Here is a 57671-nt window from a genome sequence, read left to right as displayed (position 1 = left end):
CCTGTTGGGCCGATTCTTTAAAGAGAACCCCGGCAGCAGGGAGCGTGTCCAACTGGCCACCAAGTTTGGTAATCGCCGCAACGACAAGGGTGATTTTTTAGGCGTATGCGGTACACCGGAATATGTAAAGTCTGCCTGCGATGCCAGCCTTCAGCGTCTGGGTGTGGAATGCATCGACCTCTACTACCAGCACCGGGTTGATCCACAGGTGCCGATCGAAGAGACCGTCGGCGCGATGGCGGAACTGGTAACCGCAGGAAAAGTCCGTTACCTCGGATTGTCCGAGGCAAGCGCACGCACTCTGCGACGGGCTCACGCCGTCCATCCCATCAGCGCGTTACAGAGCGAATATTCCCTGTGGTCCCGCGAAGTGGAAGCCGAAGTGCTGCCCACCTGTTGGGAACTGGGCATCGGCTTTGTGGCATACAGTCCACTGGGGCGAGGCTTTTTAACCGGTGCCATTCGCCAACGCAGCGATCTCGACCAGAGCGACTGGCGTCTCGCCAACCCGCGTTTTTCTGAAGAAAACTTCCATCACAACCTCAAACTGGTTGAGACCGTTCAAGCCATGGCAAATGAGCTTGGTTGCAGCAGTGCCCAGTTGGCTCTGGCCTGGATGCTGGCACAAAGCCCTCATATTGTGCCGATTCCGGGCACGCGGAATCTGGATCGCCTGGGGGAGAATGCCGCCGCTGCCGAGATTGAACTTGGGAGCGAACTGCTGGCAAAACTGGACGAGGTGATTGCTTCAGCGTCGATTTATGGAGAACGTTATCCTGAGGGAGGCATGGCTTTGCTGATGGGGGACACGCCGGAAAGGGTAAGTAACGGTTGATGATGCTAACAGAGGGTCTGCTGGCTTTAGTGCAGCGCTTTCCACGCAGTATACTCAGACGGCCTCAGGCCATAACGTGCCAGTACACCCTCATGCAGGCGTCGAAGCTCCTCCACAATCAGAGCTTGGACATTATCCTGAAGTTGCGCTGGAACCTGCCGTTTAACCGCTTGCTCTATATAAGTAATCGGATCTACCTCGGGGTGAAGAATGACGCCCTGGATCGTGTCCTTAATTAATTGGCGCCAAGCCAATCGAAGTGGATCTGGTTCTGCCAGATCCCGTTTGATGGCAAGGTATTCCCGGGTTGAACGTTCATAAGCCCAAACATAAAGATCCCGCAATAACTCCACTCGGCCCATCTCATACACGCCCAGCATCGCGCAACTGTAGGCGGTTTCCGGCACATCAAGAAAGGTCATCGGACACAAGTTGGCGCGGATCAACGGTATGTTGGCCGCCAACCGCGATGTTCGCTTGTTGACGTCGGCAAAGGGTTGCAGATAGGGCAGGTGTACCATGATAAAAAAGGATTGCTCGAAGGGATCTTTGATTCGACTGACCTTATCCAACACTGCATCCATGGCTTCATCAATCTGTTGTGGAGTAGACAGGGGGCGATAAACACTTTGCCCAATGTCGACCGCGTGCTGGCGTATGCGGCCTTCATCTGCCGGATTGGGCAGCAGGTTTTCTGCCAGAGTGCTGTGCAGATTCATAAGGGTGAAGCGGTCGAAACCAATTTGCTCAATGTTCTCCACCAGCAGCTCAATGGCCGCCTTGTGGTTCAGGATCATCTGGGTTTCCAGGCTCGCCTTGCCCGTGGCCACTGTACCGTGCTCGATCAGTTCGCGGGTATCGAGTCGAGAGTAGGTGTTCCCTTCCAAATGGCTTGAGGCCCAGGAGAGATCAATCAAAAGTCGGTTCAGTATGGCGCGGCTGTAGGTGCCGGCAGGAGCGTTCAATTCGGTTGTATTGCCCATTTTATGCAGATTACGACGCAACGAATCGGACAGGTACCAGGATTGGTTCGGTTGGTAGGCATCCAGGAAATCCAATTGATACCCCACGGGCTGGCGTGCTGCAATGGGTTTTTCCACGTAGCTGAGGATGTCGCGGCTGTCGGCTGAGAGTGGGATGAAACTGGGGAAACGATGGGAATCCGGCTCCTTGGCAATGAAATAACGGCGCGCCCGACCTTCACCTTGGGCTAGGATCTGGTTGTTTTCCAGCAGTTGGGCAATATGGCGCTGGGCCGTACGCCGGGGGATATCCGGATGTTTCTTCAATAACTCAGAAAGTGACAAGCCCTGGGCTGAGGATTCAATGCTGTGTAGCAATTTGCTGGTAGATGACATGGTTATATGGCGCAGTTTCATCAGTCTTTGGCGCCATTATGGCGCGGTTTTGCTAACTGCGCCACTTTTATGTGGATACGGTGGCGCGATTCGTGACCCGGCGCGGCGCTGAGGTGCTCTGGGAGGCATGGGATCAGGCGGCAGCGAAGGCGGGTAAGATGAATTCGGAAGGGCGGTATTGGGTGTTGTTTCCGGTGGGGGGAGTGGATGACGGGGAGATACTGAGATCATCACTCGTTAAAGCCCGCGTTTTGCGGGCTCTACTTCCTGAGCTTTATTCGGAGTCTGAGTCGTAATAGGACAGAGTTTTTATCAAAACTTCGGCATGCTGGTATATGTCGTCCACAGCATCTATTGGAATCCTTGTCTCCTTCTTGGCTTCGTCAAAAACCCCCAAATACTTTTGCTTTGCATTGAAGTGCAATCTGCAAAGGGGTTTGCGATTGTTGTCATCCAATAGAATCCCGAAATAGCTCTGGGTGTCTCGATTTACGATGCGTTTCACTGGTACGTTTTTTCTCAGGATAGCCCGGACTATATTGAAACCTTCAATTTCTTCCTCGGTAGTAACCACTTTATTGTCTGAGTCTTCAAGCTGAGCGCTTTCCATTTCAGGTACATTTTCTACTGTTTGGTTAGCGTTGGAGCCCCCGTCTGAACCAATAGCAGATTTAAGCCTGTCATTAATGCTGTCATTTAGAAATTGCTTGAGAGCCTTGCCAGTTATCTCTAAAAACTGGGCTTTAACCTTTGGTGTCAGCACACCGTTGTAAACCCTAGATGCGAAGAATTTAATAAACTCTTCTTCTGGCTCGCGAAATTGTTGGCCTATCAGTTTCTTTATCTGATTTAAATATTTAAGTTCTCCTGCAGCATCTACAATTGATTCGACATCGAATGAAGACTTGGTGAGTTTCTTTATTTCTGGGACTACGTGTTCGTCTAATTCTTCAAGATCTACCGTAAGCGCTCAACCACCAACCCACTATTCGTAGCCAGCGAAGTTATGTAGGTTCATTGCTCCAGAAAATGAAGGAGCAATTGTTATGCCTGACCCAAAACCCCTGACTGCCAAACAGCAATATTGGATGAGCCACCTCGAGGCTGCAGATGCCAGCCAAATGAGTTTAACAGAGTACGCCAAAGCCAATGAACTAAAAGCCAGAGATTTGTACAACGCACGCTGGAAATTCAAGCGATCAGCTCAACTTCCAGAACGCGCTGATTCACCCTCTTTTGTTCGTGTTCAGAACGCACCCACTCATTCACATCAGGCTGTGCATTTGGTCATAAGGTTTGAAAATGGTATTCAATGTCATCTATCAGCCAGTGCCGATGCAATGTCGCGAGTGCTGAGTCAGTTAAAAACGCTATGATGAGGCCCACACAAGAGGTGACTGTCTATCTGCACCGACAGCCCGTTGATTTTCGCAAAGCCATTAATGGCCTGTCATTGATCGTGCAGGAAAACATGAAATTAAACCTCTATTCCGAAGCGCTGTTTGTCTTCATCAATAAAAACCGCACCAAGCTTAAATTTCTCTATTGGGAGCGCAACGGCTTCTGTTTATGGCAAAAGCGGCTTGAGAAAAATAAATTTGCCTGGCCGCGACACCTGGAAGACGATACTGTGCAGCTAAGGACACAAGAGCTTAATTGGTTGCTCGATGGCTTTGATATTTGGCGGATGCCACCACACCAAACTTTATTTTACGATTGTGTGGGATAACGTATAATCACGGCCATGGAAGACATGTCTGACGATCAATACCCCGATGATGTGGTATCGCTAAAAGCGTTGTTGAAGAAAGCGAATCAGAAAATTGCTTTCCAACAACAATTGATTGATGCCTTTGAAGAACAAAGGCGACTAGCGCTCGCTCGCCAATTTGCACCGAGCAGTGAAAAAGAAGCGCTTCAGTATCGAATGTTTGATGAGGCTGAATCCGAAGCTGAAGCGTCGCCTGATGTAGAATCCGACAGCACCGAAGTAAAAGCACATCAACGACGGGGTGGTAGACGAAGCTTGCCTTCCCACTTACCCCGTATTGAAATACGACATGATCTGCCCGATGCCGAAAAACAGTGCTCCTGTGGTTGCCAGAAAGAACGTATAGGCGAAGAAGTCAGTGAGCAGATCGATATCATTCCGGCTAAAGTACAGGTGCTCAAACACATACGGTTTAAATACGCCTGCAAACAGTGTGATGGTGCACCAGAAACCGCTCCGATGCCACCGCAGCCTATCCCCAAAAGCCAGGCCAGCCCAGGATTTTTAGCCTACATCGTTACCAGCAAATACGCTGATGCATTACCACTGTATCGCCAATGTCATATTCTAAAACGCAGTGGAATCGATTATGCCCGCAACACCCTGTGTCATCAGGTGGTTAAAGCCGGTGAACTATTACAACCGGTCATTAATTTAATGCACGAACAGCTACTGGAATATCCGGTACTGCAAATGGATGAAACCACGGTACAAGTGCTCAAAGAACCGGGCCGTACAGCGCAAAATAAAAGTTATATGTGGGTTATGCGCGGTGGCCCACCGGATCAACGATCCATACTGTTCAATTATGACCCTGGCCGAGGGCAACAGGTCGCTACGCGCTTGCTCGCGGATTACCGAGGCTATCTGCAAACCGATGCGTGGCATGCTTATGATGCTGTACACAGCGATACGGTGGCAGCTGTAGGCTGCTGGGCACACGCTCGTCGTAAATTCAAAGATGCTGAAAGAGCTCTGGGTAAAGGTAAAGCCAGCCCTAAGCTGACGCAAGCCATCGCCTTCATCCAAAAGCTCTATGCTGTGGAAAAACCGATTAAAAACGCAGATACTGAAACGCGACTAAAAGCCCGACAAGAAAACAGCCTGCCGATACTTACTAAATTCAAAGCTTGGCTGGACAAGCAAAATGTTAATCCCAGCAGCAAGCTCGGTGAAGCAATTCACTACACGTTAAAAATCTGGTCTAGGCTAACGGTGTACTGTAGCGATGGCCGATTGGAAATCGACAATAACGAAGTCGAAAACAAAATACGCCCATTTGCGGTTGGCCGCAAAAACTGGCTCTTCTCAACCAGCCAGTCCGGGGCAAAATCGAGTGCAAACCTGTATAGCATCATCGAAACAGCCAAGGCCAATGGGTTGAATGAATATCAGTATTTACGCTGGTTGTTTACCAAATTGCCCTCAGCAAACTCGGTAGAAGACTTCGAGTCTCTGCTACCTTGGAATATTGACCGAGATAAACTGGTCAACTGGGTCTATGCTTGAGCGCTTACAGTCTTTCGATAAAATCCATTCGGAAACCTCTTTTCTAATGTTGTTATCTAATGGTTATTTGTGCAGAAATCTATGTGTCTAAGCTAAGATTTCAGCTTATTCAAACGATGTCTCAAAATGAAACGTAGAAGACAAATACCTTGCCTCTCCCTTTTTTTGCGTGATTCTATCATGGGAAGTTAGAGCGTGGCTTACCGAGTTGCTCGCGCTTCTTCCACTGCCTAAATAGCACCTTGAATCGTGACTTCGCACTCAATCCATAGGCATAATGAGCAGTATCTTATAGAAAAAAGCTGGAAGCCAATGCGAATATTTTTCTTTTGCTACTCTTAAAAAATCCCTCCGGACGCCCATGTATATGCATCTCCTTATCTTCACGCCGTCACCGCTCCCCAAAACTAGCCATATAACTCTTAGCCTGAAGGTCCACATGGCGATTCACAGCACCTTCCAGCTGAAACAAACGCGCACTTTTCCTAAAATCATAAACCCGATACAGACAATATTGAGCCTCTTTTTCTTGTGAATAAGCAAGCTCGTTATCCGAAATATAGAATGGATGATATTTCCCACCGCTGGTGGTCTTCACTTCGATATACAGTTCTTCTTCTCGTTCCACATTGAAGGATTGTATATCAAAGCCTGCACCATCACCCTCGTCTTTGCTCACCCAGCGTATCTCCTTTGCCAGATCCGGGCGCCCCGCCTGTTGCAGGCGGAAGTGCTCAAAATCCAGAACAAAGCGTTCACCTTGTTCCCCCAATGAGCGGTTGTTTCGCTCCCGTTCTGCGTAGTTGGGTTGGCGGGCAAGGTATTCTCTGGGCGCTTCTTTGATGCGAGGGATACGTTCCGGTAACTCCCGATCCAGTACGTTATTCCAATCCACTGAATGGTGCCTGTACTCAACGGCTATGGAGGCAGCATCGGCAAAGGCATCCAATGTGTTCAAGTCTGCCGCAATATGAGCCAGCACAACATCTTTCAGCATGTGCTGATAGTTTAAGGCCGGTTTATAGCCTGAAATATAGGGTTGCCCCAATTCAATGAGAATCGCGCTAATATTCTGGTGCTTAAATTCAATGGAGCCTTCTGAGCGGTTGCGCAGTTTTGTTTGTAAAGCGCGACGGTGTGCGGCTTTGTAGTAGTGGTTGCCAATTAGCTCTTGCTCCAGCATGGCGAAGTAATCCTGCACAATGGCTTCGCATTCCAGCCAATCCCAAGCATCCTTTCCTACCTGCAACAGTTCTCGCCGTGCTTCTGGTGCAAGATTCTGCATCAGCGCTGATTTCAAATACTCTCGGGTTATTTGATGGCTAATATACTCAAACAACGCATCATCCAGGTATGCATAGGCAATATGCTGTTCGATAACACCGGGGCCGGATGCCGTGCTCAGTTGGTCAAAGGCATTCTGTTTGCCCGGCTTTAATTTAAAGTGCCAAAAGCCGCTGCTGCGTAAATGAAAAAAGGGAAGGTGTGGATTGTTACGATCTTTGGGGTTAGCCAATTGTTCAAAATGTTTGGTGAATGTGTCTTTGAGTATTTGATCAAAGTAGATTTGGTTGTGGGGGATGTGTTTTTGCTCCACCAAGTCCATCACCGCCAATAGCAGTGCCACTTTATGTGGGCTTTTTTCGGTGCCATCGCCACCCCGTGTGTTCATACGCAGGCGTGAGAGCTTCAGCTCATATTCCTGCAAACTCACTTGCACCCGCTCCAGTAATCGGCCTTTTCCGGCACAATCCAGCGTACGCCCCCTCTGGGGTCTACCCCGGCTTCGTTAAACCTTGGAATCAGATGGATATGCACATGGGGAATGGTCTGCCCCGCAGCGGGGCCATCGTTGATACCGATATTGTAGGCGGCGGGCCCGTACTCCCGGTCCAGATCAGCCTTGGCGGCATCCAGCAGATCCAGCAGGTCGTTGCGTTCTGCCTTCGTTAGCTCGAAAAACGAAAGAACATGCCGCCTGGGGATGATGAGTGAATGGCCCTCAGTCACCGGGAACCCGTCACGGATCACAAAGCCATGATCGTTATTTTGTAGAACACGATGGTGATTGTTGATGGCAGCAATCTGACAGAATGGACAATTTTCTTGTTCATAAGTCATCTAATGTACTCATGAATGGATAGATGTAGTTGGTTCAGTATAAAAGTTGGCTAATGTTGCTTCAAGATCGAGCATTCTGAGTAGCAACGAGCCACAGAGGCGACTGAAATTGCGGCAGGAAGCCGTCATTGATCAACAGGGAATCAAATTCTTCACCGGGAAACCCCAATTGATCACCGGGAGATCAGATCCAAGCACCGGGGAGGCCTGATTGATCACCGGGAAGCCAAATTCCACGCCGGGAAGCCCCAATTGATCACTGGGGCACCTAGTTCCCTCACCGGGAAGCCGCTTCCACCCATCCCTCACTCTTACTCCACAGCTCCTCCGCCAACCCCTCATCCAGCGCCAGCGCCGAAGGCTCCGCCACCTTACACTCGCCGTAATACAATCCGCTCTGCCCAGCCGCCGCATTCGACATGGCGCAATACAGTGAGGTTTTGGCACCTTCTGCGGTGCTCAGCATAAACGGCTTGATCAACTTATCCAGGGGCCAGGGCAGCGCGCGCCACACGTCCGATGCCACCACGCCGGGGTGCAGTGCATACACGTTCACGCCGGTGCCTTCCAGCCGTTTGGCCAGGGCCTTCACAAACAGCACATTGGCCAGCTTGGCCTGGCCGTATTCGGGCACGCCGTTCCAGCTTTTGGTGGGGGATTTCACGGCATCAAAGTTAAAGCGCTTGGGGCCTTTGTGCATCTTGCTGGACACCACCACAATGCGCGCCGGTGCGGACTGCTTCAGAGTATCCAGCAGCAGGTTGGTCAGCAGAAAATGCCCCATATGGCACACGCCAAAGGTCATTTCAAAGCCGGAGTCGGTAAGGCCCTTGTTGCCCGCCAGGCCTGCGTTGTTCACCAGCACATGCAGGGGCAGGCCTTTCTGCAGGAACAGCTCAGCACACCGGCGCACGGAATCGAACGAGCCCAGGTCCAGCGGCAGGAACTCAGCTTTGCCCTGATCCTGATCGTGAATCTGGCGGTTGATTTCATCCACCACCGGCTGGGTTTTGGCTTGTGATCGGCAGGCCAAAAACACCTGCGTCCCCTGGCGCGCCAGTTCCAGTGCGGTCTCCCGGCCGATACCGGTATTGGCCCCGGTGACGATGGCCACTTTGCCTTGCATTGAACCCATGTTGATGTCCCCTGTTCAGTGAAAGCCCGTTATGACACAAATAGTGTGTTGATGTATAGGCCACGATATTATCATTTCCCTTTGTTATCCTCCTGAACCACTTATCACCGTACATGAAACAGGCAGTGTCACATGGCTCGAAATCCCGTTTTCCAGTTTCCTGATCGGGCGCAGATCAGCCCGGGCTTCACTGGCCCCAGAGTGGCGGCCATCCACGGTTTCATGGGGCGGGTGCTCATGCAAAGGCATTTGCTTCGCTGGTTGCGGGAGTCCGGCCACCGGGATACCACAATGTATGGCTACTTTCACGCCCACACCGCCATAGCGGATGATTTGTGTGAGGCGGCGGCCAACGGCCGCAAGGTGGTGATTGTGGGTTACAGTCAGGGCGGATTCCAGGCGATGAAGGTGGCCCGCGAACTCCGGCGGCGCAACACCCAGGTGGCGTTGCTCGTTACCATTGCCGCGGGCGGCCTGGGCCGTGCCTTTCCCGGGCGCTGGGGCTTTGACCTGCGGCGGGTGCCGGGCAACGTTGATCGTTGCCTCAACTTTTTCTCGGAGGGTGATCTGCTGGGGGAGGATAAGATCCGTCAGTGGAATCTCGCCCGGCCCGTGCAAGCCGGTCAACAGATCGAGAATCATTGTTTCCCAAAGAGTGAGCAACTATCCCACGTGCGCCTGGTGACCTGCTATCCGGAATCAAGGGTTCATCCCTCGGTGAGAGGGGTATTGCTGGACCGGTTGCGGGCGGAGTTGGAACCAATGTATACCCCCTGAATTTATAACTTGATATAGTGTGCAAACTTCGTACGATTTTGCAGAGGGATAACAATAATGGCAACACTGGAAACTGAAGACCAAACCAGCTTTATAGACGATCTGAAAGACACGTTACGCCGCTCCAAAACCATCGACGGCTACGATTACAACGCGAAAAAGCGCTATTACGAGCCGGCCCCGGAACAAAACCATGGTGAGGCGTTTTCCCAGGTGGTGGAAAGCCGGCGCTCGGTGCGCAAATTCACGGATAAGCCGATTCCCAAAGCAGTGTTGGATGCTTGCATCGATCTGGCGTTGATTGCCCCCAGTTCCTGCAACCTGCAGCCATGGGAATTCCATGTGGTGCAATCGCCGGATAAGAAAGCCAAGCTGGTGGAAGCCTGCATGAGTCAGAATGCCGCCACCACGGCGCAGGAACTGATTGTGGTGGTGGCCCGCACCAACAACTGGAAGAAGATCGCCAAGCTCAATATCGAGCAGTGGCCGCAGCCGAAGATCCCCCGCCACTGGAAAGAGTTCTACAGCAAGGGTGTGGCATTTACCTATTGGCAGGGGCCGTTTTATGCGGTGGGCCACGTGAAGAAAGCCTTCACCAATCTGGCGGGGCTGTTCCGCCCCATGCCCCGTGGGCCCTTCACTAAGTCCGATATGCGGGTGTGGGCCATCAAAAGCACCGCCTTGGCGGCAGAGAACCTGATGCTGGCGTTTCGCGCCTATGGGTTCGATTCCTGCCCCATGGAAGGCATGGATGAGCAACGGGTGAAAAAGCTGTTGCGGCTGCCCGGGGATGCCGAAGTGGTGATGGTCGTGGGTGCCGGTGAGCGCGACACAGACGGCGTGTACTTTCCGCGGGTGAAGTTCGAGCGGGAGAATTTTGTTAAATACGTTTGATGAGGCAGTGGAACCAATTACCAAAACACCCAGGCATACAACGTAATCACTCCAATGCAGGTCAGGTTGATCCACAGGCCTGCTTTCATCATGTCGCTTTGCAGGATGTGCCCGGAGCCAAACACGATGGCGTTGGGGGGCGTGGCCACCGGCAGCATAAAGGCGCAGGAGGCGGCAATGGCAATGATGGCGGCGAGCATCACCGGGGGCACGCCCAGGCTGTCGGCGATGGCGGCAAATACCGGAATCAGCAGGGCGGCGCTGGCGGTGTTGCTGGCAAATTCGGTGAGGATCACCACAAACGTCACGATGCTGAGCAAGGCCAGCAGAATGCCGGCCTGGTCCAGAAACCCGCCGATGCTGTGGGCCAGAAACACGCTGGTGCCGGTGGCTTTCAAGACGGCGCTCAGGCACAGGCCGCCACCAAACAGCAGCAGCACGCCCCAATCCGCGGTGCGTTCGATGTCGCGCCATTTCACCACGCCGAACAGGGCCAGCAGAATGATGGCGTTGAGGGCGATGATGCTGTCCAGTTTGGCGATGCCGCCCAACAGTTTGTTCAAGGGGCCGCTGAAGATCCAGCACAGGGCGGTAAACAGGAAAATACCCAGGGTGGCGATGCGGGGCCAGGTCCATTGCAGGGGGTGGGGCTTGGCGGTAAAGCGGTGCTTCAGATCCGGTTTCACCACTGTATACAGTACCAGCATGGCCAAGGGCAGAAGCAGTAATGCAATGGGCATGGCCAGTTGCATCCAGCCAATAAAATTCAGTTTCACCTGGGCCGCAGCGATGGCGTTGGGCGGGCTGCCCACCAAGGTACCGATACCACCGATGCTGGCACAGTAAGCCACCCCCAGCAGTACGAACACATAAGTGCGGCGATGCTGTGCTTCGTCCAACTGGCTCAGCATGCCCAGCACCAGGGGCAGCATCATGGCGGTGGTGGCGGTGTTGCTGATCCACATGGACAGTCCGGCAGACACCGCAAACATCATCATGGCCGCCAGCGCAAGCCGGCCCCGGGCCAGCACCAGCACCTTGTTGGCAATGGCCACGTCCAAGCCTTGTACGTGCAGGGCCGCCGCCAGGGCAAAGCCGCCCAGGAATAAAAAGATAATGGGGTTGGAAAAATGGCTGAGGGCGGTGGTGGTGTCGAACACACCCAGGATCACCGCCAGAATCGGCACCAGCAGCGCGGTGACGCTCACATGGATGGCTTCAGTGAGCCACAGCAGGCCGATGCACACCAGCATGCTGAAACCGGTCACCACCTGCGGTTCCATGGGCAGGGTGTGCTGCAGAATAAAGAACAGGAGGATGTCGGCGCCGATGACGAGGTGTTTCCAGTTCAGGCTGTCAGGCATGGGGCTCCCTGAAAGGTTGGGGGGTCCGGTCGTATCGATACAACCATACCGGATTCCTGCGCCAAGACACAGGGTGCGCCGCCAGATTTTCAGGCTTTTGGATTGCCCTCCAGAAACACCAGCTCAAAGCGGCCCACCAGCAGGCGGTCGCCGTCTTCCACCACGGCGGTTTCCACCGGTTCACCATTCACGATACAGCCTTCGCAATCGGGATTGGTGCTGATCATCCAGACGTCGTCCAGCCGTTCCACGCTCAAATGCCGGTCCAGCAGGCTGGGGTCGCGGATGTAGAAGTCCACACCGCTGGAGGAGCCCAGGGTCCAGTTGCGTTGATCCCGGTGGGGTTTCAGTACCATTTCCAGGCCGCGCAGAGGCGGGGAGAGAATGATAAAACGGGCGAAATCGCAGGGGCCGGTGGCTTCCCGCTGAAAATGCCGCGCCAGGGGGAAGGCGGTAACGGTGTTGAGCAAGCGGTTGTGAGCGGCTGTTCCCATTGCCAAAAACCTCAGCGGGTGATGAATCCTGACTGCTGGGTGTATGATGGGTTCTATAAAACTATAAAAACAGGGCAAAAGATCACACTATCGCTGGCAATAGTGGTGGGATGACGGTGCTCTGGTTATGATCTGCACTGATTACCTAGAGGGAATACTGACTTCATGGGCATGTTATCCAACCCGGTTAAGGACGTTAAACGTCTCAACGAGATTGTTTCCATTCTGATCAAATACGGCTTCGGCGATATGATGCGGCGCATGGGCCTGTCCAACACGGTGGAGCAGGCCAGTCGCCTGATACGCTCACCCATCTCCAATGAAATGCTGAACATGAAGCCCCCGGCGCGTTTTCGTTGTGCCATTGAGGAGATGGGCCCAACCTTCATCAAGCTGGGCCAGATTCTGGCCACGCGGGTGGATCTGTTCAGCCCTATGATGATTCACGAGCTGGAAAAACTGCAGGACGATGCCCCGGTGATGCCCTACGAGGAAGTGGAGCCGCTGATCGCCCAGGCGTTGGGGGCACCTCCGGCCAAGGTGTTCCGTTATGTGAATGAAACCCCGCTGGCCAGTGCCTCCATTGCCCAGGTGCACGAGGCCATGACCAAGAAAGGCGAGCGGGTGGTGCTGAAGGTACGTAAGCCCGGGGTCAGGCGTACCATCGAGGCGGATCTGCGCTTGATGCACAGCCTGGCGCGTCTGATTAATATTCAATCGGTAGAGCTGCGCCGTTATCACCCGGAAGAGATGGTGCGGGAGTTTGAACGCTCCCTGCGTCGCGAACTGGATTTCACCATCGAGGCCAAGAATTCCGAACGCATTGCCCGCAATCTGCGCAAGTTCAAATGGCTGAAGATCCCCAAGGTGTATTGGCAGTGGACCAGTGAATCCCTCAATGTGCAGGAATATCTGCAGGGGATATCGGCCAAGGATCCGGAGGCCCTGGACCGGGCGGGATTGGATCGCGAGCTGCTGGCCCAACGCGGTTCCCAGGTGGCCTGGAAGTGCATGTTGGAGGATGGCCTGTTTCACGCCGATCCTCACCCCGGTAATTTTTATGCTCTGCCGGGCAACGGCATTGCCATGCTGGACTTCGGCATGGTGGGCAAACTCAGCCGGCAACGGCGTGAACAGCTGATTCGTCTGGTGCGTGCCATCATCTTTCAGGAAACCGATACCGCCGCCTCGGTGCTGGTGGAATGGAGCAACAGTAATCAGGTGGATGTGGAGGCCCTGGCCCGTGATTGTGGTGATCTGATCGAGCAGTATTACGGCCTGCCGCTGAATGAAATCGACATTCCGCAGATCCTGTTGGATTGCATGGCGCTGATGCGCAATTACGATCTGATGTTGCCTTCGGACATTACTTTGGCGGCCAAGGCCTTTATTACACTGGAAGGTTTTGGCAGGCTCATCAAGCCGGATTTCAATCTGATGGAAACCGCCGAGCCGCTGATCCGTGATCTGTTAAAAAAACGCTATCATCCGGTGCGGCTGGTGCGTTCCATGGGCAGTCGCGCCATCAAACTGGTGGACAAGATGTACGAGCCGCCCTCGGCGTTACCGCAACTGCACAACAGCGGCGGCAATTCCAAGTTGGATGCCTACCTCATTGATCGCTTGTCCTATCGCCTGGAGGATGCCAGTTACCGTCAGACGCAGGCCATTTATGATGTGGGCTTTCTGTTGGTGTATACGTTGTTGTTGATCACACCCCACGGGCCGCGCATCTATGACATCAGCGTGTTGAATGTGATCGGCTTGCTGGGGATGCTGGCGGTGATGACCAATGTGTTTCGGGTGCAGGTGTTGACCTGGTGGCAGCGCAAAAAACGGGATATCAGTTAAACAAGCGGAGTAGCAGCATGAAACGAATGGGATTGGTTGATAGGGCCTGTTGGTGGCTGGTTATGGTTACGGCTCTGTATTCTTTCGTGCAGGTTGCAGCCGCGGATAACCACACCAACCATAACGCCCGGAACGTGCCGCTGCATCACATTGTGCTGGTGCGCTTTACCGAATCCAGCACGAAGGCGCAACGGCAGCGCATCATTGAGGATTCACTGAATCTGTTGCGAACCATTCCCGGTGTGATCGCGGTGGCGGCCGGTGCCAAGGCCCGTGCTGACCGGGCGGTGCATTTATCACAGTATGATGTGGGCATTTATGTGCAACTGCGAAATGTGCAGGCGTTGGATGCCTACAGCGCCCATCCACAACATCAACAGCTACTGAAAAATAATCAAGAAGCCATTGCCGCCATCAACGTGATCGATTTCAGTGGGCGTTTTGAAACGGCTGCCGCCGCGCAGGAACACCCATAACAGCGTGATGGAGTTCTGATCAAAAAGAGATCTGCGTCACAAAACTGATCAGGCGTTGATCGCCCCCCAGCTTCAGCGCCATTGCTGTAAATCAATTAACCGCTTGCTGCCCGATAATCATTTGTTATGACATCGCTGCAAAGTACCGGCTTATGAATATAAAAATGCAAAGTCTAAATTTGTACGCTGCAGGTTAAGTCTCTGTAAACATTTGGGGTTGCAATCAACACCTTCGCCAACGATTACTTTTTTGCCTCAGCAATCGGCACCCAATCCTCCCGGGAATGTATTTTCAACAAATGTTTTTAGCTGGAAAGTGGCCGCGTTGTCATCTTAACTGATTCCATATTCAGCCAACTCTGGGGCGTGATCACGCAGCTTAGTGACACGTCGTAGTAGTATCTTCGGGAAGCGTTTGAATAGATATGGACAGCAATCGAACAATTTCTTTGTATGGATTTCGGGACACCGACCAAACCGTTTTTTGTAGCCTGCTTTCATTGCTTTCGTTCAAAACCAATGCGGTATGGGAAGTGGTGGAAGACGAAAGCTGTGATGTCACCGTGGTGGATGTGGATTCCAACCAAGGCCTGGATCTGGCGGCAACCATGGAGAGCAACGGCCGCAAAGTGATTCGCTTCGGTCAGTATTCTTCCATGAGTACCCATCAGCCCTGCCTGCACAAACCCCTGCGCGCGGCGGACATTCTGAAATGCCTGAACAGCTTACATGCCGACGACAGCGCGCAATCCCCGGCGCCAACTGCATCCGCTGCAGCCGGTGACGCGCCACCGCAGGAAACCGTAACCGGTTACCGGCTGCGGCGCTGGCCCTGTGCCAACATCCTGAATAGGTATCCCGGTTCAAGCCGCTTGTGTGCCCTGTTGCTGAAAGAGCCTCTCACCGTTGACCAGGCGGCAGAGCGTTCCGGCGTTGCTCCCGATCTGGTATGGGATTTTGTGTCGGCCTGTCAGCAACAGAATTTTATTGTCCAGCAGGCGGTAACCCGGGCACCTGAGCCGGTTGCGGAAGCCAAGCCTGCCAACGCCGGCCTGTTTGCCATGCTGCGTTCCAAGTTCGGGAGTCATTAATCGTGTCAGAACTGAAGTTTGTAATTACCGGTACCGCCGGTGTAGGCAAAACCACCGCGATCTGTGCCCTGAGCGACGTGCCGCCGGTGGGGACGGATGCCGATACCACCGATGAACTTTCCATAATCAAAAGCACCACCACGGTGGCATTTGATTTTGGCGAAGTGGTGTTGGAAGACGGGGCACGGGTGCGCATCTATGGCACGCCGGGGCAGGAGCGGTTTCGTCACATGTGGGAAATCATCGCGGAAGGCGCCCTGGGCTTGATAATTCTGGTGGACAACAGTCGCCCTGATCCGCTGGACGATCTGATGATCTACATGGACAACTTTAAACAATTGATTGAAGACACCGGTGTGGTGATTGGCGTCACCCGTTGCAACGGGTCTGACCGGGTGAGCATTGATGATTATTACTCGTTTCTGGAGCGGCGGGATATGTTTTGCCCCGTGCTCGAGACAGATCCCCGCAGCCGTGAAGATATGGTGGTGTTAATGGATTCATTGATGGCTATGTTGGAGTACGCGTAAATGTTGGCAGAAAAGGAAGAAAACTCCATTAAACGCAGTGTGGTGGATCGCAACCTGAAACAACTGATTGCAAACAATGAATCCATCTATGCGGTGGTGTTGTCCAGCATTGATGGCCATGCCATTGCCAATCAGGCGCAGGATCATTTTGAGGATTCCAAACTGGCGGCCATGACCAGTTCCTGTCTGGCATTGGGCGAAAAGATTGCATTGGAAGCCAACCAGAAAGGATGTGATTTTGTCATCATTCAGAACCAGGATGGATTCCTGGCGTTGAAACGAGTGGGGCGCAAGCTGGTGCTGACCACTCTGGCGGACAAGTCCATCAATATGGGTATGTTGTTGTCGGCAACCCGCACGGCGGCTGATGCACTGTATAAAGAGATTACTTGAGTAACACAAAACCTGTAGTACCAAAGAACTGTAGTACCAAAGAACTGTCTTGCTGTTTATGAGGAGAAAGAAATGGCAGATTTAAATAGCCTGTGTCAAAACTTGGTCAGTGATGTAAGCGACGCATTGGGGGCGGCCGTGGTGGACTTGTCTTCCGGTTTGCTGTTGGCGGCGCATCATAATGTTCCCTATTTCACTCAGAGTTATCTGGATGCGGTGGCCGCCGCCGCAGTGGATATGTTCCGGGGTAAAACCATCACCACGGTGGAAAAGATGTTGTCCAGCCAGCGTGGTGCGGAAGTGACCCACTCCATCAAGGAAGTACAGATGAGTACAGAGCGCACCTATCATTTTATGTCGGTGGTGCCGGGTAAGGAGGATTGCCTGATGGTGTTGATCACCGGCCGGAAAGCCAATCTGGGTATGGGTTGGTCCGCCATGCGCGGCGTGCTGCCGGACATTGCCCCTCTCTGTCCCTGATCGGGTGCGGTTGATCCATGGTACACATCATAGGGGCCATCAACCAACAGGCTCCGCAGTTTGATGAACAGACAATTCTGGCGACATTGGATCAACCGCAAGCGCTGCAACATCTAGCCACCTTCACCGGCCGCCCGGCCACCCAGCTTTTTGTTGCAGAGCAGGCGGTCATCAAACTGCGCACCGACTTTGTGTTTCAGCCCAAGGATGTGGAGCGCCGTGCGCTGGCGGCGTTGCAGGAAGAACGGCGCCTGCAGGTGCATCATCCCGCCAAGACCTGGTTCTATTGCGATTGGGATGGGCAGCTGATCATCGGCAACATTGCCCCCCGCCTGTTGCCCCTGCACCGGGAATTACCGCTGTATCTGCAACAGGACCCGGCGCGGGCGCTGGCGGTGTTGGGTGATCTGATTCAGCTCTACACGGATACCGCGTTGCGTCATGACCGGCGCCTGGATGAAGGGCTCTCCAATTTCGGACTGGATGCCGAGGGGCAACTGTATTATCTCGACGATGATTTTTATGCCTGGGATGATTTCACCAGTCTGGCGTTGGTGTTGGGTGTCTGGATTCGCCAGTTGGAGGCATTGGATGTGCAACGCTGCCGTCAACTGGGGGTGGTCATTGCCGACATCCTGTGGCAGTTGTCCGGCAACGTGCATTCACTGCATATTCTGCACGGCCAACTGCGTAACAATCTGGCCGTGGCAGAACGTGAGCGGGATGGTATTGCCGAGATTCTGGCGGTGCTGTCGGAATATTCACGCCGTGGTTACAAGCAACGCAAACAGCAGGCGCAGCACGATACTGAGGGTGGGCAGCAGTCCACGCTGGATGCGTGCAGCAGCGCAAGGGCGCAGGCCCGGGCGCGTGAACCATTAACCAGTATCAGTGATCAACGCTTTGCCGTGATCGCGGATGTGCACGCCAATATTGCCGCCCTGGAGGCGGTTGTGGCGGACATTGCGGATCATGGGGTACAGCAGATTCTGGTGCTGGGGGATGTGGTGGGATACGGCCCGCACCCCGAGGCCTGTATCGATTTGCTCAGGCAGCAGGATTGCCTGGTGATTCAGGGTAACCATGATTATGCGGCGGCGTGTGGCGACACCAGTCGCGGCTTTTCCAAGCTTGCCACCTGGAGCATCGAATGGACCCGCAATCAGATTGCAGCGCCCTATATGGATTGGTTGGGGGCGCTGTCACCGGTGCATCGTCAGGATAACTGGATCGCGGTGCATGGTGCGCCTGTGGATAAGCGATACTTTTTTGCCTACGTTTATCACATGACCTACCAACACAACCTGGATTGGCTTGAGGCGGAGCAACTGGCCATAGGCTTTCATGGCCACAGCCATTTGCAAATGTGTTATCAGCGCCGCCACAACAACGATGACAAAAACCTGCAGCCACAGCAAAATATGGCAAAGAATCGCTGTACGCTGGTGTGCCCGGGATCGGTAGGGCAACCACGGGGCGGTGAAAGCCGGGCGGAATATGCGCTGTTTAACAGCGCCGAGCAGGTACTGGAACTGAAGCGCGTGGAATACGACATTGGTGCCACGGTGCGAGCCATGCAACACTTGCAGTTCCCCTCACAACTGTACGAGCGATTGACTCAGGGTGCATAAAGCAAAAGGTGCCCGGAAGTACATTGAGGCAACGCCGCTGATCTACTTCCGGGTATTGGTTTACCAGGCTTTGTAAGGTAGGAATTTACCGTTCATGGTAATCACCACCCGATCGCCTTTCGGGTTTTCCTCTTTGTCCACTTCCATGGAAAAATCGATGGCGCTCATGATGCCGTCACCGAATTTTTCCTGAATGACTTCCTTCAAGGTTTCGCCATAGACGCCGACAATTTCGTACAGCCGATAGATCAACGGGTCGGTGGGTACAGCCTGATCCCAGATCTTGGTGGGATACTTCTGCAACTCGGTACTGATTTCAGGCCCCAACCCCAACACCTCACACAGCGCGTCGGCGCTTTCCTTGGGCATGCTGTTCATGCCCATGCAGGCGGATGTGGTCCAGACCGGCGACATGCCAACGGCCTTGCCGATTTCTTCCCAGGTCATCCCTTTACTTTCTTTGGCAGCGATAATGGTTTTTGCCACTTCACTCATGACGGTTCTCCTGATATTACTTATTGATTGACTGCATATGGGTGAGCGTTGCGATCGTTGTCGGTTGTGGTAGCCGGTGCCGACGACGAGGTAATGGCGGATAGAGGATTGACCTCTTTCGGCTTGCCGGATGAGTTATCCGGTTTTTCGGCCGATCGGTTCACCAGAAAATCCACCAGGTAATTGCGCAGCTGGTAGTAGCCGGGCTGTTGAAAAATGGTGTTACGTTGCCGTGGCCGTGGAATATCCACCTTAACCGATTCGGCGATGGCGGCGTTGGGGCCGTTGGACATAACGAAAATACGATCAGACAGCAGTATGGCCTCATCCACATCGTGGGTGATCATAAACACGGTCTGCTGGGTTTCACTCCAGATCTTCACCAGTTCCTCCTGGATCACACCACGGGTCAGCGCGTCCAGCGCGCCGAAGGGTTCATCCAACAGCAGCAGTTCCGGCTGGGTGGCAAAGGCCCGGGCAATACTGACCCGTTGGCGCATACCGCCGGATAGTTCGGACGGTTTGCGCTGCAGCGCATGTTCCAACCCCACCATGCTGAGAAAGCGGGTGCTGTGCTCGCGCACCTTGTTTTTGCTCCAGTCCGGCCAACGGGCTTTCACCCCAAACTCAACATTGCTGAGGCTGGACAGCCAGGGCAGCAGGCTGTAGTTCTGAAACACCACGCCACGTTCCAGGCTGGGCCCTTTGACTTCCTTGCCATTCATCACCACGGCACCGGCAGTGGGATCATCCAGCCCCGCCAGGGTGTTTAAGATAGTGGATTTGCCGCAGCCGGAGTGGCCGATGATGCAAACAAATTCACCTTTGTTGAGGTTGAAATTAACGTTGTCATAAACGGTAAAGTCGTTACCCTCTTTGGTTGGATACACTTTGGCTAAGCCGCTGACTTCCAGAAATGCATTCGACATATGGCTCCCCTTATTCGTTGTATTCAACCAGCTTCTGCGCACTGGACAGTGCCAGATCCAGCAACATGCCCACGCAGCCGATCATCAGAATGGAAAAGATCACGCTGTTCAGATCCAGGTTGTTCCATTCGTTCCAGACGTAGTAGCCGATGCCGGTACCGCCCACCAGCATTTCAGCGGCCACGATCACCAGCCAGGCGATGCCGATGGAGATTCTCATGCCGGTGAGAATGGTGGGCGCCGCCGCCGGCAGTATCACCAGGAAGGCAGTACGCAGGGATGACAGTTCGTGCGTGCGGGCCACGTTGATCCAGTCTTCCCGCACATTGGCCACGCCAAACGCGGTGTTGATCAGCATGGGCCAGATCGAACAGATGAAAATCACAAAGATGGCGGACGTTTCGGAATCCTGAATGATGAACAGGGCCAACGGCATCCAGGCCAGCGGAGAAATGGGCCGCAGGATCTGGATAAACGGATTCAGCGCGTTGTACATCAATGGCGACATGCCCACCACAAAACCCACCGGAATGGCAATCAGGGCTGCCAGCACATAGCCGGTCAGCACCCGATACAATGAATAGGCCAGTTGAATGCCGATCCCCTTGTCGTTGGGGCCTTTGTCATAAAAAGGATCACTGAGTTCATTCCAGGCATGCACCAGCACGTCCGAGGGTGGAGGCACGCGGGCCTCCTGGTCGGCACCGCCCATCAGCATTTCGTACTCCGTCATCTCCGTGGATTTCTCCGGCACGTCACTGGAGGCTTCCCAAATACCGAACAACAGTACCGCGATGACGATCGACAACAGAGCCGCACGAAATGGCATGGACTGAATCATCAGGCTCTCCCTATGGCAAAACTCTTCACGTACTCATCGGGTTTGGTGTAATCAAACTCCTTACCCATGATGGTGTAGTTGGCGTAGGTTTTGTCCGGCGCGGAATAACCCAGATCTTTCATGATCTTTTCGCAGTCGGAGGCCAGATACACCTGCTCGGCCACGGTCTTGTAATCCACATCGCCCTCTATGTAGCCCCAGCGTTTCATCTGCGTCAGAATCCACACCGCCATGGAGTGCCAGGGGAACGGGTCGAAGTCGATTCGATCCGGTACATCCTGTATGGAACCCAGGCCATCGGCGTAGCGGCCGGTGAGTACCTGTTGAATCACCGGTACCGGTTGGTTGAGGTAATTCTTCGGTGCAATGGCCTCTGAAATTTCCTTGCGGTTGTCCGGGTTCGACGAGTATTGGGTGGCGTCCACAATGGCTTTCAGCAATGCGCCGTAGGTGTTGGGGTTGGTTTCGGCAAACGCCTTGCTGCAGGCAAATGCGCAGCAGGGGTGGCCTTCCCAGATATCTTTGGTGAGGGTGTGAATAAAGCCGACTTTCTCCCACACCGCGCGCTGGTTAAACGGATCCGGAGAGAGGTAACCATCCAGATTGCCGGCGCGCAGATTGGCCACCATTTCCGGTGGTGGTACCACGCGAATCTGAATGTCCTTGTCCGGGTCCAGGCCGTGTTCTGCCACATAATAACGCAGCAGGAAGTTATGCATGGAATAGTCAAAGGGCACACCAAACTTGAAACCTTTCCATTGCTTGGGATCCCGTTTGTCCTTGTGATCCACATGCAGCACGATGGCCTGGCCGTTGATGTTTTCAACGGCGGGCATGATGTAGGGCTCAGCGGTAGAGCCGGCGCCCAGGGTCATGGCCAGCGGCATGGGGGTCAGCATGTGGGAGGCATCGTATTCGTTGGCCAGTGATTTGTCCCGCGCCACGGCCCAGCCTGCGGTTTTGATCACATCCACATCCAGGCCGTATTTGGAATAGAACCCCAGCGGGTGGGCCATGATGATGGGGGTGGCGCAGGTGATGGGCACAAAGCCCACATTGAGTTTGGTTTTCTCCAGTTTGCCCATGGATTCCTTGAGGGCGGCCTTGGCTTCATTGAGGGGAAAAAACGTCGACAGCATGGCCGCGGCGGTACCGCCGCCCAGCAGCCCCATAAATTGACGCCGGCTGACATCGCTTTGATTAAACACCGCCCGGACCACGGCATTCTCGATGGCCCGATCCATCATGTCTTCTGAGGTGGTGGGCAAATTGTTGTCTGGCTCGGTGATGGCGTTGCTGCATTTCTGGCAGCTGCACCCTGCTTCATGGGTCAGGCTGGTTTTTGGATCGTATGGATTTCCAAGACTTTTCACGGTCATCGCTGACTCTCCCCCGGAGTAGTTGTTGTAGCGGTGCAGGGTTGCGTTGGTCTGCACCACGGCGGAACAGAAAATGGATCGCTCGCAGACCCTGTTGGTGTCGGGCCTCAAGTTAGCAGTGATAAGGCATGGTCTGTGCCAACCTGTTTCAGCTGTAGCCAACTGCAGATAAATCAGAGGGTTAGGTTATTGCTCGGGTGTCCTGAATCGGTTACGCAAATGCGTAATTTATGCTTATGCGTAATTTATTTTTACGAAACTTCGTAAATGGCACGGGGCTTGATTGCGCTGTTTGCTATCAGCAAATTGCAACGGTAAGGGGTATGAACGCACAAGCAGAGTTATTGTTTCGGGGCCTGGATGCCAGCGATATGGCGGTGATGTGCATTGATCCCGTGGCCGATCAGGTGCTGGAATGCAATGCCACCTTGTCGGATCTGTGTGGTTTCACCCAGGATCAGATTCTGTCGCTGCCGGTGTCCATTTTGTTCGCCAATCAGTTTCCCAGCCTGGTGGCGTTCAGTCAGGCCTGCATAGAAAAAAAGAACAGCTACACCAACGAGCTGAGCCTGATCTGTGCCGACGACACTACCCGGTCGGTGGAGGTGTATGGCTCTGTGTTTGAAGATCAGGGCCGGGTGCTGTTGCTGTTTACGCTGTTCGATACCCATTACTGCCACAAGCTGCGGCTTGATGCGGATGCCACCCGTTACCACCGTGGTGGTTTGATGGAATGGAAGCGCATTGAGGAAGTGTTTTCCGAGTTCGAACGGGAGAACCAACTGATCCTGAATGCCGCGGGGGAGGGCATCTATGGTGTAAATACCGAAGGCGTTACCACCTTTGTGAATCCCGCCGGGGAAAAAATGCTGGGATACGCGGCAGCCGAACTGGTGGGGCGTAATGCCCATGAATGCATTCACCACAGTCATGAGGATGGTTCCTGCTATCAGATGCAGGGTTGCCCGATTTACGCTGCGTTTCACGATGGCATCGTGCATCAGGTGGGGGATGAAGTCTTTTGGCGCAAGGATGGTTCATCGTTTCCCGTGGAGTACACCAGTACGCCCATCGAAGACCAGGGCCGGGTGGTGGGCGCCGTGGTGATTTTCCGTGATGTCAGTGAGCGGCGGGAGGCGGATCGGCGCTTGCGGGCCGCCCTGTCGGAAGTGGAAAGCCTGAAGCGGCGTCTGGAGCTGGAAAACGCCTACCTGCAGGAGGAGATCCGATCGGAACATAATTACCGGGAAATAGTTGGCCGCAGCGATGCCATCCGCAACACCATTGCCCAGATTGAACTGGTGGCACCCACCGACGCCAATGTGCTGATTACCGGTGAATCCGGTACCGGCAAGGAGCTGTTGGCCCGTGCCATTCATGAAGCCAGTGATCGCCGCAACCGGCCCTTGATTCGGGTCAATTGCGCGGCCATTCCCCGGGATTTGTTTGAGAGTGAATTCTTTGGTCATGTGAAAGGGGCCTTTACCGGGGCCACCAGTGACCGCATCGGCCGTTTCGAGCTGGCCGATGGCGGCACCCTGTTTCTGGATGAGGTGGGCGAGATTCCGCTGGAGTTACAGGGCAAGCTGCTGCGGGTGTTGCAGGAAAAACAATTCGAGCGCGTGGGTGATACCCAGACCCGGGGTGTGGATGTGCGGGTGATCGCCGCCACCAACCGGGATCTGAAGGCCGATGTCAGCGCGCACCAGTTTCGTGAGGATCTGTATTTCCGCCTGAATGTGTTCCCCATTGAGTCCGCGCCCCTGCGCCAGCGCAGTGAGGATATTCCGCTGTTGGCGACCCATTTCATCGAGAAGGTCTGTCGCAAGTTCAATAAACCCGTGCTGCCCATGTCGTTGGCGGACGTGCGCAAATTACAGACCTATAATTGGCCCGGCAATATTCGTGAACTGGAAAACATGATCGAGCGGGCGGTGATTGTATCCGGTACCGGCAAGCTGCGAATCGATATTCCTGAATTGAATCAATCGTTACTGCAGTCCGATGAGCAGGCGCAGGATCATCGGGCGGAGTCTGCTTTTTTGGTGCAGACAGAGGATGAGCGGCGCGCCAACGAGCGTGCCAACCTGATCAGTGCGCTCAAACAATGTGGGGGCAAGGTAGCCGGCAGGGATGGCGCGGCCCGTTTACTGGGGGTAAAGCCCACCACGTTGTATTCCCGTATCCAGCGTTGGCGCATCGACACTCACGCCTACAAACCTCAGCGTGCAACACTGTCACGCTAAAGGTGGGGGCCTTCCGCCAGCTCTTGCGCGGTGGCGTCACGCACGTTGCGTATCTCCGCGCTGAACAGCAATGTCTGTCCGGCATAGGCATGATTGCCATCCACTGTGATGGTGGTGTCATCCAGGGCCACGATGCGTACCGGCACCGGGCCGTCTTCGGTTTCTGCTGTGATCTGCATGCCCGGCGCCAGATCCTGATCCGCATCCAGCAGTTGGCGTGGCAGGGTTTGCAGCAGCGTTTCGTCCCGTACACCGTAACCAAATTGCGGCTCTATCCGTGCCTGCACTTGATCGCCAACCTTCTTGCCCGCCAGCGCCTGCTCAAAGCCCGCCGGTATCTGTTGCCGGCCATGAATATACAGCATGGGAAGAACCCCTGCCGTGGTTTCCAGAATCTCGCCATCCAGGTTGCGGATGGTAATGTGCAGAGAGACCAGCTTGTCGTTTGCAATGGTTTCGATTGTCATACAGGGTGCGTGGGCATGGATGGTCTTATGGAGGTTAAACCGTAACACAAAAGCGGCTGATAAATGCAGAACTAAAAATCCAATAAACCTAAAAAAAAGGAGCGATTGCTCGCCCCTTGGATGCACCGCATTTATTTAGCACTGCATTTGGCTTGTATCTGTTTCCATCTGTGTTCCGTGCGGCTTTCTACGCCGCTGGAATTCAGTATGTCAGGCTGGAGAAATGGTCCGCCATATGGAAGGCGTTGGCCAGCTCCCACTCCGCATAAGTCAGATTGCCGTAGGCAAAATGAGGGAAAGTTTCACCGGTGAAGTTCTGGAAATCAGAAATGGCGTTACGAATCCGGGTAAAGGCTTCCGGCAGCGGGCCGTCGTCAGCAATCTCCGGGCCGGGCACCGGTGCAGTAAGATCATGGCTCATGTACCCTTGCGCCTTAAAGGCCTGGAAGCCGATGTATTGCACAGCCTGTACGGCGGGTGGATCGGTTTCCGGGAAACCGAACATGGCGCCTTCACAGGTTTTTGCCAGGTGATTGAGCACTTTGTACAGTGTCCACTCCTGTTGCATTTCCAACGTGTCCAGATTGTTTTCGATCAGGGCCAGCTCGATCAGGGCGTCGTTCAGGCTGTCGAAGCGCAGGGCGCGGCCATTATTGCTGCAACCGGTCAGTGAACCCAGGCCCGCGGCGGCGGCCACCCCAACGGAAAGGCGCAAAAAACTTTTCCGGCTCATTTTGGTAGGCGCGTGCTGATCTCCTAACTCATTGTTTTTATTGTTCATATCTCACTCTCTACATGCGTGGTCAAATTGGGTAAGAACAGTTGTGACAGCTCTAACGATGGATTATAAAGGTGACACAGAACAAAAATCGCCCGTCCATAGGGATGGGACGGATTAATAGATCTAAAAGGCGTAACCAATGATTCGGACTCAATACCTGAAAGGTGACCAACTGCAAACCGGCGGCAAGGAGCAGATCGAGATATGGCGGCAGCAAGGGGGGGCCATCTGGGTTGATATTGAGGGCGAGGAAGAACTGGCGGAGCAGGCCTTGCTGGACCAGTTGGAGTGCCATCCCCTGGCGGTACAGGATGCCCAGCGCCATCGCCATCCACCCAAGTTTGAGGATTTTGGTAATAACACCTTTGTTATCTATCGTGGTTTTGAGCGTTTCGACGAAGACATCAGTATTGCCCATGTGCAGGTCAGTTTTTTCATCAGCAGCAACGCACTGATCACCCGTCGCAACGGCACGTCCTACGGCGTGGAAAAACTGTGGGGTTCGGCGACGGATCTGCAGCGTTACCTGCCGACTCCGGCGATCCTGTTCACCCGTATCGTGAACCAGTCGTTGAGTGAATACATCAAACGCATGCTGGAACTTGAAGATGCCATCAGCCAAATGGAAGATGAAATGCTGGAAGCACCCACCGACCAGTTGATGCAGCGCTTTGTGTTGTACCGTTCCCGGTTGCGTAAACTGAATCGTGTATTCCGCTACCATGAAAAGGTGTTTGCAGAAATCATGCGGGAATCCACCGCCGTGCTGGATATGAATGAATCCTCAATTTATCACTCCATGCAGGATGTCTATGACAAATGTGAGCGTTTGGATAGTCTGGGAACGTTATTTTACGAGCAATGTGGGGATCTTATTGAAGGCTATATTTCTTTGACCTCTCATCAGTTGAATAAAACCATGCAGGCATTGACGGTGATCACCGCGATCTTTGTGCCGCTGGGCTTATTGTCGGGTATCTACGGTATGAATTTTGAGAATATGCCGGAGCTGCATTCCCAGAATGGCTATTTTGTTCTGTTGAGTGTGATGGCGACGGTGGCGATCTCTCTGCTGATTTTTTTCCGGCGCAAACGCTGGCTTTGATGGGCGTGCGGTTAGGTGGTTGTGCCGGCCTCATCGGACCGGCCCTTACCGGCGTAGCGCAGCAGTTCTTCGGCCACCCGTTCCCGTATGGCGTTCTGATCACTGGCATTAAGGCCGTATTTTTGTGCCAGAATTTCAAAATCTTCACTCTTCAGGGATACGGTGAGGCGGGGCCTGACCGGCTTTTTGTTGTAGGGTAAGCCCAGTATCTTGCGAATTTGATCCGGTGGATTCAGATTGTTGTCCAACGCGGCCTGTTTGATAACGCGCTGAGCTTCGGCCGACACATCAAAGGCCACCTGCACGGCTTTAATAGCTTGTTTTTCTTTCTGCCAACGTTCATTCATTTTTTCCACCTATGCACAAAACGCGATACCGAACCCAATCGGTATCGCGTTGTTTGTGCCTGCCATGTCATCACTGTTTGCTGGCTTTGATCCGCGCCAGAATATCCGTGGCAGTGGCCGTTTCGCCCTTGATTCCGGCCTCTTCCAGTTTGCTGTCCAGGTCGCCTCCGGATAATTCCTTATCCAGAAGCTCACCGGCTTGCAACTGATCCTGCCGCATTTCCTGATGGGCCTTGATGCGTTCCAGGGATTGGCGTGCCGTATTCAGCGTGGAGTTGTTTGCCGCCACGTTTTCCACCACTTGCTCCGTGGCTTTCTGTACGCTCTCGGTGGTGCGCACAATGGACAGTTCCCGCTCATGATCGGCAATGAGTTTCTCTGCCTTACGAATATGGGCCTTCAATTGTTCCACCTGGCCGGTCAGGCGCCGAACGATCGCATCCTGCTCGCCTTTTTCCGCTTCCATGGTGGCAATCTTGCCGGCCACTTCCAACGCCAGGGCTTCGTCATTATTGTCCAATGCTTTGCCGGCATAACCTTCGTGGTTGCGGATCTCTTCCACCAGTTTGCTTACCTTGCGCTCGGCTTGCATCTTGCGCGCCATGACTTCGGTCAGATTGGTTTTCGCCTGTTGAATGCTGTCTTTGGCATCAATGATTTCCTGTTCAAAAATGCGAATGCCGTTGGAATCGACGATGGCATCACCCATCTCCCGTACGCCGCCGCGCAGGGCTGTCCAGATTTTATTTAATACGCCGCTCATGGTTGTTCTCCGCTGTCAGTTCGTTAAACCAGGTATTCTTCAATGGCTTCCAGTGCGTCGTAAGCGTTGGAGGCCAGGGTAATCAGTTCTTTGCAGACATCGTCAAAGCTGCTGCTGGTGGCCATGGCGCCGAACACCACATAATAGTCTTCCACAATAGCAAAAGAGCTCAACGGCATGGCCACGTTCAGTTCCAGCATGTTTTTGTTCAGTTCGGCAGTGCGGTCCGGCTGCACTTCTGCCTGTTTACACAAATAGGTGATGCACAGGATCTGAGTATCGGTAATGGTGACGAAAATAGGCATGGCATCCAGTTCCGATACGATTACCTGCAGCACCTCCTGCTGGCCGAGAATGGGCAAACAATTAAAGGTGTGCCCTTCATAATTCACCTGCCCCAGTTGAATAGTGAGTTCCTGGATTTGGGTCATCGCTCGCTGTCTCCTTTTTGACATATTATGTCGATAGGGTTAAGGTTAGACCTGGCTGACATAACATGTCAAGCAAATCTGTCTAACCGGATAAATCCTTGCTATCTTTGCGTCTCTTTAGGGCAGGATTATAACAATACGCATCTTGACATAATATGTCGTTGAGTCTAATTTGACATATTATGTCTGCTGTTGGGGAGTTTCATGGAAGCCTTTTTTGCTAATATATTTAGCTATCCCACTGTTTTCTTTACCGTTATCTTGCTGGTTTTAGCGGTTTACTGGCTGTTTGCCATTTTGGGAATGGTGGATATCGACGTGCTGGATCTGGACATGGATGTGGACGCTGATGTGGACGTGGATCTGGAAGGCATGACAGGGCTGGCCGGGCTGTTGGTGACGCTGGGCCTGACCGGCGTACCCGTAACCGTGGTGATGACCCTGTTGGCATTACTGGCCTGGTTGCTCAGCTACTTTGCTGTGCATCTGCTGTTTTTCTGGGAGCACGGCTCGCTGATGAGTTACCTGGTGGGCAGTGCCCTGATCCCGGCGGCGATTGCGGTGGCTATTCCCGTTACCGCGCAACTGATCAAACCCCTGAAGCCCCTGTTCCGGAAAGTCTACACACCACCACCGGATAAGGTACTGCTGGGACGTAGCTGCAAGGTGCGTTCTACGCGGGTGGATGAGCGTTTCGGTGAAGCCATTGCCGACCTTGATGGCGCCAGTCTGATACTGCGCATTCGAGGCGAGGCGGAAAAAAACCTGCAGCGCGGTGACCCAGTGGTGCTGATTGAATACCGCCCCGATGACAACAGTTACTGGGTGGTACCGGAAGCTGAATTCAATAACAACGATTAGTCAGACAAAACCCGATTTATATTTCAATTTAATTAGAGGTACGGACGCTATGGACTTTTCAATCATCATGCCTGTCCTGACGGTGGTGGGCTTCATTCTGCTTTTGCTGGTGGGCATCCTGTCCCTGTTTAAGGCTTTCTACATCAAGGTGGATCAGGGCAAGGCGCTGATTGTGAACGACATGTCCGCCACCCCCAAGGTTTATTTTACCGGTGCCATGGTGCTGCCGGTGATCCACAAAAAAGAGATCATGAAAATCTCGGTCATCACCCTGGAGATTGATCGGCGCGGCAAGGATGGTTTGATTTGTCGCGATAATCTGCGGGCGGACATCAACGTTGCATTCTATCTGCGGGTAAATGAAACCGCGCAGGATGTTTTGAAAGTGGCCAAAGCGGTGGGTGTGGAACGGGCTTCCAACAAGGAAGCGGTTAATGAATTGTTTAACGCCAAGTTCTCGGAAGCACTGAAAACCGTGGGCAAGAAAATGGATTTTCTGGAGCTGTTTGAGAACCGTATTCAGTTCCGTGATCGCATCATCGAAGTCATTGGCGAAGACCTGAACGGCTACGTGCTGGAAGACGTGGCCATCGACTACCTGGAGCAAACCCCCAAGTCGGCACTGGACCCATACAATATTCTGGATGCGGAAGGTATCCGCCGCATTACGGAAGTGACCGCCACCCAGAATGTGGAAACCAACCGCCTGGAGCGGGATGAAGAGCTGGAGATCAAACGCAAGAACGTGACGACCAGGGAAGCCATGTTGGAGCTTGAGCGTCAGCAATCCGATGCCGAAGCCAAGCAAAAGCGGGAAGTGGAAAGCATTCGGGCGCGGGAAGAGGCCGAAACCCAGAAGGTGCGGGAAGAGGAACGTCAGAAATCAGAATCAGCCCGTATTACCGCCGAAGAATCCATTGCCATAGCCGAGGAGAACAAGCAGCGGCAAGTGGAGATTGCCGGTAAGAACCGCGAACGTGCGGTGGCAATTGAGCATGAGAAGGTTGAAAAAGCCCGGCAGCTGGAAATAGTGAATCGTGAGCGCGAGGTGGAACTGCAAACCATCGAAAAAGAAAAAGCGCTGGAAGAAGAACGTAAGATCATCGCCAACACCATCAGCGAGCGCATTGCCGTTGAGAAGAAAGTGGCAGAGGAAGAAGAACGCATCAAGGATGTTCGTACAATCTCTGAAGCCGAGCGTCTGAAGCAGGTGAAGGTACTGGATGCGGAAGCCAACGCCCAGGAAGACCTGGTTACCCATGTGAAGAAAGCCGAAGCCGAAGAGCTGATGGCCAACCACCGCGCCAAAGAGATCAATGTGATTGCGCAGGCAGAACTGGAGGCCGCCGCCAAACAGGCAGAAGCGCAGATCAAACGCGCCGAAGGCACGCAGGCGGAAGAAGCGGCCATGGGGCTGGCACAGGCTCGGGTTCAGGAAGCCAAAGCCGCAGCGCTGGAAAAAGAAGGTGTGGCCAAAGCCAACGCCGACCAGGCTCAGGGTATTGCACGGGCACGGATTATTGAGGAACAGGCTGCCGCCAATGAGAAACAGGGTCTGGCGGACGCTCATGTGCTGGAAGAAAAACTGGCGGCCAAAGCCCGCGGTGAGAAAGCACTGGGTATGACCGAAGTGGAAGTGTTGGAAGGCAAGCTCACGGCCCAGGCAGCCGGTGAAGAGGCCATCGGTAAAGCAGCTGCCGCCGCCGACAGAGAGAAGGGGCTGGCAGCAGCAGAGGTGATCCGTCAGAAAGCCAATGCCGAAGCTGAAGGCCTGACCGACAAGTTTAACGCCATGAATGATATGAGTCCGGAAGCCCGCGAGTTTGAAGAGTTGCGCATGCGTCTGGACCTGGCCTTCCAGGAAGTTATGGCCACCATTGAAGCCAACAAGGATATCGCCAAAGAACAGGCTGAGGTGCTGTCGGCGGCCTTGCAGAAAGCCAAGATCGAGATTGTGGGCGGCGAAGGTGACTACTTCAACAGCTTTGCCAAGGCCCTGTCAGTGGGCAACGCCATCAATGCGGTGTCCGGCAAAAGCCCGATGATCCAGCAGGCGTTGAATAAACTGATGAACCTGGGTGCGGATGAAAAGCCGGTGGAGGCCGAGCCTTCCAAAGAAGCGTAATCAACCGGGTTTTTCAAGAGGAACGTTAAGTGACAGACGTAAGCCAGACATCAGCTGTGGAGCAAGCTTCACAAGGACAGGTAGAGTCAGCGGTTGCCCAGGGCACCGCTTACGAAGTCATCCGAAAACGCTTGGCGGATCAGGGTAATCAACTTGAGGCGCTGTCCAACCAGCTCAATCAACAGCGCCTGGAAGAGTTTGGTTCTACGGAATTGAACATTATCGGCCGTACCCGGGTGCGTACCGACAATAACTGCATTGCGCGGGATATTGTGCGGGTAGGCGATCATCTGCTGTTTGGCTACAACGTGTTTATCGGCTTGAAGCAAACTACCTCGGTGGCGGATGTGTTCTCCCTGTATCGTCTGGTGCAGGGGGATGAAGCGCTGGATATGGAACCGGTGCCCGCGCACGACACCTTCCTGGGTGACGCGCGCTTTGTCTCTGACTTTAACGAGCTGTACACCTATTACAAGAACACGTTTCTAACCCAGTTGCGGGTCAAGGAAGGCCGTTTGCTTGCCGCCTTTCAAATCGGCGAGCGGCTAACCGATATTCGGGTGTTCCGCTGGTCCGTGTCTGCCGATGGCAAACAGATTGAGTACCTGGATAATCGCGGTGAGCGCGAGATCGAACTGCCACCGGCGTGGGATTTTGAATGGCGTGAAGTGCAGCGTGAAGCCATCGTGGATGGCCGCCATCCCCACGTGAATATTCTCGATACCATTTTCGTGGACACCATCAAGGGTGATCTCACCATCAAGGTGGAAAACAACACCCGCAGCGGCAAGGGTATTTATACCGAGCCAGTGGAGGATCCCAACCAATCGCTGGATGATGCGGATTTTTATTTTGCTGAAATCGGCCAGCTGATCCTGTTGCGTATCAAGCCCTATCAGGAAGAGCTGTGGCGGCATCTGGTGTTTAACCGCCTCAATGAATCTGTGGTGCGTATCGATGCCATTGGGGATAGCTGCCAGCAGCTGCCGGAAGATCACGGTATTGTGTTCCCCGGTGGTTACTATTTGCAAACCGGTGACTACAAAACCTTTGCGGAAACACATACGGGTTTGCGGTTTCGCCGCACCATTCGCTCACCCAATGGTGAGGATGTGCTGTATGTGCATTATCAGCCGGAGCAGGGGGTGGTGGCGCTGTACCCCTACAACATGATTGAAAAGGCCTTGCGCAATCCGGTGTATGGGCACGGTTACGGATTGTTCGAAGATGGACGCATGGTGGTGTTCTCGGCCGATGAAGAGCCCACTCGCGTGCATCCCATGCAGATCTGGCAATCGCCTTTCTTCAGTGATGTGCACGCCAGCCAGGCACAGCAATCCCAGAGTTTTTTCGGTCGCGTGGGTAATGCAGATCTGGTGCGCGGCATTTCGGATCTGTTCAGTGTGGTGCAGTTGATCCGCAGCCCCGATGCGGCGTCTACCCATTACCATGAGTTGTGTAAATTCAGTACCCGCTTGTTTGATCAGTATTACTGGTTGTCAGACGCCAGCCTGAGCGAAGTACACGATGTACTGAAGGCCATCATCGAGTCCAGTGAACTGGTGCTGGATGAATACGAGAAAGTTCAGAGTATTCGCAAAAGCTCCCAGCAGGCATTGCAACAGGCAGAAGATTCGGTGGCTGCCCTGATCAAGCGATTGCAGCCCGATGGCTGGACCGTGCCCCAGCCGTATATGACCGCCATGCTGGATATCCGCAAGCTGCGGGGCCATTTGCTGACCATTCAGGATTATCGTTACATCAATCAGCCGCGCATTGCTGAGCTGGATTCGCAACTGGAGCAAAAGCAGGCGTATATCGCTGACTGCACCATCGGGTTCCTGGCCGATGAAGAATCCCTGCAACCGTTCTACGATGACCTGGCCCGTCTGGAGAAACAGATTCAGGAAACTGACATCAAATCTGAATTGAGCCCCCTGCTGGAGAAGCTGGAAACCCTCGGCCAGGGTTTGGATGCCCTGACCGAAACAGTCAGCGCGATTACCGGTGCCGAAGCCACCACCCGTACGGCCATCATTGAGCGTATTTCCAATCTGTTTGCCCATCTGAACCAGGGCCGGGCTCGGGCCCGCAACAAAATGAAAAGCCTGGGTTATAACGAAGCATTGGCCCAGTTCTCGGCCCAGTTCAAATTGCTGTCGCAGAGCATGACCAGCGGCCTCAGCATGGCCACATCGCCGGATCGTTGTGATGAACAGCTGGCGAAACTGATGAATCAATTGCAGGAGCTGGAAAGCCAGTTCGGCGAGTACGATGCCTTTCTGGCAGACATACTGGAGAAGCGCGAAGAGATTTTTGAATCCTTTGAAGCGCACAAGCAAAGTTTGCTGGATGAACGCCAGCGTAAGGCCCAAACCCTGTTTGATGCCGCGCAACGCATCATCGACGGTGTGCGCAAACGCAGTCAGAAATTCAAGGCCGAAGACGAGCTCAATACCTTCTTCAGTTCAGATCCCCTGTTGAACAAGTTGAAACAACTATCACAGCAGTTACGGGATTTGGATGATGCGGTGAAGGCCGATGATGTGGATGCCCAGCTGAAAGGGGTAAAAGATCAGGCGGTGCGATCCCTGCGGGATAAATCCGATATTTATGAAGACGATGGTAAGGTCATCAAGTTGGGGCCGCGACACCGCTTCAGCGTCAATACCCAGGAGCTGGACCTGACGCTGTTGCCCCGGGGTGATGAACTGCATTTTCATTTGTCGGGTACCGATTTTTATGAGCCCTGCCACAACGCAGAGTTGCTGAACACGCGGTCTTATTGGTCCATGGCCATGGCCTCGGAATCGGATCAGGTCAGCCGCGCGGAGTATCTGGCTTACAGTGTGCTGATCGCTGCCGAACGTCATCAGGAGGGGTTGGAGATAGCAACCCTGATGCAGGCGCGCAATGATCGTCAGCAGCTGCTGGAGTTACTGCGTCAGTATGCCGAGCCGCGTTATAAAGAAGGCTATGAACGGGGTATTCACGATCACGATGCCGGCCTGATTCTGGAATGGGTACTGCCCCAGTATGAGCTGGCGGACCTGCTGCGATTCGATCCCCTGGCTCGGGCCTGGGCGGCGTTGTTCTGGGCAACAACGCAAGAGCAGGATATTCAGAGCCATTGGCCGCTGCGGGCTCAGTCCGCTCTGCATATGTCGGGCCTGTTCGGCAGCGACAGCGCCCTGGCAGAGCTGCTGCAGGATGTGAAAGCGCAGCTGCACCTGTTTCTACAACAGCAGGCGGTAGCGGATAGTGATCAGTTGCTGGAACGCAGTGCCCGTTATCTGATCCTGGAGCTGGCGCGGCCGGTACGGGAGTTTTCCGTAACCCGTGCCAGTCAGAATTTACTGGAAAACCTGCAGCGGGCGCTGGCTAATGCCGGCGCGCAATCCGTATTTGAAGAGAACCTGAATGCATTGCAAGCAGAACCCGGTAAAGCCTGGCGTTACGTGGAAGGCTGGCTCGATGCCTGGTTGGCAAAGCAGGAAGATCAGAGCCTGCGGCCCTATGTGCCCGAAGCGGTGGCGCGTATTCTGATTGGCACGGGGTTGTCGTGGAAGCCGCGGGAATTGGATCTGTCATTGAAAGTGACCGGTTTGCTGTCTTCGCACTATCGTATTCACAACGGTGAGCTCTGGTTACGGCTGGATGAGTTTCTCTTGCGGCTGGAGCACCATCGCAGTGTGGTGGTGCCGGCGTATAACCGGTATCTGGCATTGCGTCACCAGGTGGTGGAGGCGCAGAAGCAGGGTCTGCGGCTGGATCAGTTCAAGCCCCGGCCGCTGTCGTCTTTTGTTCGTAATAAACTGATCAATCAAAGTTATCTGCCGATCATTGGCGACAACCTTGCCAAGCAAATGGGTACGGTGGGGGATAAGAAACGCTCTGACCTGATGGGGCTGTTGATGATGATCTCGCCGCCGGGTTACGGGAAAACCACCCTGATGGAGTACGTTGCCAATCGCCTGGGGTTGATTTTTATGAAGATCAACTGTCCGTCCCTGGGGCACGAGGTGGATTCCCTTGATCCGCAACAGGCACCCAATGCCACCGCGCGGCAGGAGCTGGAAAAACTCAATCTGGGGTTGGAAATGGGAAACAACGTGATGTTGTATCTGGATGATATCCAGCATACGCATCCGGAGTTTCTGCAGAAATTTATTTCGTTGTGTGATGGTACCCGGCGCATTGAAGGGGTCTGGAACGGTCAAACCAAAACTTATGACATGCGGGGCAAAAAGTTCTGCGTGGTGATGGCGGGCAACCCGTACACGGAAAGCGGTGAAGTTTTTAAAATTCCCGACATGCTGGCCAACCGGGCGGATATCTATAACCTGGGCGATGTGTTGAGCGGTACCGAAGAGGTGTTTGCGCTCAGTTACATAGAAAACAGCATGACGTCCAATCCGGTACTGGCGCCTCTGGCCACCCGTGACCTGGCGGACTTTTACCTGTTTGTGGATATGGCCCGTGGCCGTGCCGTCAATGAATCGCAATTCAGGCATCCCTACTCGGCGGCGGAAAGCCGCGAAATTGTCGAGACCCTTAAAAAGCTGTTCCGGGTGCAGGAGGTGGTGCTGAAAGTCAATCAGCAGTATATCGAGTCGGCTGCCCAGGATGAGCGTTTCCGCACCGAGCCTGCGTTTAAGTTGCAGGGCAGTTATCGCAATATGAACAAGTTGGCGGAAAAGGTCACGCCGGTGATGACGGCACAAGAGCTGGAGGCATTGCTGGATGATCATTACCTGGGCGAGTCGCAACTGTTGACCTCCGGAACCGAAGCCAACCTGCTGAAACTGAAATCCCTGCGCGGTGTCCTGAGCGCAGAGGAAGCGCAGCGGTGGGAGGACATCAAGGGGGAGTTCTGCCGCCTCAAGCAGATTGGCGGTGATGAAGCCGACGTGGGTGTGCGGGTGGTGTCGCAACTGAACGCCATGGCGCAGGGGATTGATAAGGCGGTTACTGCGCTGGCACAGAAGGGTTCCGCGCCGGCCGCCGAAGGCGCGCTGCAGCAATCCCTGCAGGCCATTGCGGATGCCATGCATAACATGACAACCCACGTGGAAGTGGTGAACCAGCCGGTTCCCGGTATCGATCTGTTATTACAGGGGCTGACCGCGACGGTGGAAGGCAGCATTTTCCCTCTGGTGCAGGCGATGGACGGCAAAATTGATCTGGATCTGAAAACCCACAACAAGATGGCCGCTATCTCGGAGCAGTTGCGCATGCTGGAAGCCAGCCTGCTGCGCTTGAAACACACTACCCGCGCAGGCACTGGCACCACTTCTGGACAGTCTGGTGAATAGTCTGGTTAAGCCCCAGGCTTTCCAGTAGAGTGGTCCATTCACGCTTGATGTAGCCATTGGAAGAAGAGAGTCATTCTGTGGAAACCAGCCTGGTAATGAGTTTTGCCCTGATCGGTGTTTTGGGGCTGGCCTGTCAATGGATTGCATGGCGACTGCGGTTACCGGCCATATTGTTTCTGCTGATTACCGGCATCATTGCCGGCCCCGGTGTGCATTGGCTTGATCCGGATGCGCTGTTTGGCGACATGTTGTTTCCGTTGGTCTCCATGGCGGTTGCCGTGATTCTGTTTGAGGGCAGCCTCACCCTGAAATTCACGGAAATCCAGGGTATGGAGAATGTGGTGTGGCGTATTCTCACCGTGGGTGTGCTCACCAGTTGGGTCAGCATCTCGGTCTTTACCGGATGGTTGCTGGATCTGGATTGGCATCTTGCCTTGCTGTTCGGCTCCATGGTGATCGTCACCGGGCCCACCGTCATTGTTCCCATGTTGCGTTCGGTACGGCCCACTGCGCGGATTACCAATATTTTGCGTTGGGAGAGCATCCTGATCGACCCGCTGGGGGCCTTGCTGGCGGTTCTGGTGTTCAATTTTATTGTGGCCCAGTCCAGCGGCGGCAATGAATGGCTGGCGGTGATGCTGCTCTTTTTCAAAATCCTCGCCATCGGCGCAGCCCTGGGCTGTGGCGCCGGCTACCTGTGCGGCTGGTTGTTACGCAACGAGGTTGTCCCCTCCTATTTACAGAACGTGTTTGTGCTGATTTCCGTGCTGGCGGTGTTTGCCGTATCCGACACCCTTGAGCACGAATCCGGGTTGCTGGCGGTGACGGTGATGGGCATCTGGCTGGCGAATATGCGGGGAGTACAAACCGAAGGCATTCTGGATTTCAAGGAAAGCCTGAGTATTTTGTTGATTTCCGGTTTGTTTATTATCCTGGCGGCACGGGTCAATCTGGGGGATCTGGTTACCCTCAGCTGGCAGGCCCTGGCCATTCTGGCCTTTGTCCATTTTATCGCGCGGCCGTTAAAAATTGTGTCTGCCACCGTGGGTGCATCCCTCAGCTGGCAGGAGAAAACCATGATCTCCTGGATTGGGCCACGGGGGATCATTGCCGCAGCGGTATCGGCGCTGTTTGCCCTGCGCCTGTCGCAGCTGGGTTTCGAGGGGGCGGATCTGCTGGTAACCCTGACGTTTGTGGTGATCATCGGTACCGTGGTGTTCCAGAGCCTCACTGCCAAGCCATTGGCCCGCTGGCTGGGGGTGATGGAGCAGGCGCCCCAGGGCCTGTTGTTCATCGGTGCCAATTCGGTGTCGCGTACCATCGCCAAAGAGCTGAAAAAGAACGGGTTTGAGGTGATGCTGGCGGACAGCTACCGAACCAACGTACGTCAGGCACGCATGGAAGGTTTAAAGGTCTTTCACGGCAATCCGGTATCGCGGCTGGCGGAAAAGGAGCTGGATCTGGTGGGCATCGGCCGCATGCTGGGCCTGTCGCAGAACGACGATCTCAACCTGCTGGCGGTGCAGCGTTACACCCGGGAATTCGGTAAAAAGCGGGTGTATGCGTTGTCCTCCCAGGCCAGCCAGCGCAAGAGCGATCGGGAAAAAATTTCAGAAGAGCTGGTGGGCGTGGTGTTGTTCTCTGAAGATGCCACCTACAGCAAATTGGCCAGCCTGGTGGCTCAGGGCGCGGAAATGCGCACCACCAACATCAGCGAAGAGTTCACCTTCGAAGACTATCTGGAAAAGTACGGCAATAAAGCCATCCCCATGTTTTTGCTGGATTCCCGTAAACGCTTGAGCATTCTGTCCGGCCTGCCCAGCGCAGACCAGGTGCCCGCGGGCAGCAGGATAGTGGCCCTGGTGAAGGCGGAACGGGTGGTGGAAAAGATAGAAGAGAAAAAGCAGGATGCCGCCAAGGCCCAGTGACGCATACTGTGACCTTGGCTGGTGGATCCTCAGGGCATCAATATCCTCAGGGCATGAAGATGAAGCGTGCCGGTGCGGTCTGGCGAATGAGGTCCCCATGGTGATCCAGGGCACTGACCTGCCATTGATAGGTGGCACCGGGTTTCAACTCGTCCAGTAATTGCGGGCTCAATGCGGTGGCGGTGTTGGGTGCCGCAATCAACAGCCGGCCCACGTAATCCCCCGAAGTAAGGCTTTCTTTACCGTTCTCCTGGCGCAGTACCAGTTCATAGATGATGGTGTCCGCGGTGGCCGGCCAGGACAGCTGGGTGCCGGCTGACAGGGTGGCCGGTGTGGATGGGGGTGGCGTATTCTGCTGATTTTCGATCACTTCGTATTGCAGGGTGGTGCTCAATTGCGGGTTGGGGCACAGGTTGCCCGCCGTTTCTGACTTGTCCAGGGTCTCCAGCGCACAGAACCGTAACACATGCAGGCCGGGCTTGCTGGTTTCCAGTTGCGGGCTCAGCAGCCAGTCTTTCATGCCCTGCTGTAAATCCTTGCTCACCTGGGCCAATTCCCGGTACACCAGCTGCCCGCTGTCCGGGTTTACCGTGGCCAGCTGCCAACTGCCCTTGAGCTGGCCCTGACCGGAGTAGGTGACCGTCAGTTGGGCCTGCAATGGCAATCCCTGACTGACCTGGCTGCGGAAACGCTGGGGTTTAAAGCTTAACTCCTGGTTGTGCACCGCCAGGGGAGCGTTCATGTGGGGCGTGGCCAGTGCGGAATCCTGGGCACTCAAGCGGATGCTGACCCGGGCATCGACGGTGGAGGGGCGTTCGCTGCCGGTGCTGAACTGGCGGTTGTATTCCAGCGTACGATAGCCCAGCTCCAGCCATGTTTTGGCTTCGTCGGCGGTGATGGTGAGGGGCTCTTCAAAGTGCAGCGGACCTGCGCCCTCGGTTTGGTTGAAGGGGGTGGTCTGGGTTTTCAGGACTGTGCTGGTGGCGGCGTCTTTTAATACCCCCTGGGCTGAAAAGGCACCGGTACTGTGGGCGGAGGTGGTGGAAATGATCCAGCGTATCTGCAGGGTGCGCCCTTCTTCAACGGGTACCCGTGCCAGTTTCGGCGCGCTGCTGGCACCAATCAGTGCCGCCTTTGCTGCGCTGCTGAGGGTGAGGGTGGCCACCAGTGTCATCAGTGCCAACACAGCGGCAACCGGCGGTGTGTTCATTCTGCGTAATCCCCAAAACATGCCATTCTCCGCGACAACGTAAATCAGGTGGCAGAGTCTACCGAAGCGGGGAATGGGTTAGAAGAGGCTAAAGCAACAGAATATGTATCCCCGGATCAGTGGTCGGCCCATCAACCCTGGTCGTAGTAGCCGGCACCGCTGACCCCCTGATTCTCCAGCTGGGCGGTGAGGTCGTCAAAATCCATGTCACTGAGCCCCACATAGGTAAGCAGGTCTTCACCGATTTCCTGCCATTCATGGTCTGTAGCACAGTTGCCCAGAGTTTGATGCAGGCCACAGATGTGCTCCGCCATTTTCAGAATGGCGAGCAGGGTTTTGCGGCCGTGATCGTAGCTGTTGGCGCGATGGCGGAATATGTTTTCCATACTGTGGTGTTCGGCGATGACATCGCAGAGATCCGCCGGTAAGCCCCAGGATTTGGCGACGTAGTAACCCACCACCGCATGGTTGGTGTTCAGTTGCTGGTTTTCCACATCGATCACACGGGGGCTGGGATAAGCGTAGGATTCCTGCAGGATCTCACTGTAGTTGGGGTGGGCCCGGTACAGCAACGGTACTCCGCAGTTGTGGAACAAGCCCACGCAGTATGCCCGGTCCAGGGCCTGATAGCCGATGGCCCGGGCCAGGGTGGTGGCCGCCCTGGCGATGTCCATGGCGCTGTCCCAGAAGCTGCTCAGGGCAACAATGGTTTCATCGTCCATTTCACTTTTGATGGAGAGCCCCTCCATCAGGCGAATGATGGTTTGCAGTCCCAGAATCTGAACCGCCTGTTCGATGGAGGTCATGTGGTTTTTCTGACCAAACAGGTCCGAGTTCACCACTTTGAGGATGGCGCCGGAGAGGCCCACGTCCTGGCTGATCAATTTGCCGATGCGGTTGATATCCGGGTTGGGCATGGCCTGTTCCATATGGATGTCCACGATTACCTGGGGTTGGGGGGGCACGGTGATTCCGCGCAGGATTTTGGCAATGTGCTCATCGTCCAGTATGGGTGTAGCAGTCATTTCGGTATAATCCGCAACCAACGTCATTATTTATCAGTGTAGCAGCCGGGGTTTGATGCTCCAGTTGCTGGACAATTGCCCTCTGGAGCCCGCCTGTGTCCGAATCCGATCTGCCCCGTATCCGCTTGAAAGCGAAAGAAGAACGTCGCCTGAAAAGCGGTCATCTGTGGGTCTACAGCAATGAGGTGGATATCACTTCATCCCCGTTGCAGGGCCTGCCGCCCGGTATCGAAGCGGTGTTTGAAGAAGCCTCCGGCAAGCCCATTGGGCGCGGCTATGTGAACCCCCATTCACTGATATGCGGGCGTCTGTTGAGCCGGGATCCGAAGCGAAAACTGGACCAGCGTTTTATGGAATTGCGCCTGCAGCAGGCGCTGGCGCTGCGGGAGCGGGTCTACGGCCAACCGTTCTATCGCCTGGTATACGGAGATAGTGATGGCCTGTCCGGGCTGGTGATTGACCGCTATGGTGATGATCTGGTGGTGCAACTGAATACGGCGGGCATGGAGCGTCTGAAACCGGTGATCCTGGCGGCACTGGATGCGGTGGTGCGGCCCCGGGCTGTTCTGCTGCGTAACGACAGTCCGCTGCGGGAGCAGGAGGGTCTGCCCCAGGAGGTGGAGGTGGCCAGTGGCCGGTGGCCTGAGTATTTGTCGGTGCAGGAAAACGGCGTGACCTTCAACGCCGCCGGCGAGACAGGGCAGAAGACCGGATGGTTCTATGATCACCGTGAAAATCGTCGCGAACTGATGCGCTGGGTAAGGGGCAAGCGCGTGCTGGATGTGTTTTCCTATGTCGGCGGGTGGGGGTTGCAGGCCATGGCCGCCGGTGCCCAATCGCTGTCTGCCATTGATGCCTCGGCCGCGGCACTGGATCAGTTGCAGGCCAATGCGGAGCAGTTGGGGGTGGCGGATCAGGTCACCAGCTACGAGGGCAATGCCTTTGATGCGCTGCAGGCGTTACTGGAAGAAGGCATGAAATTCGATGTGGTGATACTGGACCCGCCGGCCTTCATCAAGCGCAAAAAAGATTACAAGAACGGCCTCAATGCCTATAACAAACTCAACAGCCTGGGATTGCGTTTACTGGAAAAGGACGGCCTGCTGGTGTCCGCCTCCTGTTCCATGCATTTGCCGGAACAGGCGCTGCTGGATTCAGTGCGGGCCGCCGCCCGCCATATTGATCGCCACGTGCAGCTGGTGTTCCGTGGCTCGCAGGGCCCGGATCACCCGGTACACCCGGCCATTGTGGAGACCCAGTACCTGAAGGCGCTGTTCTTTCGGGTTAACCCGGCTCTGTAGGCACGCGCTGCCCGGCCCCGGATTCCAGGGCCCGCGATAGCTGCTGCCGCAACGGGGCCGGTTGGTCGGCGCTGGGGGCGTCCGTTGCCGGCGGCAGGCCCGGTATGGCGCCATCGGCCAGCCAGGCAGCCAGGTGCGTGCTGACCTGGGTATTGTCCGGCTGCTGCTCCAGCGCCGTTAACATGGCTTGGATCTGCTGCCTGCGCCAGGCCTCTGCCGCCGTCTCCGAGCTGGGAAACTCACCGCTTTGCCACAGGTTGCGCAGGGCCTGGCTGTCTTTTGTCAGCAGGCGTAAAGCCAGTTCCAGCAGGTGTCGGCGGCGGTTGTTGGGGTGTGCCTCAATGGGCAGATCCGTAAAGCCGTCGTCCCACAGGGTGGCAGGTTCATAATCCGTCACAGGCCGGGCCGGTAACTCCGGTTGCTGTCGTTGTTCCCCCCATAACAGGAAGGCCACCACAGAGAAACCAATGCTGACTTCGGTTTCATCAGTGAGGCCGTGTTGCTGGCGCAGGTTGCTTTCATCCAGCAGCAGGCTGGCATCATTAACGATGCCGCTGTATGGGTAGCCGCTGACACGGTCGATGAAGCCCGGCATGACCAGGGGTTGCCCCAGATTGTTGCGGGCCGCCTGCAGCGCCTGCCGGTGTGTCTGGGTAAAGCCCCGCAGCAGGGTGCTGGCCCGGTAAAGATCAAAGCAGGCCTGCCATTGCGCCTGAACGGTCTCCAGGTTAGTGGTGTCGGTCTGTTGCAGAAATTGCTCCCCCAGTGTCTCCAGGGTCTCGGTGCACACCACCAGGCCATCCAATAGCTCGGTGCTGCGGCGGCGAAAGGTTTCCAGGGCCGCAAGCGATTCCGCCGTGATGGGTACGCTGACGGGGGTGGGCTGCTGTTGTACCGGCTCCGGTTGTGGTGCCGGTTGCGGGTCGTCACAACCGCTGGTCAGTATAAGGGCCGTGATCAGGCCGATACCGGAATAACGCTTCATCAATCGCGCAGGGAGATGCATGGCCAGCCTCGCTGTTGGGCTGCGCTGGTGAGCCGCTGGTCACCATCCACCACCACCGGATGGGTCACGGCCTGCAGCAGCGGCAGGTCATTGATGGAGTCGCTGTAAAAGTAGCTGTTGTCCAGGGTGTGATGGGTTTGCTGCAGCCACTGATTCAAGCGCGTCACTTTGCCCTCCTGGTAGCAGGGGGTGCCGACAATGCGTCCGGTGTAGCGGTCACCTTCCACTTCCGGGTCGGTGGCGAGAATGTCATCCACCCCCAGGGCCTGGGCGATGGGGCGGGTAACGAAGCCGTTGGTGGCGGTGATGATCAGCAGAAAGTCGCCCTGTTCCCGGTGCCTGCGCAGCAGGGCATCGGCCTTGGGCTGGCGCATGGGGTTGATGTATTCCGCCATAAACTGGGCGTGCAGCGCTGCCAGTTCCGCCAGGGTAAAGCGGGTCAGGGGTTCCAGCGCAAAAGCCAGATATTCCATGATGTCCAGCTTGCTTTGCTTGTAGAGTTCATAAAAGTGATCATTCTGCCGGCGGTAGAATGCTTCATCAACGATGCCTTTGTTCACCAGAAACTCGCCCCAGGCGTGGTCGCTGTCACCGTTCAGCAGCGTGTTGTCCAGATCGAATATGGCCAGGCTCATAGGGTGTTACTTCTTCTGCAAAGTTGGAATTGGTGACAGTTTATCAGGCTGCCGTGGCCCAATAAACGCTGCAGAGGGATCAAAGCGATCAAAAGCTTAGAAAAATCAAAGAAATAGTTCTATAGTAATATGAAATTAAATTGCCATGCCTGTACGTTGTACGTACTTAACCCAGTTGTGCGCACGGGCAGACTAGGGTATTTATAAACCTAGTGAAGAATTGGAACCATTAGCGTGATCGATGAGGATGGATTCAGGCCGAATGTTGGGATCATTCTGGCGAACCCTCGTGGGCAGGTGTTGTGGGCTCGGCGAGTTGGTCAGGATGCCTGGCAGTTTCCTCAGGGCGGAATCGCGGAAAATGAAACGCCGGAACAGGCGTTGTACCGTGAGCTGCACGAGGAAATCGGTTTACAACCGGAAGACGTGCACATAGTCAGCTCTACCCGGGGCTGGCTGCGGTATCGTTTGCCCAAGCGTTTTCTGCGTTACCGCAGCAAACCGTTGTGTATCGGCCAGAAACAGAAGTGGTTTCTGCTGATGCTGACCGGCTGTGACAGCCGGGTCAGTTTTGCTTACGGCGACCCGCCGGAATTTGATGATTGGCGTTGGGTCAGTTACTGGTACCCGCTCAATCAGGTGGTGTCGTTCAAACGGGAAGTTTACCGCAAGGCGCTGAAGGAGCTGGCGCCTTCCCTGCATGCCATTGCAGCGGAGGCGGGAGATAATAAAACCATAAGAAATCAGTAGCCTGTGTTGCAATATTAAGGCGATACCAAGGGAATTACTGAAATGAACCGTCAGCTGCGAGAGCCGTTCTATGCTGGAAACCTTAAGACGTATCGTACAGGAGGTAAACGCCGCCCCTGATCTGTCTTCCGCGCTGGATGTGATGGTGGCCCGGGTACGTCTTTCCATGGGCACGGAGGTGTGCTCCATTTATCTGCTGGATCATAACGCCAATCGTTACTTCCTGATGGCCACTGAGGGTCTGAAGAAGGAAGCGGTGGGCACGGCCACGCTGCATTTTTCAGAAGGCCTGGTGGGGCAGGTGGGTATGCGGGAAGAACCCATCAACCTGGACGATGCCCCCAGTCATCCCAAATTCCGCTATCTGCAGGAAACCGGTGAAGAACCTTTCCACTCCTTCCTGGGTGTTCCCATCATTCATCATCGCAAGTTGCTGGGCGTTATTGTTGTGCAGCAACGGGACCGACGCCGTTTCGATCAGGAAGAAGAAGCGTTTCTGGTTACCTTGTCGGCTCAGTTGGCGGCGGTGGTGGCCCATGCGGAAGCCACCGGCTCCATCGATGGTATTTTCGGCAATACCATGGGGGTGGCCACCAAGTTTGATGGTGTGGTGGGGTGTATCGGGGTGGCCATCGGTTCGGCCTTTGTGGTCTACCCGCCGGCGGATTTCAAATCGGTGCCGGATCGCCCGGTGAAAAACATCCGCAAGGAAATGAAAACCTTTAACGATGCGCTGAAGCGGGTGCGGGCCGATATCCGGGCCCTCAGTGAGAAAGCATCGCTGACGCTGCCACCGGAAGAACAGGCCCTGTTCCAGGTGTACGAGCGTATGCTGGATGATAACGCCCTGGCCGGTGAGATACGGGCCCATGTGCAGGCCGGTAACTGGGTGCAGGGCGCTTTGCGGGAAGTGGTGTTGAAGCACGTGGCGGCTTTCGAAGCCATGGAGGACGCTTACCTGCGGGCGCGGGCCTCGGATGTGCGGGATCTGGGGTTACGGATTCTGGCGTATCTGCAGGAGGCAAAAACCCTCACGGCGCCCATCCCGGAACGTGCCATCGTCATGGGCGAGGACATCACACCGACTATTTTTGTCGACATCCCCCGTGAACGGATTGCCGGTATTGTTTCCCTGCACGGTTCCAGCAACAGTCATATGTCCATTGTGGCCCGTTCGTTGGGCATCCCCACCGTGGTGGGGGTGGGTGAATTCCCCCTCTCCAGGCTGGAAGGGTTGCAGCTGATCGTGGATGGCCACCGCGGTGAAGTGATTGTTGAGCCGGCTCAGGAAGTGGTGCGCCAGTATCAGGCCATCATCAGTGAGCAGGAAGAGCTCTCCAAAGAGCTGGAATCGGTCACCGACCTGCCCTGTGAAACCACCGACGGCCATCGGGTGAATCTGTTTGTCAACACCGGCTTGATGGCTGATGTGAACATCTCTTTGCAGCGTGGTGCCGAAGGGGTGGGTTTGTACCGTACTGAAATCCCTTTCATGGTGCGGGATCGTTTTCCCAGTGAGCTGGAACAGATGGAAATCTACCGCCAGCAGCTGGAGGCGTTTTACCCGGCGCCGGTGACCATGCGTACCCTGGACATTGGCGGTGATAAATCACTGTCCTATTTCCCCATTCATGAAGACAACCCGTTTTTGGGTTGGCGCGGCATTCGGGTCACCCTGGATCATCCGGAAATCTTTCTGGTGCAGATTCGCGCCATGCTGTGGGCCAGTGAGAGTCTGGACAATCTGCGCATCATGCTGCCCATGGTGAGTTCAGTGATGGAAATCGACGAGGCCATGCACCTGATTCACCGGGCGTACCTGGAGGTGCTGGAAGAAGGCGCCCATGTGCAGATGCCGGAAGTGGGTGTCATGATCGAGGTGCCCGCTGCGGTTTATCAGATCAAGGATTTTGTGCAGCAGTGCGATTTTATTTCCGTGGGCAGCAATGATCTTACCCAGTATCTGTTGGCGGTGGATCGCAATAACCGGCGTGTTGCCAGCCTCTACCAGGCGTTTCATCCGTCGGTGTTGCGGGCCTTGAAGCACATTGTTGATGCTGCCAGGGAAGAGGGCACACCGGTCTCCATTTGTGGTGAAATGGCCGGGGATCCCCGTTCCGCCGTGTTGCTGATGGCCATGGGCTATGAAACGCTGAGTATGAGTGCCTCCAGTTTGTTACGGGTCAAGTGGGTGTTGCGCAAGGTGAGCCTGGAAGCGGCGCAGACGCTGCTGGAGCAGGTCTGGAAAATGGATAACGCGGCAGTGATCAAGAGCCATGTTGATCTTATGCTGGATCGCGCCGGACTGGGCAGTTTTATTCGCCCGACCCTGTTTCAGGGGGCTTCATCCCAGGAGCCGCCGGTCCCCGCCTGAGCGATCGGCAACCGCGTCCTGGGTGTCGAACAGTGCCTGCAGTTTGGCTTGCAGCTCTTCGAATTCCAACGGCTTACACAGGAAATCGTCCATACCGGCCTGCTCGGCCCTGGCTTTGTGTTCCGTCAGTACGTGGGCGGTGAGGGCAATCACCGGTTTGCGTTGGCGCTGGAGCTTGGCTTCCTGCTGGCGCAGCAGACGGGTGGCTTCATAGCCATCCAATACCGGCATTTCGCAATCCATCAGTACCGCATCGAATAGGGCATAATCCTGCAGCAGCATATCCAGAGCCTGGCGCCCATTGTCGGCCACATCATATTCCACCCCCATTTTTACCAGCATTCTGCACACCACCATCTGGTTGATGGGATTGTCCTCCGCCACCAGCACCCGCCGAGTGGCCCGCTGGGCCGGTTGATTCCGCTGGGCTGTTTGGGGGGCTTCAAGCCGGCCGCACAGCACATCGAACAGAGCCTCCCTTAACTGCGGCCACATCACCGGTTTCTGGATGACGTGATGTACCCCGGCCTGTTGTAAGGCGTCGTTGGCCGGGGTGGGCCGCAGTGGTGTTAACACCACGCGCTTGCACTCAGGCAGCAGTTGGGCTTGATCCAGGCGGGAAAAGCACGCCAGTCCGTGGTTGTTTTCCAGCGTGCTGCTGACCACCAGCAACACCGGGTTGCGTACCTGTACAGCGGCCTGGCGACAGCATTCCAGCCCCTGCTCAATGGATTGCGCGGTGTGTAGATCAAGCCCCCAGGGTCGGGCCTGTCGTTGCATCAGGTCGAGAAATTCAGCGCTCTCATCCACCAGAATCACATGGCTGTTGCGCACGGCATCATATTGCTCCGCTTGCAGTGGGGCTGCGCGGGGTGGCTGGCTGCGCAGGGGAATGGTAAAGCAAAAGCGGCTGCCTTGCCCCGGTTGGCTGGTGACGCTGATCAGCCCCCCCATCAATTCCACCAGGCGCTGTGAGATGGTCAGGCCCAGGCCGGTTCCACCGAATTGACGGGTGGTGGTGGAGTCCGCCTGCACGAAGGCACTAAACAGGTTTTGCCGAATGGGCTCGGGGATGCCGATACCGGTGTCCGCAACCTGAAAGCGCAATTGCGCGGCGCCGGATGAATCCTCCGTGCTCACCATCAACTGAATACGGCCCTGTTGTGTGAACTTGAACGCGTTGCCCAGCAGGTTCAGCAGAATCTGCCGCAGGCGGGTGGGGTCACCCTGAATCTGTGCCGGCAGGTTGCTGTCGATTTCCACCAGAAACTGCAGCCGTTTGCGTTCGGCGGTCACGAAAAAAACCGACGCACATTCCAGGCACAGGTTCTCCAGATTGATGTCGATATCCTCAAGCTCCATTTTGCCGGCGGCTATCTTGGAGTAGTCCAACACGTCGTTGATGATGTTCAGCAGCGCTTTGCCGGAGCTATTGATGACCTTCAGGTATTGCTGCTGCTGAGGAGACAGGGGCGTATCCTGCAACAGTTCGGCCATCCCCAGCACGCCATTCATCGGTGTGCGAATTTCATGACTCATGGTGGCGAGGAATTCGCTTTTGGTGCGGCTTTCGGCTTCTGCCTCAATGATCTTCTGCTGGGATTTGAGTTCATCCACTTTGGCGTTGAACTCCATTTCCAGGTAGCGCTCCCGTTCGTTGCGCAACAGTTTTTCATTTTCCAGAGCGCGCTGTTGCGCGGCGTATTTCTGGCGGCGTTCCTGGTTAATGCGATCTGCCAGTGCGAACGAAAGCAGCACCACTTCCATCATGGAGCTGATTTGCATGGAATGCTCGGTAAAGAAATTGCGTGGCACTATACCAATTTTATTGAGTGACATGATGATGCTGGCCACCATCAGTGTGCTGTAGGCCAAGACGTAGTAACGGGCCTCACGCAGTCCACGGTACAGGAGGTAGCTGCCGGAAAGCAGGGAGGATGTGCAGGCGGTGAACCCCACCACAATGGCGATCAATATGGACAGTTTGTAGGGCAGTAAAAATGAGAAAATCAGAATCCAAGCGTACAGAATGGCGTGGGTCAGCAACAGGTAGTAATAACGTGGACTGTTCTTTTTCAGCTGCAGGAGCGAGATGGTGAAAGCAGAGGCGAAGCAGCCGAACACCCCCAGGGATGCCACCACCGCGGATTGATTGAGCACTGGCCATTGCGGCCACAGGTATTGAAAACCAAAGCCGTGCAGCGCGGCCATAAACAAACCGATACCGGCGATGGAGAAGGCATAGTAGATGTAAGAGGGGTGGCGTACGGTGAAGAAAATGAACAGGTTGTAGAGAATCATCACCACGAGCATGCCGAAGTACAACCCCTGCCCCATCAGATAACGTTGTCGATCCTGGTAGAAGGCATCCCGTTGCCAAAAAATCAATGGCACCTGCACAGCGCTTTCTGTCTGCACCCTTAGGTAGAATTGTTGACGTTGATCGGCTTCCAGCGACACCGGGATCAGGAAATTATGATGATCCAGCGGACGTTCAGAGTACGGTAAAGTGTCCCCCAGGGTCAGTGGAAATGCAGGCGCGCGGCCGGGAACAGCAAAAACCGTTACATGGTCAAGAATCGGGTAGGCGATTTCCAGCAGCCCGTCCAAGGGCTCACTGCTTTGGTTGCTGAGGGTAAAGCGAAACCAGTAGGTGGCGGTATCAAAGCCAAAGGAGGGCGAATCGGTCAGCACCGGCTGCCACTGATCCGGTGGTGTGGCCTGTACGCTGGCCCAATCCCGGGTACCACCGGGATCACGAAGATAGTCGATACCCGGCGCCAGATTCAGCTGCTTAAAGCCCGGCTGTCCAACCACCAGTACCCTGTTGGCGCCCACCGGGTTGGCCCAGGCAGGGTTCAGCGTCAACATGCACAGCAGTAAAAAACCACACAGGCGCTGCAGCGCCACAGTGCCGCAGGCGGAAACGGGATAAAGCAAAGGCCATACCTTGATCAACCACTAAGTACGTTAAATATAGTTCAGGAATGGCCCGGGTGTGGAAGGCTCTGATGGTGTTAATCGCAGCCAGAATCCCTAGGTGGATTAGTACGGCTGCCAGGGGTCAAGCGCCAACTGGACATCCTCGCGGCCGCTGGGATCGCCGTTACTGTCCCAGCTCCACTCGGTGAACTGAACCTCGCCATCTTTGCTCACCAGGAGCACGGTGCTGGCGCGGGTACCGTAGCCCATCGCCTGGCCTTCAATAAAGCGCGATGACAGTATACGTTCCAGTTCCAGGCTCACGCCGGTGGCCGGTAATTGGCGGTCGCTGGGGCGCTGTCGATGGTTGAGAATGGGCAGCAGCTGATCCGGTGACAGGGTGTCGTTTTGGGTCAGGCTCTGCTGCAGCGCCCGGCGGCCACCTTCCAGCTTGGGCCAGGGGGTGTTGAGCAGTGCGTTGCTGACACCATGGATGCCGGCGCCCAACGGCTGGGGAGGGCCGTTGCGATTGCTGGCATAGTACAGCCGGCTGACGTGACCGCATATCAGGTTGAAACCGTTGTAGCGTTCCGGCCGCAGGTGCCGCAGGTAACTGACTGCGGATTGTTCAGCGGTGAGGAACTCGCTCACCAGGTGACCCCGGCTGATTACGCCTTGGGGCTCGGCTACGTCCGGTTCCCGGATATTGGTGAGGGCGGCAAAGCGGCCGTTGCGGTTGATGCCGAGCCAGGTGCCGCCGGCGCTGAGATCCCGTCCGGCCAGCAGCTGCGGGGCATCCGGCCAGAAACCGGCGGGCAGGCTGGGGCGTGCGAAATACTCGTCCCGGTTGGCCGCCACCACCAGGGGATACTGCGGGTGAACCTGGCAGGCAATCAGAATCAGACACATGGTTTGAAAGCCGTTGATTGGTGTACACTAGTGCCCCTGCAAATAGACCGCAGTGGGCAGGCGATTGCAGAGCACATAATAGCCCACACTCGCGCCGGTTGATATTGCCTCCGGTGAACTTCAACGTTCTCGTTCGACCACGATCGACTTAGTTTGATAAGGAATTCCGCCATGTTGATGTATCCGGAAATCGATCCGGTGGCGATCCAGCTGGGCCCCCTCAGTGTGCGCTGGTATGGCATTATGTATCTGATCGGATTTGCCTCCGGTTACTGGTTGCTGTCCCGCCGTGCCCGCAAGCCCAATTCCGGCTGGACCACGGAACAGGTCAGTGATCTGATTTTTTATGGCGCCCTGGGGGTGATTCTGGGGGGGCGTATCGGCTACGTGCTGTTCTATAATTTTTCCGCTTTTCTGGGTGATCCCCTGCTGCTGTTCAAGGTCTGGAATGGCGGTATGTCGTTCCACGGCGGGTTTCTGGGGGTGATGCTGGCCATGTGGCTGTTTGCCCGCAAAAATCAGAAAAACCTGTGGGACATTCTGGATTTCGGTGCGCCCATGGTGCCCATCGGCCTGGGTGCCGGCCGCATCGGCAATTTTATCGGCGGTGAGTTGGTGGGGCGGGTCACGGATGTGCCCTGGGGTATGGTGTTTCCCCACGTGGATAATCTGCCCCGCCACCCATCCCAACTCTATCAGGCGGCGTTGGAAGGGGTGGCGTTATTCTGCATACTATGGTTCTTCTCGGCCAAACCCCGCCCCCGGTACGCAGTTTCGGGCATGTTTGCGTTGTGGTATGGCATTTTCCGTTTTGGCGTCGAATTTGTACGTCAACCGGATGGGCATCTTGGTTTTGTGGCCCTTAACTGGCTCACCATGGGGCAAATACTGTCACTGCCCATGATCCTGCTGGGTGCAATCCTGTTGTATCTGGCGTACGGCAAACGTAATGGAATCCAATCGACATCATGAAAGAATACCTTGATCTTCTGCGCCACATCAAAGACAACGGCGTGAGCAAAAGCGATCGTACCGGCACCGGCACCAGCAGTGTGTTCGGCTACCAGATGCGCTTTAACCTGGCCCATGGGTTTCCATTGGTAACCACCAAAAAAGTGCACTTGAAATCCATTATTCATGAGCTGCTGTGGTTTATTCGCGGCGAAACCAATATCGCCTATCTGAAAGAAAACGGCGTGTCTATCTGGGACGAGTGGGCCGATGATAACGGCGAGCTGGGCCCGGTGTATGGCAAGCAGTGGCGCTGTTGGGAAGCGGTGGACGGCGGCGCGGTGGATCAACTGGGTCAGTTGGTGGAAGAAATCAAACGCAATCCGGATTCGCGCCGCCTGGTGTTGAGTGCCTGGAACCCGGCGGTGCTGCCGGATGTCAGTAAAACGCCGAAGCAAAACGCGGCGGAGGGCAAGCAGGCGTTGCCGCCCTGTCACTGCCTGTTCCAGTTTTATGTGGCCGATGGCAAGTTGTCCTGCCAGTTGTACCAGCGCAGTGGTGATGTGTTTTTAGGGGTGCCTTTCAATATTGCCTCCTACTCCCTGCTGACTCTGATGGTGGCACAGGTGTGCGGCCTGCAGCCGGGGGATTTCGTGCATACCTTTGGCGATGTGCATCTGTATTCCAATCATGTTTTTCAGGCTGAGCTGCAGCTGTCGCGGCAGCCGCGCCCGTTGCCCACCATGAAAATAAACCCGGCGGTGACGTCGTTGTTTGATTTTGTGTACGAGGATTTTGAACTGGTGGATTACGATCCCCATCCCGCCATCAAGGCACCGGTCGCAGTTTAGGGGGCAGGCATGATATCCCTCATTGTGGCCAAAGCCGACAACGGTGTTATTGGCCGTGATAACAAAATGCCCTGGCATATTCCCGCGGAGCTGAAGCATTTCAAGGCCCGCACCATGGGCAAGCCCATCATCATGGGGCGCAAAACCTTTGACTCCCTGGGGCGGGTCCTGCCCGGGCGCCCTCATGTGGTGATCAGCCGCAGCGCCTTGTCTTTGCCCGAAAACTGCTACGCCGCGCGTTCACTGCAGGAGGCCATCAGCACGGCACAAACTCTTGCTGAGCAGGGTGAAGTGGTGGTGATCGGCGGTGCCGAAATTTATCGGCAGGCATTGCCATTGGTTGATCGCCTCTACCTTACTGAAGTGCACATAGAACCTGAAGGGGATACCTGGTTCCCCGAATTGAATCCCGGTGACTGGCAGGAAACAGAACGTGAAGACGTGCCTGCTGACGCCGACTCTGCAATTGCCTACAGCATTGTGACCTATCAACGTAACTGACACGACGATACGACATGTTTAAAAACCTATTCAAACCCAAATGGCAAAGCGCCAAACCCCACGTGCGCATTCAGGCGCTGCAGACTTTGAATGTAAGTGATGAGAACGAGTTTCACATTATCGAATTGATGGCCAAGGGGGATGTGGAAAACGAAGTGCGGCTGGCGGCCATGAAACGCATTCCACAGCGGGAAAAACTGCTCACCCTGATCAAGCAGGAAAAAGACAGCAGTGTGCGCTTTGCGGCCATAGAGCATTTGATTTCCGTGTTGTCGGAAAACGCCAATGGTGTTGATCCGGTGATACGGGATATGGTGGGTGAACTGGATAGCCACGCCCTGGCCGCGATTGTTGAGCAAACCCAGAATGTCGATCTGGGCTGTCTGGCGTTGGCCAAGATCAGTGATGAAACCCTGTTGGAAAACTATGCGGTGAAATTGCCGTTGGCGCAGCTGCGGCAGGCCGCGGCCGGCAGGCTGCAGGCAGAGGATGTACTGGAGCGGGTGCTGAAAGCCAGCAAGGGAAAAGACAAGAGTGTGTGGCGCATCTGCAAGGACAAACTCAACGGCCTGCGTGCGGAACAACAACAGGAAGCCTCCATGGAACAGCAGATCGGTGAGCTGTGCCAAAGTCTGGAAACCTTGTCCCGCCTGCCCTATGACAATCTTTACGGGCCCAAGCTTGAGCATTTGCAGAAGCAATGGCAGCGCATGCAGCATCACGCCGATAATGAAGCCACGCAACGCTTTAATCGGGCCTATGCCCTGTGCAAGGCCACCATTGATGACATCCACAATGAGCAGGACCGCCTGGCGGAAGAAACCAAGCGCCAGCGGGAAGCCTTGCAGGAACGGATGGCCGCTTGTGAGCAACTGGAGGAAGCGGTACGTCAGCTCAGTTCCATCGCGGTGCTGCAGCCTGGTGATATTCCGGCGTTGCAGGCCCTGTTGAACACGCAGAAAACCCGCTGGGAGGAAGCCGCCACGGTGGTGGAGCCGGCGGCCGATGAGCGCAAGCGTTTCGCCCGAATTCACGGTTTGTTGCAGCGGGCACTGGACGCGGTGCGTTTGCTTGGGGAGCGGGATGAGGCCATCCGAGAGGCGGCCACTGCAGTACTGGAACTGCAGGAGGCCACCATGGCGACGCTGCAGCAAAAGCAGAAGCGACTGGCGCGTGCCCTGGGCGATCTGAAATGGCCGGAGGAGCTGGCCTGGCCGGAAGCGCTGAAACTGCATCAGCAGGCGCTGGATCATTTTGCCCGGCTGCAGACCAAAGCCGGCGCCATGGAAGAGGACGCCATCAATAACATCAAATCCCTGCTGGCGGACCTGGCCAGTGAAATTGAGCAGGGCCATCTCAAGCCCGCCAACCGGCTGCTGAAGGAAGCCAATCAGCTGGTCAGGCATTTGCCGGTGAAAGTGGCGTCCGGTTACCAGAAAAAACTGCGTGAACTCACTGTTCAGATTAATGAATTGCGTGACTGGCAGGGGTTTGTGGCGACACCGAAAAAAGAAGAGTTAATAGGTGAAATGGAAGCCCTGGTGGACAGTGAGTTGGATCCGCAGGCGCTGTCCAATAAAATTCGCCGGCTGCAGGAAGAGTGGCGGGGGCTGGGTGAAGCGGATAAAGGGCGCAACAAGGAATTGTGGGAGCGTTTCAGCGCCGCGGCCGATAAAGCCTACGAACCGTGCCGTGGCTATTTCGAAAAACTGTCTGCAGTACGCCAGGCCAATCTGGATAAACGGCACAATGTGTGTGAGCAGTTGGCAGCTTATCTGCAACAGTACGATTGGGATAATGCCGACTGGAAAGCCGTGAACGAAGTGTATGAGACCGCCAAGAATGAGTGGCGCCTGTACACGCCGGTGGAACGTAAGGAAGGCAAAAAAGTTCAGGATCGTTTTAACGGTCTGCTGGATCAATTGCGTGACCGGCTGCATGGTGAGTTTGAGCGCAACAAAGCAAAACGGGAACAACTGATTGCGGCGGTGGAAGCGCTGCTTGAGGTGGAAAACCTGGCGGACGCCATCGAACAGGCCAAGTCGTTGCAGCGGGATTGGCGTAACGTGGGCCTGGTTGCCCGGCGCGATGATGCCCGCTTGTGGAAACGTTTTCGTGCTGCCTGTGACAAAGTGTTCGAGCGCCGTGATCAACAGCGTGAAGTGGTGCAGAAAGAGCGTGAGCAAAATCAGGTACACGGTGAACACCTGTGTGAACAGATAGAACAACTGGCAGAGGGCGATCTGCTGGACATCAAGGGTGCGCGCCAGGAGTTCCGCCAGCTGAAGCAACGTTTCCAAGATCTGGGCCCCATGCCGCGGGAGCAGCTGGAGGCAATCAAGTCGCGCTTCCAGAGTGTGTGTGAGCTGTTTCAGCAGGCCGTTGACAGGGCCGCCGCCGCGCAACGGGAACAGGGATTCAAAGAGCTGTGGCGCCGGGCGGGCATTTGTGACGAGCTGGAGGAAACCCTGGTGTCAGCCAGCCAGGGGGAAATGTTCGGGGCGGCACCGGATTCGGAATGGAACAGTGAACAGGCCCTGCCGGATGAGGCGGAGCCGGTTATCCAGGCCCGCTATGAGCGGGTACTGGCGGCCATGCAGGATGGCGCCCTGCCCGCTGCCGAGGAGTTGGCGGATAATGGGGCCAAGCTCCATGAACTGTGTTTGAAACTGGAGATTGCTGCCGGTGTGGATTCCCCCGCTGAAGACCAGCAGCAGCGCATGGCATTGCAGGTAAACCGGCTTAACGACGGGCTGACCCATCGCGGTGAGGCACAAAGCGGCCGCGAACTGATTGAGCAGATGCAAATTGAGTGGGCTGGTATTGGCCCGGTAACCAGTGAAGCCCGTGAGCGTTTCGGCGCGCGTTTCCGGGCAGTGTTACGTCAGATTCAGGCGTAAATCCGCAACGGGGTTGCAGAACCCCGTTTGGACCCTTGTTTCAGGAGGCGATGCCCAGTTCCTTGCGAATGCGCTCGCAGGAGCTGCTGACCATGGACAGCAGGGACTGGTTGTCGGTGGCAACAATCACGTTCTCGATGACATCATTACGAATGGACAGGGTGACCTTGCACTCTTTGGCGGATATACCTTTCTCCCGATCCAGATACACCCACACCATGGCGCCGGAGCGGGTCTCACTGCGTTTGTTCGGCAGCCCCAGTTTCTTCTCCACATAATTGACCGGTTTGCCGGTGAGGTCGATTACGATAGGGTCATCCTGAGGATTCACCACGGAACTGCTGCAACCACCGAGCAGTAACCCTGCGGCGGCGAGCGCTATTATGGTCTTCATGAAACTCCCTCTTGGTTTGTCTTTGTTATTGTTCCAGCTATTTGACCAAAGGCGAGGGTGAGAGGCAAGCAATCTATGCGGGCAGATACTGTTGTGCGTTTCAGTGTATACCTTCAAGCCAGCTGGCGATGGCGGGGCCGGAGGCATCGTCCAGCTCGATACCCACCAGGTAACTTTCCCGTTCGGTGCTCTGAATCCAGCGCACGATGCCGCTGATCAGCGTGCGCTCGCCGGAATCCCCATTGATCCATAAGGCAATTTCGGCGTCTTCCAGCACCGCGAAATCCAATTCCACCTGCAGGCCGGTGCTGGAGGCGTTGATGGCATTGGCCCTGGCGGGCTCTACCATGCTGATCTGGCTGGAGGATACAGACTCGATGAACAGGGTATCCTGAATCGGTGAGCGGGGGGCATTACGGCGGTCTTCTTGGCTGGCCATAGGGGGCTCTCTTGCTGGTTATCTCTTTGTTTTCTATCGGAAGTCACCACAAGCATAGACCCTGCCCGGCGTTTCAGGTAGCCCGCGGCCTAATCCGGCAGTTGAATTGAGAACTCCACCCCGCCGCCATCCGGCAGATTGCGGGCCTGCACCTGGCCGTGGTGGGCTTCGGCAATCAGGCGCACGATGTACAGACCCAAACCCAAATGGGGCGTGTCGCCTTTTTGCTGCTGGTCGCGCCGGGACACCAGGGAGTCGAATAACTGCCCCTGCAGCCGGTCCGGCAGCTGTGAGCCCTGATTGCGTACCCACAACAGGCGCTGGTGACCGGATTGCTCCAGCCCCAGGCTGATCCCAGCCCCCGGCGGTGTGAAGCTGCGGGCGTTATCCACCAGCTTGTCCAGCAATTGTGCCATCAGTTCCGGGCTGCCTTGTAACAGCGCCCGGGGCAGGCGGATGTCGGTGCTGAAATGGTGTTCCGGATAGGCATCGCTGTAGGCAGCGGCCAATCCCTGAATCAACGGCACCAGGTCAAACTCCCGGTGTTCGGTGTGCTGGATGGTCTGCTCCACCCGGCTGGCTTCGCTCATGGCCGACAGGATCTGCCGCAAGCGCTCAATGCCAGTTTCCGCCCGTTGCAGGTATTCAGTCTGCCCGGGGCAGGATTGGGCCAGCTCCAGGGAGGATTTGACGATGGCCAGGGGGGTGCGCAGTTCGTGGGCCAGCTTGCCGTTTAAGGTCTCCAGGTATTCTGTATAACCCTGTACCCGCTGCAGCAGG

51 protein-coding genes (2 of these 51 cut by a window edge) are annotated in these 57671 nt (G+C 55.3%); 26 read left to right on the top strand and 25 right to left on the bottom strand.

What is annotated here, in order from left to right; genetic code table 11:
- On the top strand, positions 1 to 835 hold the 3' portion of the coding sequence (locus D9N13_RS00800) for an aldo/keto reductase (protein WP_290584729.1). 188 nt of this gene lie to the left of the window's left edge; 835 of the gene's 1023 nt are visible here — the last part of the coding sequence; its start codon lies beyond the left edge, outside the window; the stop codon is at positions 833 to 835.
- A 26-nt stretch (positions 836 to 861) separates the two neighbouring features.
- On the opposite strand, the gene D9N13_RS00795 is transcribed toward D9N13_RS00800, so the two are convergent.
- Both D9N13_RS00795 and D9N13_RS00790 read right to left on the bottom strand, forming a co-directional pair.
- The gene (locus D9N13_RS00795) at positions 862 to 2214 is read right to left on the bottom strand and encodes a Fic family protein (protein WP_290584727.1); all 1353 of its coding nucleotides are present in this window, start codon (positions 2212 to 2214) and stop codon (positions 862 to 864) included.
- 253 nt (positions 2215 to 2467) lie between these two features.
- Positions 2468 to 2956: a hypothetical protein gene (locus D9N13_RS00790; RefSeq protein ID WP_290584725.1), complete on the bottom strand. Its 489-nt coding sequence runs from the start codon at positions 2954 to 2956 to the stop codon at positions 2468 to 2470.
- A 283-nt stretch (positions 2957 to 3239) separates the two neighbouring features.
- Here D9N13_RS00790 and tnpA point away from each other — a divergent pair, with 283 nt between their 5' ends.
- Genes tnpA through tnpC form a run of 3 tightly spaced genes read left to right on the top strand, consistent with a single transcriptional unit; the run spans position 3240 to position 5473 of the window.
- Positions 3240 to 3569, top strand: a complete 330-nt coding sequence (tnpA, locus tag D9N13_RS00785; RefSeq protein ID WP_290584723.1) for an IS66 family insertion sequence element accessory protein TnpA — start codon at positions 3240 to 3242, stop codon at positions 3567 to 3569.
- Positions 3570 to 3586: 17 nt separating this feature from the next.
- Complete coding sequence (gene tnpB / locus D9N13_RS00780) at positions 3587 to 3922, top strand: IS66 family insertion sequence element accessory protein TnpB (protein ID WP_290584720.1); 336 nt, start codon at positions 3587 to 3589, stop codon at positions 3920 to 3922.
- A gap of 24 nt (positions 3923 to 3946) precedes the next feature.
- Positions 3947 to 5473: an IS66 family transposase gene (gene tnpC, locus D9N13_RS00775; protein ID WP_290584718.1), complete on the top strand. Its 1527-nt coding sequence runs from the start codon at positions 3947 to 3949 to the stop codon at positions 5471 to 5473.
- Between the two features lie 391 nt (positions 5474 to 5864).
- Here the strand turns inward: tnpC and D9N13_RS00770 are convergent, their stop codons facing one another.
- From D9N13_RS00770 to D9N13_RS00760, 3 genes are all read right to left on the bottom strand, one after another.
- Positions 5865 to 7187 carry a DUF3883 domain-containing protein gene (locus D9N13_RS00770; RefSeq protein ID WP_290584716.1) on the bottom strand — a complete coding sequence of 441 codons (1323 nt, stop codon included), beginning with the start codon at positions 7185 to 7187 and terminating at the stop codon, positions 5865 to 5867.
- Positions 7184 to 7594, bottom strand: a complete 411-nt coding sequence (locus D9N13_RS00765; protein ID WP_290584714.1) for an HIT family protein — start codon at positions 7592 to 7594, stop codon at positions 7184 to 7186. The genes D9N13_RS00770 and D9N13_RS00765 overlap by 4 nt, the downstream gene beginning before the upstream one ends.
- A 277-nt stretch (positions 7595 to 7871) precedes the next feature.
- Complete coding sequence (locus D9N13_RS00760; protein WP_290584712.1) at positions 7872 to 8729, bottom strand: SDR family oxidoreductase; 858 nt, start codon at positions 8727 to 8729, stop codon at positions 7872 to 7874.
- Between the two features lie 132 nt (positions 8730 to 8861).
- On the opposite strand from D9N13_RS00760, the gene D9N13_RS00755 reads away from it, so the two are divergent.
- Both D9N13_RS00755 and D9N13_RS00750 read left to right on the top strand, forming a co-directional pair.
- The gene (locus D9N13_RS00755) at positions 8862 to 9506 is read left to right on the top strand and encodes an alpha/beta fold hydrolase (protein ID WP_290584710.1); all 645 of its coding nucleotides are present in this window, start codon (positions 8862 to 8864) and stop codon (positions 9504 to 9506) included.
- A 57-nt stretch (positions 9507 to 9563) separates the two neighbouring features.
- Positions 9564 to 10400: a nitroreductase family protein gene (locus D9N13_RS00750; RefSeq protein ID WP_290584708.1), complete on the top strand. Its 837-nt coding sequence runs from the start codon at positions 9564 to 9566 to the stop codon at positions 10398 to 10400.
- 17 nt (positions 10401 to 10417) lie between these two features.
- Here D9N13_RS00750 and D9N13_RS00745 read toward each other — a convergent pair whose 3' ends face one another.
- Together D9N13_RS00745 and D9N13_RS00740 are read right to left on the bottom strand one after the other, a co-directional pair.
- Positions 10418 to 11764, bottom strand: a complete 1347-nt coding sequence (locus D9N13_RS00745; RefSeq protein WP_290584706.1) for an SLC13 family permease — start codon at positions 11762 to 11764, stop codon at positions 10418 to 10420.
- 89 nt (positions 11765 to 11853) lie between these two features.
- Positions 11854 to 12258, bottom strand: coding sequence for an FHA domain-containing protein (locus D9N13_RS00740; RefSeq protein ID WP_290584704.1), 405 nt, complete (start codon positions 12256 to 12258; stop codon positions 11854 to 11856).
- A gap of 165 nt (positions 12259 to 12423) precedes the next feature.
- Here D9N13_RS00740 and D9N13_RS00735 point away from each other — a divergent pair, with 165 nt between their 5' ends.
- From D9N13_RS00735 to D9N13_RS00705, 7 genes are all read left to right on the top strand, one after another.
- Positions 12424 to 14109 carry an ABC1 kinase family protein gene (locus D9N13_RS00735; protein ID WP_290584702.1) on the top strand — a complete coding sequence of 562 codons (1686 nt, stop codon included), beginning with the start codon at positions 12424 to 12426 and terminating at the stop codon, positions 14107 to 14109.
- A gap of 62 nt (positions 14110 to 14171) precedes the next feature.
- On the top strand, positions 14172 to 14585 hold the full coding sequence (locus D9N13_RS00730) for a Dabb family protein (RefSeq protein ID WP_290584701.1): 414 nt from the start codon (positions 14172 to 14174) through the stop codon (positions 14583 to 14585).
- A gap of 425 nt (positions 14586 to 15010) precedes the next feature.
- Positions 15011 to 15676, top strand: coding sequence for a hypothetical protein (locus D9N13_RS00725; protein ID WP_290584699.1), 666 nt, complete (start codon positions 15011 to 15013; stop codon positions 15674 to 15676).
- 2 nt (positions 15677 to 15678) lie between these two features.
- Entirely contained in the window at positions 15679 to 16206 is a 528-nt protein-coding gene (locus D9N13_RS00720) for a GTP-binding protein (RefSeq protein ID WP_290584697.1), read from the top strand.
- Positions 16207 to 16599 (top strand): roadblock/LC7 domain-containing protein, encoded by a 393-nt coding sequence (locus tag D9N13_RS00715; protein ID WP_290584695.1) that lies wholly within the window; start codon positions 16207 to 16209, stop codon positions 16597 to 16599.
- Between the two features lie 72 nt (positions 16600 to 16671).
- A complete protein-coding gene (locus tag D9N13_RS00710) occupies positions 16672 to 17079 on the top strand; it encodes a hypothetical protein (protein ID WP_290584693.1) in 408 nt (135 codons plus the stop codon).
- 17 nt (positions 17080 to 17096) lie between these two features.
- Positions 17097 to 18710 (top strand): metallophosphoesterase family protein, encoded by a 1614-nt coding sequence (locus D9N13_RS00705; protein ID WP_290584691.1) that lies wholly within the window; start codon positions 17097 to 17099, stop codon positions 18708 to 18710.
- A gap of 60 nt (positions 18711 to 18770) precedes the next feature.
- On the opposite strand, the gene cynS is transcribed toward D9N13_RS00705, so the two are convergent.
- Genes cynS through D9N13_RS00685 form a run of 4 tightly spaced genes read right to left on the bottom strand, consistent with a single transcriptional unit; the run spans position 18771 to position 22354 of the window.
- Positions 18771 to 19205 carry a cyanase gene (gene cynS, locus D9N13_RS00700; RefSeq protein WP_290584689.1) on the bottom strand — a complete coding sequence of 145 codons (435 nt, stop codon included), beginning with the start codon at positions 19203 to 19205 and terminating at the stop codon, positions 18771 to 18773.
- A 20-nt stretch (positions 19206 to 19225) separates the two neighbouring features.
- Positions 19226 to 20134 carry an ABC transporter ATP-binding protein gene (locus D9N13_RS00695; protein ID WP_290584687.1) on the bottom strand — a complete coding sequence of 303 codons (909 nt, stop codon included), beginning with the start codon at positions 20132 to 20134 and terminating at the stop codon, positions 19226 to 19228.
- A 10-nt stretch (positions 20135 to 20144) separates the two neighbouring features.
- Positions 20145 to 20975, bottom strand: coding sequence for a nitrate ABC transporter permease (gene ntrB / locus D9N13_RS00690; RefSeq protein WP_290584685.1), 831 nt, complete (start codon positions 20973 to 20975; stop codon positions 20145 to 20147).
- Positions 20975 to 22354, bottom strand: coding sequence for a CmpA/NrtA family ABC transporter substrate-binding protein (locus tag D9N13_RS00685; RefSeq protein WP_290584683.1), 1380 nt, complete (start codon positions 22352 to 22354; stop codon positions 20975 to 20977). Before D9N13_RS00685 ends, ntrB begins: the two co-directional genes overlap by 1 nt.
- Before the next feature lie 323 nt (positions 22355 to 22677).
- Here D9N13_RS00685 and D9N13_RS00680 point away from each other — a divergent pair, with 323 nt between their 5' ends.
- Complete coding sequence (locus D9N13_RS00680; RefSeq protein ID WP_290584680.1) at positions 22678 to 24600, top strand: sigma 54-interacting transcriptional regulator; 1923 nt, start codon at positions 22678 to 22680, stop codon at positions 24598 to 24600.
- Here D9N13_RS00680 and D9N13_RS00675 read toward each other — a convergent pair.
- Together D9N13_RS00675 and D9N13_RS00670 are read right to left on the bottom strand one after the other, a co-directional pair.
- A complete protein-coding gene (locus tag D9N13_RS00675) occupies positions 24597 to 25067 on the bottom strand; it encodes a peptidylprolyl isomerase (RefSeq protein WP_290584678.1) in 471 nt (156 codons plus the stop codon). The two genes, D9N13_RS00680 and D9N13_RS00675, sit on opposite strands and share 4 nt — an antisense overlap.
- Positions 25068 to 25269: 202 nt before the next feature.
- Positions 25270 to 25848: a DUF1569 domain-containing protein gene (locus D9N13_RS00670; protein ID WP_290584676.1), complete on the bottom strand. Its 579-nt coding sequence runs from the start codon at positions 25846 to 25848 to the stop codon at positions 25270 to 25272.
- A 139-nt stretch (positions 25849 to 25987) separates the two neighbouring features.
- Between D9N13_RS00670 and D9N13_RS00665 the strand changes: the two genes are divergently transcribed.
- Positions 25988 to 26953, top strand: a complete 966-nt coding sequence (locus tag D9N13_RS00665) for a magnesium transporter CorA family protein (RefSeq protein WP_290584674.1) — start codon at positions 25988 to 25990, stop codon at positions 26951 to 26953.
- 11 nt (positions 26954 to 26964) lie between these two features.
- On the opposite strand, the gene D9N13_RS00660 is transcribed toward D9N13_RS00665, so the two are convergent.
- The 3 genes from D9N13_RS00660 to D9N13_RS00650 form a co-directional block, all read right to left on the bottom strand.
- Positions 26965 to 27300, bottom strand: a complete 336-nt coding sequence (locus D9N13_RS00660; RefSeq protein WP_290584672.1) for a hypothetical protein — start codon at positions 27298 to 27300, stop codon at positions 26965 to 26967.
- A gap of 70 nt (positions 27301 to 27370) precedes the next feature.
- Positions 27371 to 28063 (bottom strand): PspA/IM30 family protein, encoded by a 693-nt coding sequence (locus tag D9N13_RS00655; RefSeq protein ID WP_290584670.1) that lies wholly within the window; start codon positions 28061 to 28063, stop codon positions 27371 to 27373.
- A gap of 23 nt (positions 28064 to 28086) precedes the next feature.
- A complete protein-coding gene (locus D9N13_RS00650; protein ID WP_290584668.1) occupies positions 28087 to 28494 on the bottom strand; it encodes a YjfI family protein in 408 nt (135 codons plus the stop codon).
- A 204-nt stretch (positions 28495 to 28698) separates the two neighbouring features.
- Between D9N13_RS00650 and D9N13_RS00645 the strand changes: the two genes are divergently transcribed.
- From D9N13_RS00645 to D9N13_RS00630, 4 genes are all read left to right on the top strand, one after another.
- Positions 28699 to 29355 carry a DUF1449 domain-containing protein gene (locus D9N13_RS00645; protein ID WP_290584666.1) on the top strand — a complete coding sequence of 219 codons (657 nt, stop codon included), beginning with the start codon at positions 28699 to 28701 and terminating at the stop codon, positions 29353 to 29355.
- 49 nt (positions 29356 to 29404) lie between these two features.
- Positions 29405 to 31480, top strand: a complete 2076-nt coding sequence (locus D9N13_RS00640; RefSeq protein WP_290584664.1) for a flotillin family protein — start codon at positions 29405 to 29407, stop codon at positions 31478 to 31480.
- Between the two features lie 29 nt (positions 31481 to 31509).
- The gene (locus D9N13_RS00635; protein ID WP_290584662.1) at positions 31510 to 36795 is read left to right on the top strand and encodes a DNA repair ATPase; all 5286 of its coding nucleotides are present in this window, start codon (positions 31510 to 31512) and stop codon (positions 36793 to 36795) included.
- Positions 36796 to 36890: 95 nt separating this feature from the next.
- Positions 36891 to 38723 carry a cation:proton antiporter gene (locus tag D9N13_RS00630; protein WP_411268112.1) on the top strand — a complete coding sequence of 611 codons (1833 nt, stop codon included), beginning with the start codon at positions 36891 to 36893 and terminating at the stop codon, positions 38721 to 38723.
- A gap of 46 nt (positions 38724 to 38769) precedes the next feature.
- On the opposite strand, the gene D9N13_RS00625 is transcribed toward D9N13_RS00630, so the two are convergent.
- The gene (locus D9N13_RS00625) at positions 38770 to 39954 is read right to left on the bottom strand and encodes a hypothetical protein (RefSeq protein ID WP_290584658.1); all 1185 of its coding nucleotides are present in this window, start codon (positions 39952 to 39954) and stop codon (positions 38770 to 38772) included.
- A gap of 110 nt (positions 39955 to 40064) precedes the next feature.
- Positions 40065 to 40958 carry an HDOD domain-containing protein gene (locus D9N13_RS00620; RefSeq protein WP_290584656.1) on the bottom strand — a complete coding sequence of 298 codons (894 nt, stop codon included), beginning with the start codon at positions 40956 to 40958 and terminating at the stop codon, positions 40065 to 40067.
- Between the two features lie 95 nt (positions 40959 to 41053).
- On the opposite strand from D9N13_RS00620, the gene D9N13_RS00615 reads away from it, so the two are divergent.
- Positions 41054 to 42259 (top strand): class I SAM-dependent rRNA methyltransferase, encoded by a 1206-nt coding sequence (locus D9N13_RS00615; RefSeq protein WP_290584654.1) that lies wholly within the window; start codon positions 41054 to 41056, stop codon positions 42257 to 42259.
- Here D9N13_RS00615 and D9N13_RS00610 read toward each other — a convergent pair.
- Positions 42243 to 43244, bottom strand: a complete 1002-nt coding sequence (locus tag D9N13_RS00610; protein ID WP_290584652.1) for an imelysin family protein — start codon at positions 43242 to 43244, stop codon at positions 42243 to 42245. The genes D9N13_RS00615 and D9N13_RS00610 overlap by 17 nt on opposite strands.
- Entirely contained in the window at positions 43244 to 43900 is a 657-nt protein-coding gene (locus tag D9N13_RS00605) for an HAD family hydrolase (RefSeq protein ID WP_290584650.1), read from the bottom strand. The genes D9N13_RS00610 and D9N13_RS00605 overlap by 1 nt, the downstream gene beginning before the upstream one ends.
- Before the next feature lie 234 nt (positions 43901 to 44134).
- On the opposite strand from D9N13_RS00605, the gene D9N13_RS00600 reads away from it, so the two are divergent.
- Entirely contained in the window at positions 44135 to 44650 is a 516-nt protein-coding gene (locus D9N13_RS00600; RefSeq protein WP_290584648.1) for an RNA pyrophosphohydrolase, read from the top strand.
- A gap of 70 nt (positions 44651 to 44720) precedes the next feature.
- The gene (ptsP, locus tag D9N13_RS00595) at positions 44721 to 47024 is read left to right on the top strand and encodes a phosphoenolpyruvate--protein phosphotransferase (protein ID WP_290584646.1); all 2304 of its coding nucleotides are present in this window, start codon (positions 44721 to 44723) and stop codon (positions 47022 to 47024) included.
- On the opposite strand, the gene D9N13_RS00590 is transcribed toward ptsP, so the two are convergent.
- Positions 46995 to 49964 carry a hybrid sensor histidine kinase/response regulator gene (locus D9N13_RS00590; protein WP_290584644.1) on the bottom strand — a complete coding sequence of 990 codons (2970 nt, stop codon included), beginning with the start codon at positions 49962 to 49964 and terminating at the stop codon, positions 46995 to 46997. The two genes, ptsP and D9N13_RS00590, sit on opposite strands and share 30 nt — an antisense overlap.
- 105 nt (positions 49965 to 50069) lie before the next feature.
- Positions 50070 to 50855, bottom strand: a complete 786-nt coding sequence (locus D9N13_RS00585; RefSeq protein ID WP_290584642.1) for an NRDE family protein — start codon at positions 50853 to 50855, stop codon at positions 50070 to 50072.
- 171 nt (positions 50856 to 51026) lie between these two features.
- Between D9N13_RS00585 and lgt the strand changes: the two genes are divergently transcribed.
- From lgt to D9N13_RS00565, 4 genes are read left to right on the top strand one after another with little or no spacing between them, the layout of a single operon-like run.
- Positions 51027 to 51827, top strand: coding sequence for a prolipoprotein diacylglyceryl transferase (lgt, locus tag D9N13_RS00580; protein WP_290584640.1), 801 nt, complete (start codon positions 51027 to 51029; stop codon positions 51825 to 51827).
- A complete protein-coding gene (locus D9N13_RS00575; RefSeq protein WP_290584638.1) occupies positions 51824 to 52657 on the top strand; it encodes a thymidylate synthase in 834 nt (277 codons plus the stop codon). The genes lgt and D9N13_RS00575 overlap by 4 nt, the downstream gene beginning before the upstream one ends.
- 9 nt (positions 52658 to 52666) lie before the next feature.
- Positions 52667 to 53158 carry a dihydrofolate reductase gene (locus D9N13_RS00570; RefSeq protein WP_290584636.1) on the top strand — a complete coding sequence of 164 codons (492 nt, stop codon included), beginning with the start codon at positions 52667 to 52669 and terminating at the stop codon, positions 53156 to 53158.
- Positions 53159 to 53172: 14 nt separating this feature from the next.
- Positions 53173 to 56058 (top strand): DUF349 domain-containing protein, encoded by a 2886-nt coding sequence (locus D9N13_RS00565; protein ID WP_290584634.1) that lies wholly within the window; start codon positions 53173 to 53175, stop codon positions 56056 to 56058.
- 40 nt (positions 56059 to 56098) lie between these two features.
- Here D9N13_RS00565 and D9N13_RS00560 read toward each other — a convergent pair whose 3' ends face one another.
- The 3 genes from D9N13_RS00560 to D9N13_RS00550 all read right to left on the bottom strand — a co-directional run.
- Positions 56099 to 56452 (bottom strand): hypothetical protein, encoded by a 354-nt coding sequence (locus D9N13_RS00560; RefSeq protein ID WP_290584632.1) that lies wholly within the window; start codon positions 56450 to 56452, stop codon positions 56099 to 56101.
- A gap of 100 nt (positions 56453 to 56552) precedes the next feature.
- Complete coding sequence (locus tag D9N13_RS00555) at positions 56553 to 56891, bottom strand: PilZ domain-containing protein (protein ID WP_290584630.1); 339 nt, start codon at positions 56889 to 56891, stop codon at positions 56553 to 56555.
- An 89-nt stretch (positions 56892 to 56980) separates the two neighbouring features.
- Positions 56981 to 57671: the final stretch of an ATP-binding protein gene (locus D9N13_RS00550; RefSeq protein WP_290584627.1), read on the bottom strand. Its footprint extends 1343 nt past the window's final position; only the last 691 of its 2034 coding nucleotides appear in the window; the start codon falls outside the window, past its right edge — the gene reads right to left on this strand; its stop codon occupies positions 56981 to 56983.

This window comes from Ketobacter sp. GenoA1 (assembly GCF_003671475.1).
Classification (GTDB): domain Bacteria; phylum Pseudomonadota; class Gammaproteobacteria; order Pseudomonadales; family Ketobacteraceae; genus Ketobacter.
The sequence above is the reverse complement of the archived record's forward strand: the minus strand, read 5'-3'. Positions and strand labels throughout refer to the sequence as shown.

Bases quoted from the DNA above. Each gene is read 5' to 3' on its own strand.
- D9N13_RS00795 (WP_290584727.1), bottom strand. From the start codon at position 2,214: ATGAAACTGCGCCATATAACCATGTCATCTACCAGCAAATTGCTACAC.
- tnpA (WP_290584723.1), top strand. From the start codon at position 3,240: ATGCCTGACCCAAAACCCCTGACTGCCAAACAGCAATATTGGATGAGC.
- tnpC (WP_290584718.1), top strand. From the start codon at position 3,947: ATGTCTGACGATCAATACCCCGATGATGTGGTATCGCTAAAAGCGTTG.
- D9N13_RS00765 (WP_290584714.1), bottom strand. From the start codon at position 7,594: ATGACTTATGAACAAGAAAATTGTCCATTCTGTCAGATTGCTGCCATC.
- D9N13_RS00760 (WP_290584712.1), bottom strand. From the start codon at position 8,729: ATGGGTTCAATGCAAGGCAAAGTGGCCATCGTCACCGGGGCCAATACC.
- D9N13_RS00755 (WP_290584710.1), top strand. From the start codon at position 8,862: ATGGCTCGAAATCCCGTTTTCCAGTTTCCTGATCGGGCGCAGATCAGC.
- D9N13_RS00750 (WP_290584708.1), top strand. From the start codon at position 9,564: ATGGCAACACTGGAAACTGAAGACCAAACCAGCTTTATAGACGATCTG.
- D9N13_RS00745 (WP_290584706.1), bottom strand. From the start codon at position 11,764: ATGCCTGACAGCCTGAACTGGAAACACCTCGTCATCGGCGCCGACATC.
- D9N13_RS00740 (WP_290584704.1), bottom strand. From the start codon at position 12,258: ATGGGAACAGCCGCTCACAACCGCTTGCTCAACACCGTTACCGCCTTC.
- D9N13_RS00735 (WP_290584702.1), top strand. From the start codon at position 12,424: ATGGGCATGTTATCCAACCCGGTTAAGGACGTTAAACGTCTCAACGAG.
- D9N13_RS00730 (WP_290584701.1), top strand. From the start codon at position 14,172: ATGGTTACGGCTCTGTATTCTTTCGTGCAGGTTGCAGCCGCGGATAAC.
- D9N13_RS00725 (WP_290584699.1), top strand. From the start codon at position 15,011: ATGGACAGCAATCGAACAATTTCTTTGTATGGATTTCGGGACACCGAC.
- D9N13_RS00715 (WP_290584695.1), top strand. From the start codon at position 16,207: ATGTTGGCAGAAAAGGAAGAAAACTCCATTAAACGCAGTGTGGTGGAT.
- D9N13_RS00710 (WP_290584693.1), top strand. From the start codon at position 16,672: ATGGCAGATTTAAATAGCCTGTGTCAAAACTTGGTCAGTGATGTAAGC.
- D9N13_RS00705 (WP_290584691.1), top strand. From the start codon at position 17,097: ATGGTACACATCATAGGGGCCATCAACCAACAGGCTCCGCAGTTTGAT.
- cynS (WP_290584689.1), bottom strand. From the start codon at position 19,205: ATGAGTGAAGTGGCAAAAACCATTATCGCTGCCAAAGAAAGTAAAGGG.
- D9N13_RS00695 (WP_290584687.1), bottom strand. From the start codon at position 20,134: ATGTCGAATGCATTTCTGGAAGTCAGCGGCTTAGCCAAAGTGTATCCA.
- ntrB (WP_290584685.1), bottom strand. From the start codon at position 20,975: ATGATTCAGTCCATGCCATTTCGTGCGGCTCTGTTGTCGATCGTCATC.
- D9N13_RS00685 (WP_290584683.1), bottom strand. From the start codon at position 22,354: ATGACCGTGAAAAGTCTTGGAAATCCATACGATCCAAAAACCAGCCTG.
- D9N13_RS00680 (WP_290584680.1), top strand. From the start codon at position 22,678: ATGAACGCACAAGCAGAGTTATTGTTTCGGGGCCTGGATGCCAGCGAT.
- D9N13_RS00675 (WP_290584678.1), bottom strand. From the start codon at position 25,067: ATGACAATCGAAACCATTGCAAACGACAAGCTGGTCTCTCTGCACATT.
- D9N13_RS00670 (WP_290584676.1), bottom strand. From the start codon at position 25,848: ATGAACAATAAAAACAATGAGTTAGGAGATCAGCACGCGCCTACCAAA.
- D9N13_RS00665 (WP_290584674.1), top strand. From the start codon at position 25,988: ATGATTCGGACTCAATACCTGAAAGGTGACCAACTGCAAACCGGCGGC.
- D9N13_RS00660 (WP_290584672.1), bottom strand. From the start codon at position 27,300: ATGAATGAACGTTGGCAGAAAGAAAAACAAGCTATTAAAGCCGTGCAG.
- D9N13_RS00655 (WP_290584670.1), bottom strand. From the start codon at position 28,063: ATGAGCGGCGTATTAAATAAAATCTGGACAGCCCTGCGCGGCGGCGTA.
- D9N13_RS00650 (WP_290584668.1), bottom strand. From the start codon at position 28,494: ATGACCCAAATCCAGGAACTCACTATTCAACTGGGGCAGGTGAATTAT.
- D9N13_RS00645 (WP_290584666.1), top strand. From the start codon at position 28,699: ATGGAAGCCTTTTTTGCTAATATATTTAGCTATCCCACTGTTTTCTTT.
- D9N13_RS00640 (WP_290584664.1), top strand. From the start codon at position 29,405: ATGGACTTTTCAATCATCATGCCTGTCCTGACGGTGGTGGGCTTCATT.
- D9N13_RS00630 (WP_411268112.1), top strand. From the start codon at position 36,891: ATGAGTTTTGCCCTGATCGGTGTTTTGGGGCTGGCCTGTCAATGGATT.
- D9N13_RS00625 (WP_290584658.1), bottom strand. From the start codon at position 39,954: ATGTTTTGGGGATTACGCAGAATGAACACACCGCCGGTTGCCGCTGTG.
- D9N13_RS00620 (WP_290584656.1), bottom strand. From the start codon at position 40,958: ATGACTGCTACACCCATACTGGACGATGAGCACATTGCCAAAATCCTG.
- D9N13_RS00610 (WP_290584652.1), bottom strand. From the start codon at position 43,244: ATGAAGCGTTATTCCGGTATCGGCCTGATCACGGCCCTTATACTGACC.
- D9N13_RS00605 (WP_290584650.1), bottom strand. From the start codon at position 43,900: ATGAGCCTGGCCATATTCGATCTGGACAACACGCTGCTGAACGGTGAC.
- ptsP (WP_290584646.1), top strand. From the start codon at position 44,721: ATGCTGGAAACCTTAAGACGTATCGTACAGGAGGTAAACGCCGCCCCT.
- D9N13_RS00585 (WP_290584642.1), bottom strand. From the start codon at position 50,855: ATGTGTCTGATTCTGATTGCCTGCCAGGTTCACCCGCAGTATCCCCTG.
- lgt (WP_290584640.1), top strand. From the start codon at position 51,027: ATGTTGATGTATCCGGAAATCGATCCGGTGGCGATCCAGCTGGGCCCC.
- D9N13_RS00575 (WP_290584638.1), top strand. From the start codon at position 51,824: ATGAAAGAATACCTTGATCTTCTGCGCCACATCAAAGACAACGGCGTG.
- D9N13_RS00570 (WP_290584636.1), top strand. From the start codon at position 52,667: ATGATATCCCTCATTGTGGCCAAAGCCGACAACGGTGTTATTGGCCGT.
- D9N13_RS00565 (WP_290584634.1), top strand. From the start codon at position 53,173: ATGTTTAAAAACCTATTCAAACCCAAATGGCAAAGCGCCAAACCCCAC.
- D9N13_RS00560 (WP_290584632.1), bottom strand. From the start codon at position 56,452: ATGAAGACCATAATAGCGCTCGCCGCCGCAGGGTTACTGCTCGGTGGT.
- D9N13_RS00555 (WP_290584630.1), bottom strand. From the start codon at position 56,891: ATGGCCAGCCAAGAAGACCGCCGTAATGCCCCCCGCTCACCGATTCAG.